This window comes from Actinopolyspora mortivallis (genome assembly GCF_003001495.1).
GTDB lineage: Bacteria > Actinomycetota > Actinomycetes > Mycobacteriales > Pseudonocardiaceae > Actinopolyspora > Actinopolyspora mortivallis_A.
In genome coordinates, this window is sequence record NZ_PVSR01000005.1 from 1 (window position 1) to 57103 (window position 57103).

At 67.8% G+C, this 57103-nt stretch carries 55 protein-coding genes (1 of these 55 cut by a window edge); 35 read left to right on the forward strand and 20 right to left on the reverse strand.

The window, feature by feature from the left end:
- Nucleotides 1-98: 98 nt before the first annotated feature.
- The 8 genes from CEP50_RS05955 to CEP50_RS05990 form a co-directional block, all read right to left on the reverse strand.
- Nucleotides 99-1142 carry a zinc-dependent alcohol dehydrogenase family protein gene (locus CEP50_RS05955; protein ID WP_106112935.1) on the reverse strand — a complete coding sequence of 348 codons (1044 nt, stop codon included), beginning with the start codon at nucleotides 1140-1142 and terminating at the stop codon, nucleotides 99-101.
- 43 nt (nucleotides 1143-1185) lie between these two features.
- The gene (locus tag CEP50_RS05960) at nucleotides 1186-2199 is read right to left on the reverse strand and encodes an NADP-dependent oxidoreductase (protein WP_181188238.1); all 1014 of its coding nucleotides are present in this window, start codon (nucleotides 2197-2199) and stop codon (nucleotides 1186-1188) included.
- A 158-nt stretch (nucleotides 2200-2357) separates the two neighbouring features.
- Nucleotides 2358-2831: a MarR family winged helix-turn-helix transcriptional regulator gene (locus CEP50_RS05965; protein ID WP_106112936.1), complete on the reverse strand. Its 474-nt coding sequence runs from the start codon at nucleotides 2829-2831 to the stop codon at nucleotides 2358-2360.
- A 142-nt stretch (nucleotides 2832-2973) separates the two neighbouring features.
- Complete coding sequence (locus CEP50_RS05970) at nucleotides 2974-3588, reverse strand: TetR family transcriptional regulator (protein WP_106112937.1); 615 nt, start codon at nucleotides 3586-3588, stop codon at nucleotides 2974-2976.
- Nucleotides 3585-4592 carry an aldo/keto reductase gene (locus tag CEP50_RS05975; RefSeq protein WP_106112938.1) on the reverse strand — a complete coding sequence of 336 codons (1008 nt, stop codon included), beginning with the start codon at nucleotides 4590-4592 and terminating at the stop codon, nucleotides 3585-3587. Before CEP50_RS05975 ends, CEP50_RS05970 begins: the two co-directional genes overlap by 4 nt.
- 97 nt (nucleotides 4593-4689) lie before the next feature.
- A complete protein-coding gene (locus CEP50_RS05980) occupies nucleotides 4690-5517 on the reverse strand; it encodes an MOSC domain-containing protein (RefSeq protein WP_106112939.1) in 828 nt (275 codons plus the stop codon).
- 219 nt (nucleotides 5518-5736) lie between these two features.
- Nucleotides 5737-6510 (reverse strand): exonuclease domain-containing protein, encoded by a 774-nt coding sequence (locus tag CEP50_RS05985; protein WP_106112940.1) that lies wholly within the window; start codon nucleotides 6508-6510, stop codon nucleotides 5737-5739.
- Between the two features lie 118 nt (nucleotides 6511-6628).
- Entirely contained in the window at nucleotides 6629-7294 is a 666-nt protein-coding gene (locus CEP50_RS05990) for an esterase/lipase family protein (protein WP_106112941.1), read from the reverse strand.
- A 225-nt stretch (nucleotides 7295-7519) separates the two neighbouring features.
- On the opposite strand from CEP50_RS05990, the gene CEP50_RS05995 reads away from it, so the two are divergent.
- Nucleotides 7520-10237 carry a helix-turn-helix transcriptional regulator gene (locus CEP50_RS05995; protein ID WP_106112942.1) on the forward strand — a complete coding sequence of 906 codons (2718 nt, stop codon included), beginning with the start codon at nucleotides 7520-7522 and terminating at the stop codon, nucleotides 10235-10237.
- A 52-nt stretch (nucleotides 10238-10289) separates the two neighbouring features.
- Here CEP50_RS05995 and CEP50_RS06000 read toward each other — a convergent pair whose 3' ends face one another.
- From CEP50_RS06000 to CEP50_RS06010, 3 genes are read right to left on the reverse strand one after another with little or no spacing between them, the layout of a single operon-like run.
- Nucleotides 10290-11420, reverse strand: coding sequence for a hypothetical protein (locus tag CEP50_RS06000; protein WP_106112943.1), 1131 nt, complete (start codon nucleotides 11418-11420; stop codon nucleotides 10290-10292).
- 51 nt (nucleotides 11421-11471) lie between these two features.
- Nucleotides 11472-11807, reverse strand: coding sequence for a hypothetical protein (locus CEP50_RS06005; protein WP_106112944.1), 336 nt, complete (start codon nucleotides 11805-11807; stop codon nucleotides 11472-11474).
- Between the two features lie 34 nt (nucleotides 11808-11841).
- Nucleotides 11842-12060 (reverse strand): hypothetical protein, encoded by a 219-nt coding sequence (locus CEP50_RS06010; protein ID WP_019855554.1) that lies wholly within the window; start codon nucleotides 12058-12060, stop codon nucleotides 11842-11844.
- A 178-nt stretch (nucleotides 12061-12238) separates the two neighbouring features.
- Between CEP50_RS06010 and CEP50_RS06015 the strand changes: the two genes are divergently transcribed.
- Entirely contained in the window at nucleotides 12239-14188 is a 1950-nt protein-coding gene (locus tag CEP50_RS06015; RefSeq protein ID WP_258174898.1) for an IucA/IucC family protein, read from the forward strand.
- Nucleotides 14185-16152, forward strand: coding sequence for an IucA/IucC family protein (locus CEP50_RS06020; protein WP_106112945.1), 1968 nt, complete (start codon nucleotides 14185-14187; stop codon nucleotides 16150-16152). The genes CEP50_RS06015 and CEP50_RS06020 overlap by 4 nt, the downstream gene beginning before the upstream one ends.
- Before the next feature lie 28 nt (nucleotides 16153-16180).
- Here CEP50_RS06020 and CEP50_RS06025 read toward each other — a convergent pair whose 3' ends face one another.
- Together CEP50_RS06025 and CEP50_RS06030 are read right to left on the reverse strand one after the other, a co-directional pair.
- Nucleotides 16181-17725 carry a hypothetical protein gene (locus CEP50_RS06025; protein ID WP_106112946.1) on the reverse strand — a complete coding sequence of 515 codons (1545 nt, stop codon included), beginning with the start codon at nucleotides 17723-17725 and terminating at the stop codon, nucleotides 16181-16183.
- A gap of 247 nt (nucleotides 17726-17972) precedes the next feature.
- Nucleotides 17973-18635 (reverse strand): TetR/AcrR family transcriptional regulator, encoded by a 663-nt coding sequence (locus CEP50_RS06030; RefSeq protein WP_106112947.1) that lies wholly within the window; start codon nucleotides 18633-18635, stop codon nucleotides 17973-17975.
- 251 nt (nucleotides 18636-18886) lie between these two features.
- Here CEP50_RS06030 and CEP50_RS06035 point away from each other — a divergent pair, with 251 nt between their 5' ends.
- The 4 genes from CEP50_RS06035 (at nucleotide 18887) to CEP50_RS06050 (ending at nucleotide 22787) form a co-directional block, all read left to right on the forward strand.
- The gene (locus CEP50_RS06035) at nucleotides 18887-20266 is read left to right on the forward strand and encodes a carboxypeptidase regulatory-like domain-containing protein (protein ID WP_258174900.1); all 1380 of its coding nucleotides are present in this window, start codon (nucleotides 18887-18889) and stop codon (nucleotides 20264-20266) included.
- Between the two features lie 99 nt (nucleotides 20267-20365).
- Entirely contained in the window at nucleotides 20366-20965 is a 600-nt protein-coding gene (locus tag CEP50_RS06040; RefSeq protein WP_106112949.1) for a TetR/AcrR family transcriptional regulator, read from the forward strand.
- 11 nt (nucleotides 20966-20976) lie between these two features.
- Nucleotides 20977-21924 (forward strand): ATP-binding cassette domain-containing protein, encoded by a 948-nt coding sequence (locus CEP50_RS06045; RefSeq protein ID WP_106112950.1) that lies wholly within the window; start codon nucleotides 20977-20979, stop codon nucleotides 21922-21924.
- Nucleotides 21925-21944: 20 nt separating this feature from the next.
- Nucleotides 21945-22787, forward strand: coding sequence for an ABC transporter permease (locus CEP50_RS06050; RefSeq protein WP_106112951.1), 843 nt, complete (start codon nucleotides 21945-21947; stop codon nucleotides 22785-22787).
- Nucleotides 22788-22913: 126 nt separating this feature from the next.
- On the opposite strand, the gene CEP50_RS06055 is transcribed toward CEP50_RS06050, so the two are convergent.
- The 5 genes from CEP50_RS06055 to CEP50_RS06075 form a co-directional block, all read right to left on the reverse strand.
- A complete protein-coding gene (locus CEP50_RS06055; protein WP_106112952.1) occupies nucleotides 22914-23243 on the reverse strand; it encodes a putative quinol monooxygenase in 330 nt (109 codons plus the stop codon).
- Nucleotides 23244-23433: 190 nt separating this feature from the next.
- On the reverse strand, nucleotides 23434-24306 hold the full coding sequence (locus CEP50_RS06060) for a cytochrome c biogenesis CcdA family protein (RefSeq protein ID WP_106112953.1): 873 nt from the start codon (nucleotides 24304-24306) through the stop codon (nucleotides 23434-23436).
- Nucleotides 24303-25025 carry a DsbA family protein gene (locus tag CEP50_RS06065; RefSeq protein ID WP_106112954.1) on the reverse strand — a complete coding sequence of 241 codons (723 nt, stop codon included), beginning with the start codon at nucleotides 25023-25025 and terminating at the stop codon, nucleotides 24303-24305. The genes CEP50_RS06060 and CEP50_RS06065 overlap by 4 nt, the downstream gene beginning before the upstream one ends.
- A gap of 82 nt (nucleotides 25026-25107) precedes the next feature.
- Nucleotides 25108-26055: a M56 family metallopeptidase gene (locus CEP50_RS06070; RefSeq protein WP_106112955.1), complete on the reverse strand. Its 948-nt coding sequence runs from the start codon at nucleotides 26053-26055 to the stop codon at nucleotides 25108-25110.
- Nucleotides 26055-26426 carry a BlaI/MecI/CopY family transcriptional regulator gene (locus CEP50_RS06075; RefSeq protein WP_106112956.1) on the reverse strand — a complete coding sequence of 124 codons (372 nt, stop codon included), beginning with the start codon at nucleotides 26424-26426 and terminating at the stop codon, nucleotides 26055-26057. The genes CEP50_RS06070 and CEP50_RS06075 overlap by 1 nt, the downstream gene beginning before the upstream one ends.
- 574 nt (nucleotides 26427-27000) lie before the next feature.
- Between CEP50_RS06075 and CEP50_RS06080 the strand changes: the two genes are divergently transcribed.
- A complete protein-coding gene (locus CEP50_RS06080; protein WP_106113036.1) occupies nucleotides 27001-27690 on the forward strand; it encodes a response regulator transcription factor in 690 nt (229 codons plus the stop codon).
- 241 nt (nucleotides 27691-27931) lie between these two features.
- On the opposite strand, the gene CEP50_RS06085 is transcribed toward CEP50_RS06080, so the two are convergent.
- On the reverse strand, nucleotides 27932-28534 hold the full coding sequence (locus CEP50_RS06085; RefSeq protein ID WP_106112957.1) for a helix-turn-helix domain-containing protein: 603 nt from the start codon (nucleotides 28532-28534) through the stop codon (nucleotides 27932-27934).
- Between the two features lie 814 nt (nucleotides 28535-29348).
- On the opposite strand from CEP50_RS06085, the gene CEP50_RS06090 reads away from it, so the two are divergent.
- From CEP50_RS06090 to CEP50_RS06220, 27 genes are all read left to right on the forward strand, one after another.
- A complete protein-coding gene (locus CEP50_RS06090) occupies nucleotides 29349-30818 on the forward strand; it encodes an FAD-dependent monooxygenase (protein WP_106112958.1) in 1470 nt (489 codons plus the stop codon).
- 27 nt (nucleotides 30819-30845) lie between these two features.
- On the forward strand, nucleotides 30846-31172 hold the full coding sequence (locus CEP50_RS06095) for a TcmI family type II polyketide cyclase (protein WP_106112959.1): 327 nt from the start codon (nucleotides 30846-30848) through the stop codon (nucleotides 31170-31172).
- Nucleotides 31169-32440: a beta-ketoacyl-[acyl-carrier-protein] synthase family protein gene (locus CEP50_RS06100; protein ID WP_106112960.1), complete on the forward strand. Its 1272-nt coding sequence runs from the start codon at nucleotides 31169-31171 to the stop codon at nucleotides 32438-32440. Before CEP50_RS06095 ends, CEP50_RS06100 begins: the two co-directional genes overlap by 4 nt.
- A complete protein-coding gene (locus tag CEP50_RS06105) occupies nucleotides 32437-33660 on the forward strand; it encodes a ketosynthase chain-length factor (RefSeq protein ID WP_106112961.1) in 1224 nt (407 codons plus the stop codon). Before CEP50_RS06100 ends, CEP50_RS06105 begins: the two co-directional genes overlap by 4 nt.
- Before the next feature lie 51 nt (nucleotides 33661-33711).
- On the forward strand, nucleotides 33712-33987 hold the full coding sequence (locus tag CEP50_RS06110) for an acyl carrier protein (protein WP_106112962.1): 276 nt from the start codon (nucleotides 33712-33714) through the stop codon (nucleotides 33985-33987).
- Nucleotides 33988-34217: 230 nt separating this feature from the next.
- A complete protein-coding gene (gene fabG, locus CEP50_RS06115) occupies nucleotides 34218-35000 on the forward strand; it encodes a 3-oxoacyl-ACP reductase FabG (protein WP_106112963.1) in 783 nt (260 codons plus the stop codon).
- Nucleotides 35001-35020: 20 nt separating this feature from the next.
- The gene (locus CEP50_RS06120; protein WP_106112964.1) at nucleotides 35021-35959 is read left to right on the forward strand and encodes an aromatase/cyclase; all 939 of its coding nucleotides are present in this window, start codon (nucleotides 35021-35023) and stop codon (nucleotides 35957-35959) included.
- A 3-nt stretch (nucleotides 35960-35962) separates the two neighbouring features.
- Nucleotides 35963-37960: an SDR family NAD(P)-dependent oxidoreductase gene (locus CEP50_RS20755; RefSeq protein WP_106112965.1), complete on the forward strand. Its 1998-nt coding sequence runs from the start codon at nucleotides 35963-35965 to the stop codon at nucleotides 37958-37960.
- A 147-nt stretch (nucleotides 37961-38107) separates the two neighbouring features.
- Nucleotides 38108-39337: an MFS transporter gene (locus CEP50_RS06130; protein ID WP_106112966.1), complete on the forward strand. Its 1230-nt coding sequence runs from the start codon at nucleotides 38108-38110 to the stop codon at nucleotides 39335-39337.
- Nucleotides 39334-39711: an acyl carrier protein gene (locus tag CEP50_RS06135; protein ID WP_106112967.1), complete on the forward strand. Its 378-nt coding sequence runs from the start codon at nucleotides 39334-39336 to the stop codon at nucleotides 39709-39711. The genes CEP50_RS06130 and CEP50_RS06135 overlap by 4 nt, the downstream gene beginning before the upstream one ends.
- Entirely contained in the window at nucleotides 39695-40453 is a 759-nt protein-coding gene (locus tag CEP50_RS06140; RefSeq protein WP_258174902.1) for a 4'-phosphopantetheinyl transferase family protein, read from the forward strand. The genes CEP50_RS06135 and CEP50_RS06140 overlap by 17 nt, the downstream gene beginning before the upstream one ends.
- Nucleotides 40454-40540: 87 nt before the next feature.
- Entirely contained in the window at nucleotides 40541-42085 is a 1545-nt protein-coding gene (locus tag CEP50_RS06145; protein WP_374957087.1) for an acyl-CoA carboxylase subunit beta, read from the forward strand.
- 15 nt (nucleotides 42086-42100) lie between these two features.
- A complete protein-coding gene (locus CEP50_RS06150) occupies nucleotides 42101-42316 on the forward strand; it encodes an acyl-CoA carboxylase subunit epsilon (protein ID WP_106112969.1) in 216 nt (71 codons plus the stop codon).
- A 124-nt stretch (nucleotides 42317-42440) separates the two neighbouring features.
- Entirely contained in the window at nucleotides 42441-43031 is a 591-nt protein-coding gene (locus CEP50_RS06155; RefSeq protein WP_106112970.1) for an NADPH-dependent FMN reductase, read from the forward strand.
- Between the two features lie 210 nt (nucleotides 43032-43241).
- Nucleotides 43242-44108, forward strand: a complete 867-nt coding sequence (locus CEP50_RS06160; RefSeq protein WP_106112971.1) for an NmrA family NAD(P)-binding protein — start codon at nucleotides 43242-43244, stop codon at nucleotides 44106-44108.
- A gap of 65 nt (nucleotides 44109-44173) precedes the next feature.
- On the forward strand, nucleotides 44174-44806 hold the full coding sequence (locus CEP50_RS06165; RefSeq protein WP_146134746.1) for a hypothetical protein: 633 nt from the start codon (nucleotides 44174-44176) through the stop codon (nucleotides 44804-44806).
- Nucleotides 44807-44836: 30 nt separating this feature from the next.
- Entirely contained in the window at nucleotides 44837-46060 is a 1224-nt protein-coding gene (locus tag CEP50_RS06170; protein WP_106112973.1) for an MFS transporter, read from the forward strand.
- A 46-nt stretch (nucleotides 46061-46106) separates the two neighbouring features.
- Complete coding sequence (locus CEP50_RS06175) at nucleotides 46107-46973, forward strand: alpha/beta hydrolase family protein (RefSeq protein ID WP_106112974.1); 867 nt, start codon at nucleotides 46107-46109, stop codon at nucleotides 46971-46973.
- 63 nt (nucleotides 46974-47036) lie between these two features.
- Nucleotides 47037-47381, forward strand: coding sequence for a VOC family protein (locus CEP50_RS06180; RefSeq protein ID WP_146134747.1), 345 nt, complete (start codon nucleotides 47037-47039; stop codon nucleotides 47379-47381).
- Nucleotides 47382-47659: 278 nt separating this feature from the next.
- A complete protein-coding gene (locus tag CEP50_RS06185) occupies nucleotides 47660-48889 on the forward strand; it encodes a cytochrome P450 family protein (RefSeq protein ID WP_258174904.1) in 1230 nt (409 codons plus the stop codon).
- A gap of 113 nt (nucleotides 48890-49002) precedes the next feature.
- Complete coding sequence (locus CEP50_RS20855) at nucleotides 49003-49230, forward strand: ferredoxin (protein WP_106112976.1); 228 nt, start codon at nucleotides 49003-49005, stop codon at nucleotides 49228-49230.
- Between the two features lie 178 nt (nucleotides 49231-49408).
- Nucleotides 49409-50179 carry a class I SAM-dependent methyltransferase gene (locus tag CEP50_RS06195; protein WP_106112977.1) on the forward strand — a complete coding sequence of 257 codons (771 nt, stop codon included), beginning with the start codon at nucleotides 49409-49411 and terminating at the stop codon, nucleotides 50177-50179.
- Between the two features lie 8 nt (nucleotides 50180-50187).
- Nucleotides 50188-50676 (forward strand): nuclear transport factor 2 family protein, encoded by a 489-nt coding sequence (locus tag CEP50_RS06200; protein WP_106112978.1) that lies wholly within the window; start codon nucleotides 50188-50190, stop codon nucleotides 50674-50676.
- 58 nt (nucleotides 50677-50734) lie between these two features.
- Nucleotides 50735-52507 (forward strand): acetyl/propionyl/methylcrotonyl-CoA carboxylase subunit alpha, encoded by a 1773-nt coding sequence (locus CEP50_RS06205; protein ID WP_106113039.1) that lies wholly within the window; start codon nucleotides 50735-50737, stop codon nucleotides 52505-52507.
- Between the two features lie 454 nt (nucleotides 52508-52961).
- A complete protein-coding gene (locus CEP50_RS06210; protein WP_106112979.1) occupies nucleotides 52962-54302 on the forward strand; it encodes an MFS transporter in 1341 nt (446 codons plus the stop codon).
- Nucleotides 54303-54581: 279 nt separating this feature from the next.
- A complete protein-coding gene (locus CEP50_RS06215) occupies nucleotides 54582-55175 on the forward strand; it encodes a ScbR family autoregulator-binding transcription factor (RefSeq protein WP_106112980.1) in 594 nt (197 codons plus the stop codon).
- A gap of 383 nt (nucleotides 55176-55558) precedes the next feature.
- Nucleotides 55559-56680, forward strand: a complete 1122-nt coding sequence (locus tag CEP50_RS06220) for a questin oxidase family protein (protein ID WP_106112981.1) — start codon at nucleotides 55559-55561, stop codon at nucleotides 56678-56680.
- A 66-nt stretch (nucleotides 56681-56746) separates the two neighbouring features.
- Here CEP50_RS06220 and CEP50_RS06225 read toward each other — a convergent pair whose 3' ends face one another.
- Nucleotides 56747-57103, reverse strand: partial view of a hypothetical protein gene (locus CEP50_RS06225; protein ID WP_106112982.1) — the 3' portion only. The gene runs 105 nt beyond the window's last position; only the last 357 of its 462 coding nucleotides appear in the window; its start codon lies off the right edge, out of view; its stop codon occupies nucleotides 56747-56749.

The window sequence follows — 57103 nt, forward strand, 5'->3', positions numbered from 1 at the left end:
CGCCCGCCCCGAACGGACGGGAGGGCCTGGTCGGTGGACACGGTTCCCGCGCCGGGAGGACCCCGGCGGGGCCGCCGTGCGGGAGGTTCAGGGGCCGGTCACGGGCGGACCAGCACCTTGAGCGCCTCGCGTTCGTGCATCGCGCGGTAGCCCTCGGCGATCTCGTCCAGGCCGAGGGTGCGGTCGAACACCTGGCCCGGGCGGATCCGGCCCTCCAGCACGTCCGGCAGCAGCTTCGGGATGTAGTGGCGGGCCGGGGCGACCCCACCGCTGATGGTCACGTTCTTCAGGAACGTCCGGCCCGGTTGGGGGATGTTCTCGTAGACCGGAGCTCCGACCCGTCCGATCGCTCCGCCCGCGCGGACCGCGTCCACGGCGGTGGCCAGTGACTCCGCCGTGCCGACGCACTCCAGCACGCTGGAGGCGCCCTGGCCGCCGGTCAGCTCACGCACCCGTTCGACCCCCTCGGGGCCGCGCTCGGCGACCACCTCGGTGGCTCCGAAACGCCGGGCCAGTTCGGTGCGGCGAGGGTGTCGACCCATGATGATCACCTGCTCCGCACCGAGCCGGTCGGCGGCGAGCACACCGGAGAGGCCGACCGCCCCGTCACCGATCACCAGCACCGTGGATCCCAGCCCCACAGAGGCGGACACCGCGGCGTGGTGGCCGGTGCTGAACACGTCCGAGAGGGTCAGCAGCGAGGCGTTCAGCTCGTCGTCGCCGTCGGCGGGCAACGTGACCAGGGTGCCCTCGGCCCACGGCACCCGGACGGCCTCGCCCTGGGCGCCGTCGACCCCGTCGGCTCCCCAACCTCCCCCGTTGACGCAGGAGGTGGGCAGCCCTTCCCGGCAGAACACGCAGTCCCCGTCCGAGAAGGTGAACGGGGCCACCACCACGTCGCCGGGGCGCGGGGAGTTCACCTCCGAACCGGTTTCCTCGACCACGCCGAGGAACTCGTGTCCGATGCGTTTCGGTCCTTCGTCTCCCGAGGAGAGGTCGATCCCGCGGTAGGGCCACAGGTCGCTGCCGCAGATGCAGCTGTGGGTCACGCGGACGATCGCGTCGGTGCTCGCGCGCAGTTCGGGGTCGGGAACCCGTTCCACGCGGATGTCGCCCGGCCCGTGTATCAGGGTCGCCTTCACTCGTTCCTCCGTCTGTCGTGGCAGTACCGGCCAGTGCGTGCGCTCAGCGGAGGTCGACCAGCATCTTGCCGGTGTTCTCGCCGCGCATCATGCCGAGGAACGCCTCGGGGGCCTGTTCGATCCCGTGGACCACGGTCTCCTCGTAGCGGATCCGTCCGTCCCGCACCCACGGGCCGACCTGGTCGAGGAACCGCGGGTACAGGTCGAAGTGGTCGAGGACGATGAATCCCCGCGCGGTGAGCCGCTTGGAGACCATCTGGAACATGCCGCGCGGTCCCGGCTGGGCGTCGACCTCGTTGTACTGGGAGATCGCCCCGCACATGGCGATGCGTCCGAAGTCGTTCATGACGTGGATGGCGGCTTCGAGGTGGTCGCCGCCGACGTTGTCGAAGTACACGTCGATGCCCTCGGGGGCGGCCTCGGCGAGCTGTTGGCCCACGGGGGCCTTCTTGTAGTTGAACGCCGCGTCGAATCCGAGGTCCTCGGTGATGTGCCGGACCTTCTCGTCGGACCCGGCGCTGCCGATCACCCGGCGGGCACCGTTGAGTTTGGCCAGCTGTCCGGCGAGGGAACCGACCGCTCCGGCGGCTCCGGAGACGAACACCACGTCGTTCTCACGCAGGTCGGCGATCTCGAACAGACCGGCGTAGGCGGTCAGTCCGGGGGCGCCGAGCACGCCGAGGAAGGCGTTCGGGTCGGCCATGTCGGGGTCGGCTCTGCGGGCGGCGGTGGCGTCGAGCAGCGCGTACTCGCGCCAGCCCAGCATGTGCACGACCAGGTCACCCGGGGAGAAGTCCTCCGCGTTGGAGGAGACGACCTCGCCGACGGCCGCGCCGGTGAGGGGTTCGCCGACCTGGAAGGGGGCCACGTAGGTGTGCTTGTCGTTCATCTGGCCGCGCATGGCCGGGTCGACGCTCATCACCAGGTTGCGCACCAGCAGTTGGTTCGGCCCCGGTTGTTCGGGGGTGACCGTGGCGATCTCGAAGTTGTCCCGGGTGGGCCAGCCCTGGGGGCGGGCGGCGAGTCGTACTTCCCGTGCCGTGGTGGGCAGTGACATCCGTTCTCCTGCGTCGCGTGTCCGGCGGTTTTCGGCCCGTCCGGAAGGACGAACCCAATTACATTGTACGCAACTAAAAAGAGTGCTTTTGTGTTGCGTAAAATACATATCGCCGGGCCGATCCCCAGGACTTCCCGCCCGTCAGACGGGCGTCGAACTCACTCCCCCTGTTCGAGGCGCGCGGCAGCCGTGTCCAGGGCCTCGGTCACCCTGATCAGGTCGGCGTGCAGCTGACTCAACTGCTGCTCGTCCAGCCCGGTGGCCGAGAGCACCCTGCGCGGGATGTCCCGCGCCTGCTCGCGCAGCCGGGTTCCCTGCTCGGTCGCCCGGACCACCACGGAACGCTCGTCCTCCCGGCTGCGTTCCCGGCGCACGAACCCGGCCTTCTCCAGACGTTTCAACAGCGGCGACAGCGTTCCGGAATCCAGTCGCAGCACCCGCCCGAGCTCCTTGACCGTGAGCTCACCGCGCTCCCACACCGTCAGCATGACCAGGTACTGGGGATAGGTGAGCCCGAGCTCGCCGAGCACCGGTCGGTAGAGCGCGTCGAAGGCGCGGGAGGTGGCATGCAGCACGAAACAGAGCTGCCGCTCCAGACGCAACAGCTCCTCGGAGTCCACGCGCTCGGTCACGTCCCCTCGGGACGGCCGGCCGGTTTCCTGCGTATCCCGCACACTCGCAGGGTAGCAGTGAATTGTGTGCAACCGGTTGTCGCGAAGAACGGAACCCGCCGCGTGGGCCACCGGCAGGGGAGTCCGGCGTCCTCCACGAGGACTACGAGCCGTCCCCGACTCCGACCCGGTCGCGGTCGGGTTTGTCCAGACCCCACCGCAGCAGCGTCCAGAGCGCTTCGAACCGCCGCTCGATACCCGGATCGTCCCACTCGGCGACGTGGACGGGGTTGTGGAAACGGTCCGTGGCCGACAGCACCGCCCAGGCCGTCTCCGCCGGACACGCCACGTCGAGCTCCCCCCGACGCACGCCGTCGGCGATGATCTCCACGAGCATCCCGGCCAGGATCTCCAGGTGCTCGCTCTGCACCTTGTCGGAGCGCACGACCGCCCGGTGGTAGGTGGCGAAGAGTTCGGGGTCCTGGCCGGCCAGGGCCCGTTCGGACGTGAACAGCTGCCACAGCCACCGCCGGATCCGCGACACGGCGGGGGCGTCCTCGGTGACCACGGGACGCAGCGGCTCCCGCAGCCGCAGCAACCAGCGCTCGGCCACCGCCTCCCGCAGGGCGGCCTTGGAGGCGAAGTGCCGGTACACGGCACCGTGGCTGACCTCCAGGGTGCGGGCCACGTCCACCACCGTGGTCTTGGCCGGGCCGAAGCGGCGGAGGACCTCCTCCGCCGCGTCGAGGATCCGCTCCGGAGTCAGGGCCCCGGTCACGAGGGGCCGCCCCCGGTGCCACGTTCGCTGTCCAGCAGCGCCATCCCGTCGGGGTCGTAGCGCTGCCCGGCCACGGACTCGGCGGGAACCGCCCGTTCGAGGGCCGCGACGTCCGCCTCGTCGAGTTCCAGCTCCAGCGCACCGAGTGCCTCGGTGAGCCGTTCCCTGCGCCGCGCTCCGACCAGCGGGACGATGTCCGTCCCTTTGGCCAGGGCCCAGGCGATCGCCAGCTGGGCCACGGCAACGCCCTTGTCCGCGGCCACCTCACGGAGCCGGTCGACGAGCCCGAGGTTGTGCTCCAGGTTCTCGCCCTGGAACCGGGGGAAGTGGGTACGCGGGTCGTCCCGCCGGTTCCGGTCCCAGTGCCCGGAGAGCAGTCCCCGGGAAAGCACGCCGTAGGCGGTGATCCCGATGCCGAGTTCACGGCAGGTGGGCAGGATCTCGGCCTCGATGGTGCGCGACAGCAGTGAGTACTCGATCTGTAGGTCCACGATCGGATGCACCGCCGCCGCGCGGCGGATGGTGTCCGCGCCCACCTCCGAGAGTCCGATGTGGCGCACGTGTCCGGCCTCGACCATCTCGGCGATGGCACCGACGGTGTCCTCGATGGGCACCCGCGGGTCCAGACGCGCGGGGCGGTAGACGTCGACGTGGTCGGTGCCGAGGCGTTGCAGGGTCTGGGCCAGGGAGTTCTTCACCCCGGCCGGGCTGGCGTCGAAACCGACGAACCGTCCGTGCGGGTCGCGCATGGCACCGAACTTGACGCTGAGGCACAGCCGGTCCCGGTCGTGCCGACGCAGCGCCTCCCGAAGCAGCAGCTCGTTGTGTCCGCTGCCGTAGAAGTCTCCGGTGTCCAGCAGGTCCACGCCCGCCTCGATCGCGGCGTCGAGCGTGGCGTGACTTTCGGAGGTGTCGGCGGGGCCGTAGAAGTCGGACATCCCCATCAGCCCGAGACCGAGCGGGAAGACCCGGGGGCCGGTGGTTCCGAGCGCACGTTGTCGCATGGCTCCAGCCTCGAAGGAGGTCTGACAGATGTCAAACACTGTCACCAGTGTCGGGCTCGGAACCCCGCCGGTGGGTCCGTGGCGGACACCGGTGTTCTCAGAGCTCGGACTCGCCCCAGTCGGCGACCCGGAACGAATCACCCACCGAGATCCGCCCCGGCCGGGTCACCGCGAACTTGCTGCCGAAGGCGACCCCGTTGCGGTCCGTGCGGCGGTACTCGGCGAGGGTGCGCAGCGGTTCGGGGCCGTCCTTGCGCCCACTGGACTGCTCGACCGTGGTGACCGCGCAGCGTTTGGCGATCTTGGCGTAGCCGAGTTCGGCCGCTCCGGCGGTGACGCTGCGTGCCAGATCCTCGGTGTGCGGCCGTTCCCAGCCGCGCACCACGATGTTCGGCCGGAACCGGTCCATCGGCAGCGCCGGATGCCCCCGGGCGGCGAGGCGTTCGTTCAGCTCGTCCAGGGAGGACTGGGAGGTCACCAGCACCGGACAGCTGTCCGCGTAGGCCGAGGTGCCGGGGGTGAGCCCGTCGGTCACCCGGTCGTGTTCGGTGGGGACCCGTACGAGGCGGCACGGGCCGCCGAGCACTTCGGACAGCCATTCGGCGGCCCGGTCTCCCTGGTCCACGCCCAGGTAGTTCGCCTTGTGCAGCTCCACCACCTCGCGCCGCCCCCTGTCGGTGGTCGCGACCACCAGCGGTTCGGTTCCGGGGGCGTGCAGTGTGAGGCGGGTCCCCTTCTCGTCGATCTCCGGGGTGAGTACGGCCATCCGAGGGGTGTTGCGTTGGCTGCGGAACCCACCGTGCGCGTCGGTGATCATGAAGCTGCGGTCGTGCCGTAGCCCGGCGCTGGTGAGAAAACCGCTGTCCACGGTGACTCCCGCGCATCCCTTGACCGGGTAGTAGACGAGTTGGGTGATCTCGGCCATGCGCCGAGCCTAGTAGGACGCAGGATCCCGGTGGGCCCTCGTGTGAGGTGCTCCTCCCGAAACGGGCCGGGTCCCGGTGGCCCGATTTTAGGCAAAATCGGCCCACGTGTTCCCCGCAGGCGCGAGGATGGGCCGTGGTGGCCCGATTTTAGGCAAAATCGGGCCACGCAACCCCCGCTAGCGCGGCCCCCGCGCGAGTTCGTCCCCGTTCGGACGGGATCAGACCCCGCTGACGAGCGCCTGCTGGCGCAGCGGCCACCCCTCGGCGTCGGTCCGCACGCGGGCGGCCCGCTGGCGCAGCCGCTGGGCCTCGGCCTCGTCGTCGGCCTTGTCAGCCTGCTTCTCCAGGTAGACCGCGAACCCACGGGTCTGGGAGCGGTACCACTCGACCTGCTGCTCGTGCAGCGTCCGCAGCGGCACGGTGCCGACCCGCTCGGGATAGGTCTTGGCCAGTCGCCAGGCCAGGCGAGCGGCGGCGATGGCGTCCCCGCTCGACGTGTGGGCGTCCTCGGCCTTCACCCGGTGGTGCTCGCACAGCGCTGCCAGGGTGCGTTTGCCCTTGCGGTAGCGGTCCATGTGCCGGTCGATGCACAACGGGTCCACCACCGGCCCGCCCAGGGACAGCGGAACACCCAGGTGCCTGCGGGCCTCGGAGTCCAACAGGGACAGGTCGAAACTGGCGTTGAACGCGATCAGCGGCGTCGTCTCCGACCACCTCGCCGCCAGGAACTCGGTGATGCCGGCCACCACGGTGGCTGCGGGGCTGCCGTTCGCGCGGGCGTACTCGGTGCTGATCCCGTGGACCTCGGCGGATTCCGCCGGGATCTCCACACCCGGATCCGCCAGCCAGTCGGTGGACTCGGCCGGGCTGCCCGGAACCACGGACACCACGGTGGCGGTGACGATGCGGTCCGTGTCCGTGTCGGTGCCGGTCGTTTCCAGATCGAGAGCCAGCAACGGCCCGTCGGCCCACGACTGAGCGGAATCGTTCATGCAACGAAGGTATCCGACGACCACGACACGGGGACACGCCCGGCGAGATCGGTGCCCCGGCACGGAAACGTGCCGCGTGCGGGGCGGACCACACACGCGGCACTCGTGTTTTCCCGGCTCAGCTCTCCAGGAAGTCGATCACGTCGGACAGCACGCCGATGTCACTGAGGAAACCGATGTGCGTGGTGCAGGTGGTGCGGTTGTTGTCCGCGCCCAGCACCCGGGTGTTGGTGTAGGGGATGATGACCCCGTCACAGGCCGAGTACCAGGTGGCGTACTCGGAGTCGCCCGGTGTCCAGTCGCCGGAGTTGAGCCGCTCCTCGAAGTCCGAACCGGGTGTCATCTCCCGGCAGGAGGCGTACTGCAGGCAGGCGCTGGCCGAGGTGGTTCCCTGGTTGGCCCCGGCCAACGAGGCCCAGTGGCCCACCTGCTCGTGTCCGCCCAGCTCCTTCATGTACCAGCGACTGACCAGTCCGCCCATGGAGTGGTTGACGATGTCCACCTTGTCCGCTCCGGTCTCGGCGCGGACGTGGTCCACGAACCCGGCCAGTTCGGCCGCGCTCTGCTTGTTCGACTGGCTCCAGTCGTACTCGAAGGCGTACAGCTGGGAGTCCGCGTAGCCGTTCAACCGGAACTGCGTCATGGCGGCCGACCAGTTGGAGGCGCTGCCCGTGTAACCGTGCACGAACACCACCGGGTTCGGCCCGGCCGCCTGGGCGACCGCGGGAGTCCCGAACACCGCGAGAGCGATGCCGGCGAGCAACGACACGAATATCCTGCGCATGAAGTCCTCCTCGACGTTTCGACAGGACGCGCCGAGTCTGCGGGCGCGGTTCGTGCCGACACATCGGTGAAATCACCGGTGTTCGTCCGAGGTGGAGTCCCACGTCGTGGACACCCTTCGGTCGGGCCGCGAAGTGTCCGAGCGACAGCGCGTTCCCGGGCCGTCGAGGAGCCGCTACTCCGGCTGTCGCTTTGCTGAGTGTGTTCTCGCACGCACACTGTTGACATGGCGCAGGCGCGGACCTTCTCCCGGAACGAACCCCGGCTGTACGGCCGGGAGGACACGGTGAACGCACTGTGTGGGGCTGCCCGTCTCGCCCGGGAAGGCGCGGGCACGGCCGTGGTCGTGACCGGCGACCGGGGCGGCGGGAAGACCGCGTTGCTCGACAGGCTCGAGGCCGAGACGGGGCTGCGTACCGTGGACCTCACCGGGGTGCGCGCCGAACGCGGGCTGCCGCTGGCCGGGTTGGCGCGGCTGGCCGCCTCCGCCGGCTTCGCCGCCGTGGGCGAGGCCGCCGACGAGGCTTCCGCGTGCCACGCCCTGCACCGCCGGGTGGAGCGGCACTGCGCGGAGGGGCCGCTGCTGTTCCGGGTGGACGACGCCGACCTGCTGGACCGGGCCTCGGCGCGTGCACTGGTCTCACTCGGACACCGCAGTGGTGCCCTGCCGCTGCTGCTGGTGCTGACCGTGTCCACCGACGCCCTGGGCCGGGAACTCACCCCGGTGATCCCGCGGGAGTTCACCCGGTACCCGCTCACCCCGCTGGACGAGCTCGACAGCAGGCTACTGCTGCGCGACCGGGCACGGGTGACTCCGGCGCCGGAGGTGGTCGAGGACGTCCTCGTCCGCTGCGGCGGCAACCCGCTCGCCCTCGGGGAGCTCGCCGAGGCGCTCACCGTCGAACGGGCGGCCGGGCTCGAACCGCCTGCGCTTCCTCCGGACGGCAGGTTGCTGGGGCAGGCCAGGCAGCTGCTGCACGAGATCCCGGAGGAGGCTCGGCGATTGGCGACGCTGGTGATCGCCGGAGGACGGTTGGACACGCGCGTGCTGCACCGGGCGGCGGGCGCGGACGCCACGGGCACGGCCTGGAGCGAGCTCCTCGCGACCGGGTTGGTGGGTGTTTCCGGGAAAAGCGCGTGGTTCTCCGGGGAACTCGTGCGTTCCGCGCTGGAGGGGGAGTGGGACCCGGCCGAGATGTGCGCGGCACACGCCCGGCTGGCCGCCGCTTTCGCGGAGGAGGGGCAGACGGCCAGGGCGCTGGAGCACCGCTGCGCCGCCGGAGGACCGCTTCCCGTCCCGGTGGGGGACGGGCTGGCCGAAGCCGCCTCCGAGGCGGCGCGCGACGGCGACCACGGCCTCTCCTCCCGGCTCCACGAGTGGGCCGCCCTGCTCGAACCGGACCGCGAAGCCAGCGCGTCGGGCCTGCTGGCGGCCGGGGTCCACGCGTGGACGAGCGGGAACCCGCAACGAGCGCTCTCCCTGGCGCGACGTGCCCGCCCGCTGGCCCGCACCACCGGGTCCCTGGTGGGGAACGAGCTGTTGCGCGGTGGGGTCGAACTCTGCGCGGGCAGCCCGGACGCGGCCCGGCGCAGCTTCACCGCGGCGGGCAGGGCGCTGGTGACCACCGACCGGAACGCCGCCGTGCGGGCCCTGATGTTCGCGGGAGAGGCGAGCTGCCTGGCCGGGGACTACCGTTCCTACTACGAGCTGGCCGACCGGGCGGCCCTGCTGCGGAGCGCGGACGACACGCCGGAGACCGCGCTGATGTTCGAGCACTTCGCGGGCATATCGGCGACCTTCCGGGGGGAGCACGTGCGGGCCGTGCCCGCCCTGCGGAAGGTGGTGCACCTGGCCGAGTCCACCACCGACTCCGACTCGGCCCTGTGGGGCAGCCAGGCGGCGTTCACGCTCGGGCTCCCCCACCAGGCCCGGGACCTCGCGCTGGGGGCCCGGCACGAGGAACGCCGCCGCGACGAGGGATCCCAGGAGCCCTGGGCGTGCGTGTACGTCTCGCTCGCCGCGCTGCTGCTGGACCGCCACGCCGAGGCGGAGACCGCCTCACTGGAGGGGCTGCGCTCGGCCCGGGCCCACGGGCAGTGGAACAGGGCTGTCGACCATCTCGTGCTGCTGGCGCTGGTGGCGGCTCTGCGGGGCGACCTCGAAACGGTGGGGGTCCGGCTGGACCAGGCCTTCGCACGGGACCTCTCGGGGGAGGGTCTGGGCAGGCCGGACGCGTTCGGGAACTGGGGGGCGGCCTGCGCCGAGCTGGCCCACGACAAACCCGCCGAGGCGGCGCGCCGACTGCGACTGATCGGTTCGGACAGTGGGGGGTGCAATCCGGTGGTGCGGGTGATGGCGGCCCCCTACTTCGTGGAGGCCGCGGTCTCCTGCGGGGAGCACGACAGCGCCCGGCGGCTGTTGCGGGCCTTCGACCGGTGGGTGGGTCCCACCGGGAGCCCGGCGCGGCTGGCGCTGTCCCACCGGTGTCACGCGCTGCTGGCCGAACACCCCTCCGAGGCGGAGGAGCGGTTCCGGGCGGCCATCGAACTGCACCGCGACAGCGGGAGCACCCTGGAACTGGCCCGCACGGAGCTGTTGTACGCGAGCCGGCTGCGCCGGGCACGTCGCCCCCGGGAGGCGGGCAGGCTGCTCGACGAGGCGCTGGGCGTGTTCCGGTACCACCGGGCGCGTGGGTGGACGGAGAAGGCACGGGCCGAGCTCCGGGCCACCGGCAGGTCCGTGCCCTCGGACGGTGTTCGGGAACATCCCGGCTTGACCGGGCAGCAGGCCCGCGTTTCCGAGCTGGTCGTCGAGGGGGCCACCAACCGGGAGATAGCCCAGCGGCTGTGTCTCAGCGAACGCACGGTCGAACACCACCTGCGCAACGTCTTCGTCCGGCTCGGGGTGCGTTCACGGGTGGAGCTGGCCCGGATGCTGGGCTAGGGAGCCGTGGTTCCGGGTGGGGGCTGCTCCGGGCGGGCCGGGTTCCGTCGGGTCAGCCGTTCTCGCCGTAGCGTTCCCGCTGTTCGGCCCGCTGCTGGTTCTCCCTGCGGCGCGCCTCGCGGTATCCGTAGGCCGCCCTGCGCACCGTGGCGTCGTCCTCCAGCCCGGAGCCGAGGGCTCCGGCCGCCACGCCCATGGAGGTGGCCCCCCATGACAGTGCCAGGTAGCTGGCGAGCGTGACCGGTCCGCCCATCTTGCTGACCAGCAGCTGCGGGTCGATCAGCAGCGTCGCCAGGGCCAGGTTCACCAGGAACAGCACCACGTACAGCAGGCCGACCCCGATGGTGACGGTCGCGGCGGTCGAGAGGTTGTAGAGCATGCGCTGCTCCCGGTCGTGCGAGTGCCGCGGTCGCTCCCACAGGTGGTGCGTACCTATCAGCCAGGTGACCATCAACGCGATCACGCCGAGGAGCACCACCCCGCGCCGCACCGGGCCCAGCATGGCGGCGATCTGCCAGACGGTGCTCGACGTCAGACCGAAGACCGAGGTGGCCAGGGAGGCCGCCAACGCCCCGGACATGCCCAGCACCAGCCGCCACGGGGTGTTGCTGCGCACCATCCCCGACAGCAGCCGGACACGCCCCCGCCACTTCGTGGCCCGGTACCGCACCGAGACGGCCTCGCCCGGTTCCTCCCGCCGGATCGGGGCGAACAGCTCGGTCAGCCCGCTGTGCAGCCCCCGGCGTCTCCCGCTCTCCTCGAGTTCGGCGGCGCTGTCCCCTCGGGAGGAGACGGCCTCGACCAGCTCCTCGACGGTTTGCAGCACCATCTGGCGCGCCCGGCGTCGGGGCTGGAGACCACCGAGGGCGGGCAGGGAGACCAGCCCGACGCGTTCGTGCTCCCCGCCGGTGTCGGCCAGCACCGGCCTGCCCTCGGAACGCAGCGGAAGATCGGTCACCCCGACCGCGTAGTCCCACTCGTGGGCGGCACGCTGGTGTTCGACGGCGTCGAGGATGTCCTTGCCGCTGCTGCGTCCGGCCGCCACCGGATCACAGACCACCTCCACGTCCCATCCGGAACCGTCGTCGACGTGCCGTTCGAGCCGGTCGGGCAGCTGGTGGACCAACGACCGGGCCACGTGGTCGGGAAAGTCCGGATCGCTGATCAGCCCCAGACGCGGCATCGCCCTCGCTCTCTTCCGGGAAGCGTCGACCTCGTTCGTCGCCCGGGCTCGTCACCGGTGTTCGATGCCGTATCCGGACCGGCTCGACGTGCCGTGCATGGTGGGCCGCCCCTTGCCGCGCGGCGGTTCCGGGGTGACCTCGGATCCGGAGCGGCTGTGCGGGGGCGTGTCCGCCGGTTCCTCCTCACCCCCGGAGGTTGGGCTCGCTCCCTGCCGGAGTTCCTCCAGCCTGCCGGTGAGTTGTTCGAGCACCGGTGTGCGGTTCGCGTGTGCGCGCTCGTGCTCGATCACCGTGTTCAGTTCGTCCTCGTCCAACGAGCGGATCCGGTGCTGTAGCGCGGACAGGGGAAGCTCGTCGTAGTCGGGAATGGGAAGTTGTTCCGTCACCGTGGCTCCTTGCGGTCCGGCGGGTTTTCGGGTGTCACGTGGAGACCACCGGGGCCACCCAGCCGTCGTCGGTGGTCGTCCAGTCGGCGCTGCGGTTCCACCCCGCCGCGCGCAGCTCCTCGTCCGCCTCCACCGGTTCGCCGATCGTGGCGGGCAGCTCCAGCTCGACCACCTCGGCCCCGCGGTCGTCCCGCACGATCACCGAGGGGTTGGCCGCCGTGTCACCCAGCCTGAAATGAGCGGTGTTGACCATCGCGAAACCTCCAGCCGACCTCGTGCCGCCCCCGGGCCCGTGCCGCGGCGTTCCCGGGTGTCCGGGGCGTACCCGGATTCCGCCGCGGTCAATCATCGGTTCCGGCCCGCTACGCAAAGCGGGTGACTGCCGGGCCGGGGCGTTGTCGGCGGAACCCGTGTGAGATCAACATGAGGTCGTGGACAACGGGGACGTGGAGAGTTCCGCACGGGTTCCGTCCGTGCCGCAGCCGCCGCTCGGCCCCGGCCGGGCCGGTCGGGGCCGCGGGACGGATCCCCGCCCGTGGGCCCGGTGGGTGGTGCTGTCGACGCTGCTCGCCGCGCTGGTACGGGAGGGCATGCTCGATCCCTCCGAGGCCCGCAGGCGGGGGGTGCGGTTCGGCACCCGTCCGGTCACGGCCACGGGCCGGGAGGAGCTCACCGCTCCGGTGCTGCTCTCCGCTCCCCGGGGTGGGAGCGAGGAGCACGTCCGGGACCCGGTGCGGATACTCGACGTGCTGTGGTCGACCGGCCTGGTGCGTCTCGACCTCACGAGGTGGCGGGCACTGCGCTCCGACCTCGCAGACAGCGCTTCCGGGCTGGCCCGGTCCGTGCGGGCGGGACTGCGCCGTGCGGACCGGGTGTCCCGTGCGGCCCGGCCGTGGCGCTTCCCGCCCTTCTCCGCGCTGCTCGACGCGTTGCGGCGGACCGAGTGCGCGGGATTCCCGCTGTCGACGGTGCTGGAACAGTGGGCGCTCGACGGTCATCCCTGGCAGCCGGTGGCCAGGACCCGAACCGGCCTGTCCCCGGAACAGGCGCGGCACTACGCCCCCGAGTTCGGAGCGGAGGTCGGGCTGCGTCTGGTCGCGGTGGCCGCCCACACCGTCTCCGGCGTGGACTCCGTGGGCGGGCAGAGCCCCCGGGAGGCGGGGTGGCGGGAGTTGCGGCGCGTCTTCCCGCAGGCGGTGCGGAAGGCCGTCGAGGAACTGGAGGGCGCCGGACACGTTCCCGCCGACTACGTGCTGATCCCCGTGCACCCGTACCAGCTCCGTCACGTCCTGCCCCGGCTGCACGGGGACGCGATCCGGGACGGCACGCTGCGGGTGCTCGGAGCCACCGTCGCTGCCCGGCCGCTGATGTCGCTGCGCACCCTCGACGCGCGTGAACCGGGCGGGAAGGCGGGGATGCACGTCAAAACCGCCGTGGAGGTGCGGCTGACCGGGGCGGTGCGCGGGGTCTCCGAGGAGGCGGTGCACAACGGGCCGAGGCTGTCGGCGCTGCTGGGGGAGCTGGTTTCCGAGGACCCCGAGCTCGCCGTCCCGGACGAGGGGGGCAGGCCGGGCTTCGAGGTGTGCCGCGAGCTTCTCGGGATCCGCCACGTCCCCCGGAGTACCCCCGAATCCGGGTGGCCCGACGGGTCCGGGCGGGCACGACAACGGTCGCTCGGCGCGATCCTGCGTGCGGAACCGGAGCAGGAAGCCGACGAGGTGGCACTGCCGGTGGCCGCGTTGCTCTCCCGCTCCCCGCTGACCGGCAACCGACTGGTCCACGACGTGCTGACCGAGGTTCGTGCCGGACGGACACGGCAGCGGGCGGCGTGCCGGTGGCTGGACCGGTACCTGCGGGTGGGGGTGGTTCCGCCGCTGGTGCTGCTGGTGCGCTACGGGATCGCCGTGGAACCGCACCCGCAGAACACTGTGCTGGTGCTGCGCGGCGGGATGCCGCGCCGGTGCCTGGTGCGCGATCTGGGTGGGGCGCGGGTGCTGCACGAGCGGCTGGCCCGGTCCGGGCGGGAACTACGGCTGCTGGAGGGCTCGGCGCTGCACTGCCCCGACCCGGTGGCACTGCGTCGGAAGCTGTTCTTCCCGTTGTTCGTCAACCAGCTCGGTGAGCTGGTGGCCGCGCTGGCCCGGGCGGCCGACTGTCCCCAGCGGGTGTTGTGGCGGGTGGTGTCCGAACGAGCGGCGGGGGGATTCGCCCGGCTGGCCGCCACAGCTCGTTGCCCGGACGAGGCCGCGGAGGTGGCCGTCGAGAAGAACGCGCTGTTCCACGAGCCCTGGCCGCTGAAGACCATGCTGGCCATGCGGCTGTCCGGGCTGGTGACCGAGCAGCGCTACGTGCCCGGCCCCAACCCGTTGGTCGACCCGTGACCGGGGTGTCCGGGGACGGCGACCACGCCGCGCCGAACGAACACGAGGTCGCCGTGGGGCGGCGACTGGAGGAACACGAGCCGGAGTTGGCCCGCCGGTGGTGGTCGGCCCTGCCCCGCGCGCGGGCGGACACCTGCCGCGCGTTCCTGGAGGCGCTGCTGGGGGAGCGGACTCCCGTGGTTCGTGGGCGCCGCCGCTCCGTGCGGTGGCCTCCACGGCGGTTCGACGTGGAGTCGCCCGTGGAGCTGGCGGCGTACTTCGGTGACCGCGTGGGGACGGTGGAGCTCGTGCGTCTGAGCGGCGGTTCCCTCGGCGCACTGTGGCAGGGGGGACCCGGCACGGGGCGGATGTCCGAGCCGGTGCTGGTCACGGAGGACGGGGTTCTTCCGGTGCGGCGGCCCGACGGGCTGGTCCGGCTGTTGCGGGACAGCGACACCACCGCCCGGTGGGACGCGGTGGGTGTGGAACTGGTCGACTCGGCGTGCAACCTCGCGCTGTCCAGAGTGCTCGTCGAACGGGGGCGGCGACGGTGTCCGCCGCAGGAGTGGGACGGGATCGATCCGCTGTCCGTGTTCGGGCCGGCGGAGAACACGGCGGTGGAACTCGACGCGCTCACCGCCGAGGGCCACGGTCTGCACCCGTGCGGCAAGGTGCGGCTGGGTTTCGAGCCGGAGGACTGCCTGAACTACGCCCCGGAAGGCGGTCGACGGGTCGCCCTCGCTTTCGTGGCCGTGCGCGGAGAGCTGCTGGCCTCCACCGCCGATCACGGGGGCCGTTCGGTGGGGGAACTGGTGGGAGAGCACTTCCCCCGGGTGCACGGGCTGGCCGTGCGGGAGCTGCGGGAACGGGGCGAGGATCCGGGTGCCTACGCGCTCGTGCCGGTGCACCCGTGGCAGCTGCGGGTGGCGGTGCCCCGGCACTACCGCGAGGAGGTGGAAAGCGGCGGGCTCGTCCCGCTGGAGCGCCCCCGGCTGCCGTGTCGGCCCACGCTGTCCCTGCGGACCCTGGTGACGGTCTTGCCGGGACGACACGGGCGGCGGTTGACGGTCAAGACCTCGCTGGACGTGCTGCTCACCTCCACCCGCCGCACCATGTCGGCGGGCACCACACGCGACGGACCCGCCACGAGCGTGCTGCTGCGGGAGTTGTTGGCCCGGGAGCCGGTGGCGGCCGGTCGGGTGGATACGGTGGCCGACCTGGCCGGGGTGGCCTTCGCCGCGAGCGGTGCGGAGGAGGGGTCGCCCCGGGGCCGGGGGCTCTCCGCGCTGCTGCGGGAGGACCCGGCCGACCGGCTCGGGGAGGGGGATCGACTCGTTCCGGTCTCCGCGCTGCGGGCGTGCTCACCGGTCTCCGGCCGGGTGCTGGCGGCGGATCTCGTGGACCACCTGGCCACGTGTGACCGTGTGAGCGGTGCGGAGGCCGCGCGACGTTTCCTGCGCGGCTACGGCGAGCTGCTGTTCGCGGCCACCCTGCCCCTGCTCTCCCGGCACGGGGTGGCGTTGGAGGCGCACATGCAGAACACGCTGCTGGTGCTGCGCGACGGTCGTCCCGCCCGGCTGTTGTTGCGGGACTTCGCCGGGATGCGGGTGTACCGGGGACGGATGTCCCCGGCGGTGCGGGAGGGGTTCGCCCGACGGGCACGGGTGACGGTGGCCGAAGGCGTGCGACAGCTGCACGAGAAGCTCTTTCACTCCGTGGTGTGGGCCAACCTGGCCGAGGTGGTCCGGCTGCTGGGGGACTCCCACGCCCTGGCGGTCGGTCGGTCGTGGCGGATCGTGCGCGCCGCGGCCGTGGACACGGTCGAACGTTTCTCCGCCGACTGTGCGGAGCCGGCCCGGTGCGACCTCGCCGCCCTGCTGGGACCGAGCCTGCCGCAGAAGGCTCTGGTCACCATGCGGCTGTACGCCACCGGTGGGGACGTCTACCGGCCACGTCCCAATCCGCTGCACCACCTCGGCGCGTGAGTGGACTCGGGAGGTCTTTCCGGTTCGGTCATCGCGCGCGTTCCAGCACCAGGTGGGAGGGTTCGCTCCAGGGGGAGTCGATGGTCCACACCGGGTTCGGCGCGGGCCCCGGTGCCCGGCGCAGCACGTAGTCCACCTCCCTGGGCTCGGTGGGGGTGAAGTGCCGGTAGTTGAACCGCAGCAGCGCGGCGGTCACCGGTCCGGCCTCCTCGATGCGCTCCCGCTTCCGCGGGGCGAGATAGCCGCGGTCGGACAGCCCGTCCACGACGGCGCACTCGCAGTGGTAGGCCAGGGTTCCGATCTCTCCGGGGCTGCGTACCGTGTCCTCGCCGACGATCCCACCGACCACACGGCCGATCCGCGCGTAGTCGGAGGGTGTGGCCCAGTTCGTGGTGATCGTGGCGTGGCGCCACGGCACCCCGGTGTCCAGCACCACCCGGGCCTGGTTGGCCAGCACTCCCGCCCCGAGGGCCACGGCGACCGTGGTGGCCAGCAGCGGCACGGCCCCGCCCCGCCCTCGGTACGTCGGGGACACGGCCGCCAGCGCGGCGGCGGCGAACACGGACAGTCCGATCATGGCCGGTACGTAGTACCAGTGGTACGGGGGAACACCGAGTGTGGTGTACACGCAGAAGTGCGTGGCTCCCGCCAGTCCGAACAACGCCCAGCAGTGGAGGAGGCGAGCGGTGCGGCGGCGCAGCAGGCGGGATACCAGCCACACCGGCAGGGCGAGGAGGGCGATGACGGCGGCGGCGAGCGCGGCGGCCGTGGCGGTGGGGTAGGCGCTGTGGTAGAGCTGCAACCCGTTGCCGAAGGTCCACTCCCCCCAGTTCTCCTGCTGCTGTTTGATCACCAGCGTGTCGGGGACGGCGGAGCCGAAGGACCACCAGCTGAGGGTGAACCACGGCAGCGCGACCGCGCAGGCGGGCACCAGCCAGCGCCACCACGCCCGCCACAGTGTCGGCCTGCCCAGCAGCAGCACGAGCACGAACACTCCCAGGTCGAGCCTGGTGAGGGCGAGCAGCCCGGCGGCCACGCCGAAGAGCACCCGATGGGGGCGCACGGCTCCCAGCAGGAGCAGTCCCAGCAGGGCCGAGGCCGGCGACATCTCCAGCCCGACCGAGGAGAGCAGGAACGGGTTGAGCAGGACGAACAGGCTCGCCGCCGCTCCCGTGAGCGCGGGAAGCCCGCTGTGTTCGGCGCTGCGGTGCAGGCACCAGGCGAGGAGGGCGTTGGCGAGGACGAACACCACTCCGAGGGCCGTGATCGGTTGGCGCAGCACGGCCGTGACGGCGGCCAACGCCAGCACGTTCAGCGGGGAGGTGGCGGTGTTGGCGAACTCCTCCTCGATCACTCCCCAGTGTCCGTGCAGGGCCATGTTGCGGGAGTAGTCGAGGGTGATGTAGGCGTCGTCGGTCAGGCCGCCGCGGACCAGCAGGAACAGCACGGTGGCCAGCAGGCCGACACCTCCGGCGGTGAACAGCGCCGCCCGCTCCCGGCGTGGGGGCGTGGTTGGTGACGGTCTGCTCACGGACGGCCCGGTCTCGTCCTGGGCTGCTTCGGTGATCGCCACCGCTGCTCCTCTCTCCCGGGGAAGCGGAGTCAGCCGTTCGGGTCCGAGGACGGTGGGGGGCTCGTGCCGGCGTGGTGGGTGCTGGACAGTGTCGCCCTGATGTGTCAAGGACCATAGCCGGTGCGGCGTGATTTCGCTCGATCGTCGGAATCTTCGGGGAAAGGCCCGGGCTCCGGAGTGGAGGGTGCTGTTCGTTCCCGGGGCTCGTGTCCGTTCGGCCGGGCCGTCACGGGGGAGGGAGCGGTGCTCAGTGCCGGTGGGGTGGGCGCAGCCCGTGGCGCAGCCGTTCGAAGGTCTCCTCCAGGCAGTCGCGCAGGCGTTCGTCCGGTTCGGATTCCTGCCAGGTCTGCACCGCCACGCGCAGTGCGGTGATCGCGCTCGCCCCGACCAGCCGTACGTAGGGGTCCTCGGGGGAGGTGTCCGTTTTCCGGGCCAGTCCCTCCACCAGTGAGGACTCCAGTGCCCGGAACGAGGTGACCACGCGTTCGATCAGTTCCGGGTGGTCCCGCAGCACCAGGGCCTGGTCACGCCACACCTCCCCGCTCATGGCGGTGTCCAGGGCCTCGCCGAGCACGGCCTGGGCACTGTCGAGGGGGGCCTCCTCGCTCGGGCGGGAGACCACTCTTCCCGAGGTGTTCGTGATCGTCTCCGGTGCCCAGGGGACGAGGACCTCCTCCTTGGAGGTGAAGTAGTTGAAGAAGGTCCTGGGGGAGACCTCGGCGTGGGCGCAGATGTCCTCGACGGTGACCGCGTTCGGCCCGTGTTCCCGGAACAGGGTGACGGCGGAGCGTTGCAGCGCCTGCCTGGTGGCGCGTTTCTTGCGTTCGCGGAGCCCACCGGGCCTCGTTCCCACGCCGGTGTCCGCGGGGTGTTCGGTCGCCGTCGGCGCTGGGTGCGCGGATCCGGCCATCGGGGCTTCTCCTGGAGGCCTGCTGGGCACTGGGCTGATCCGGGACTCATCGTAGTCGTGGCCGTTCACGCAGGGCAAAGCGGGCGCCAGCCGCGCTGGCACCACTGTCTTTTTGCAGTGACTGCACAAAACTGTTAGACTTGCGAAGTATTGTTCGGCGCGTCGTGGCGCCGCCGGTCGCCCTCGGGGGCGCGACCGGCTGTTCGTTTCCGATCGTGATCCCGTGCCCGGATTCGTGGTGAGGAGTGTCGGTGCCCCAGGAACAGCAGAAGCAGCTGGCGCGCACGCTGGTGTCGTCGCTGTGGTTTCCCGTGTTCTTCGTCGTCGGGTTCATGGTGTGCTACCTGCTGCCGTTCCACGCCCCGCAGCCGCGTGACATGTCGCTGGCCGTGGTGGGGCAGCAGGCGGCCGAACGCTTGGACACCTCGCTGGAGAGGTCGCTTCCGGGAGGCTTCGACGTGACCGCCGTGCCGAACGGGGAGGCGGCCGAGCGGGCGATCGCCGACCGGGAGGCCACCGCCGCCTACGACCCCGCCCACGGGGAGCTGTTCTACGCCTCGGCCAACGGCAAGGCCTCGTTGCAGATGCTGCGGCAGGTCTTCGCGCCGATCGCGCAACAGGCCGGGCAGCGGCTGACCACCACGGACCTGGGCCCCACGGCCCCGGGCGACGTCATGGGCACCGGGTTGTTCTACTGCCTGATGGCCCTCAACATCCCCCCGTACATCTCGGTGATGATGCTGCTGCGCGCCGAACTGACCACGCGCCAGAAGCTCGGGGCGCTGGTCGGCGTGGGGGCGTTGGGAACGGTGATCGTCTACGGGACGGCCCTGTCCCTGGACGTGATCTACAACGATCCCACCCTGCTGCTGGTCGGTTTCCTGCTCACCCAGGCGATCGCCTGGGTGAGCTTCGGACTGGTCCCCTTCGTCAAGCAGTTCATCCCCGGTGTGGCGGTGGGGCTGTTCGTGCTGCTGAGTCTGCCCTCCAGTGGTGGTGCCATCCCGAAGGAGCTGGTGCCGGGCTTCTTCCAGGCACTGCACCCGATCATGCCGCTGGGCCAGGCGGTGCACGCGATGCGCGGCATCCTCTACTTCGACGGCACGGGCTCGCTCGGCATGGTGCTCGGTCTGTGCGCGTGGGTGGCCGTGGGAGTGGCGCTCGTACTGCTCAACCAGTTCCTGGTGCGCAGGCGGGCGCGGGCCGCCTCCTCCGGTGAACCGGTCGCCGTCACCGACCACGGCGGCGGCTACGAACACGAGGACGACGGCGACGTCATCGTGGACCCCTCCTTCGAGGCCCCGGAGCCGGTCCACCACCGGACCCTGGCCGGTTCCGTCACGGACGGATCCGGTGCCGCCGTGCCGGGAGCGAGCGTGACCGTGACGGACTCCGGAGGGGTGCAGGTGGCGCGGATGCTGACCTCCCCCGACGGGGGGTACACGGTGCGGGAGCTGCCGGAGGGCCCGGTCACCGTGGTGGCTTCGGCCTCCGGGATGCAGCCGGCCGTGGACAGGCTGACCGCCCGCTCCGGACGGGTGGAGCGCTGCGACTTCCTGCTCGACACGGAGGAGGGCAGCCGCAGCGTGCGCCCGAGCCGGGCGGGTGGGGTGCTCACCGTCGGGGAGTGACCTCCCGGCTCCCGTGGTGCCTCTCACGTTGATGAGTGAGTACTCACTCAGTATGGTGAGGACGTGAACGCGAAACATCCTCGGCGCAGGGCGCCGGCGATGAGCGTGGAACAGCGACGCGACGAGATCGTGCGTGCCGCTCTTCCGCTGCTGGTCGAACACGGGGCCACCCTCACCACCCGGGCCGTGGCACAGGCCGCCGGAGTGGCCGAGGGCACCGTCTTCCGCGTCTTCGCCGACAAGGAGGAACTGCTGCGCGCCTGCGTGTCCGAGGCGTTTCGCACCGACGAGGCGTGTGCTCGCATCAGGGGGATCCCGGCCGAGTACGACGTGGAGGAACGGCTCAAGCGGGCCGCATCCGTCCTCCTGGACTACTTCCGCCGCCTGGGCAGGCTCGTGCACAGCCTTTCCGGCTCGGGCTACGACGTGCACCGGCACGAGGAGGTCGGCCACGACCACGCCGATCACGAGCCGGAATTCGTCCGCCAGCTGCTGGCGGCCTGTGTGACGTTGACGGAACCGGACCGGCAGTGCTTCCGGGTCCCCACGGAAACGCTGATCCGGATGCTGTTCGGGCTGGTGATGAGCATGCGGTTCGACCCGACCGCCCAGGAGGACGAGCACACGGCGCTCGCGCTGCGCGTCGACGTGCTGCTCCGGGGGGCACTGGCCGAACGAGGTCCGGAACGACACCGCTGAAGAAGGACACCATGACAAGACCACCGATCGAGGTCGACCACGTCAGCAAGGAGTTCGGCAGGTTCAGGGCACTGGACGACGTGAGTCTCGAAGTGCCGCGGGGATCGGTGCTGGGGTTGCTGGGGCACAACGGCGCGGGCAAGACCACCCTGGTCAATATTCTGAGCACCCTGTCACCGCCCACCAGCGGGACCGCGCGGGTGGCCGGCTACGACGTGGTGCGCGAGAGCAGGAGCGTCTGCTCCCGCATAGGACTGACCGGCCAGTTCGCCGCCGTGGACGAACATCTGAGCGGGCTGGACAACCTGGTGCTCATAGCCAGGCTGCTCGGAGCGGGCAAACGCGCGGCCACCCGGCGCGCCGAGGAGCTGTTGCAGCTGTTCGAGCTCACCGAGGCGGCGAAACGGCCGGCGCGGTCCTACTCGGGAGGGATGCGACGCCGACTGGACCTGGCCGCCAGCCTCGTCGGCCGCCCCGACGTGATCTTCCTCGACGAGCCCACCACCGGTCTGGACCCCTCCAGCCGCATGGGGCTGTGGCAGATCGTGGAGACCCTGGTCGACGACGGCACCACCGTGTTGCTGACCACCCAGTACCTTGACGAGGCCGACCGGCTGGCCGACTCCATCACCGTGCTGTCCAGCGGAAAAGTCATCGCCTCCGGCACGGCCGAGGAACTCAAGGCCGAGGTGGGCCAGCGCACGGCCAGCGCCACCCTCGCCGACCCCGCCGACGCGGAGCGCGCCCTGACCGCCCTGAGCACCCACGGGCTCAACCCCGTGCACGACCAGGAACGGCACGTGGTCAGCGCCCCCGTGGGCTCCTCGCGCGAGCTCGCCGTGGTCGTGCGGGCCTTGGACGAGGCCGGTGTCGAGGTCGACGGGCTCGGTCTCGGCGAACCCACTCTGGACGACGTCTACCTCACCCTGACCGGACACTCGACCGGATCCGCGGTCTGAAGCGAGGAGCCGAAGAACACATGACCACCACAGCGCAGGCGCCGCCGACCACCCCGGAGAGCACGGAACCGGAGCGCGGCAACTGGCACGGTGCCAACTTCCCCACCCAGATCGTCGTGCTCACCGGCAGATCCCTGCGGGCCATGCTCAGGGACCCGCAGATCGTCGTGTTCAGCCTGTTACAGCCGTTGATCATGCTGACGCTGTTCAGCCAGGTCTTCGGCAAGGCCCTGATGGGCAGTATCGCCGCCCAGACGGACAGCTACATCAACTACCTGATGCCCGCGATCCTGGTGACCACGGGAATCGGAGCAGCCCTCCAGTCCGGGGTGGGGCTGATCACGGACATGAAGAACGGAGTGATCGGGCGCTTCCGCGCGCTGCCGATCCGGATGGGCTCGGTGCTGATCGCGCGCAGCCTGGCCGATCTGTTCCGCACCGCCGTGCAGCTCGTGATTCTGCTGTTGGCGGCGACGGTGCTGTTCGGGTTCTCCCCCGAGGGCGGCCTGATGGGGACGATGAGCGCGTGGCTGCTCGCGCTGCTGGTCAGCTGGTCGTTGGCCTGGGTGTTCCTGGCGATCGCCTCCTGGGTGCGCAAGGAGGAGGTCATGCAGAGCATCGGCTTCGTGGCGATGTTCCCGCTGATGTTCGCCTCCAGCGCGTTCGTCCCCCTGGACGCGTTGCCCGGCTGGTTGCGGGTGGTGGCCCGCGTCAACCCGCTCACCTACGCCGTGGACGCCTCCCGGGATCTCTGCCTGGCCCTTCCCGTGGGGGCCGGGGTCTGGTCCGCCGTGGGCACCAGCGTGGTGCTGCTGGCGATCGGAGCCGCCTTCGCGGTGCGGGGCTTCCGGCGTCCACTGTGAGCCGTGCCCGGAACCCGGGCGGTCTCCTGGGACGACCTCGCCCGTCACCAGGGGTGCGGAGACGAGCGAGCGCCGGGTCCGACCGGGCCCGGCGCCGTGCTCCGCGTGGGAATAACCGCGTGTGGGTCAGCCCTGCTCCACGGCCATCTCGCCGAGCAGCGACCAGTCGTCCTGCGGCACCTGGGTGTTGATGACCCGGGGGGTCTCGGCCAGGTACGGAGGCAGGGTGCGCTGGGCCTGCTTGAAGTGCTCGGACTGTACGTGCGCGGCCCCGGCGTCCTCGTCACGGAAGGCCTCGACCAGCACGTACTCGTCGGGGTTCTCGACACTGCGAGACCAGTCGAACCACAGGCAGCCCTCTTCCGCGCGGGTCGCCTCGGTGAACTCGCGTGCGATCTCGGGCCACCGGTCCGCGTGCTCGGAGAGCACGCGGAACTTGGCGGTGATGAAAATCATCGCTGCTCCCCTGTAGCGTTTCGAGTGGGATTCCCGGTGCGAACCCGCCGTGCCGTGGCCAGCGGTCTCCGGTGGGCCGTCGAACGGGAAGAACGGATTCCGGACGCGCAGCTTAACAGGGGTTTCCCGTTCGACCCTGTCACGGCCGCCGGAGGGGCGCTTCGTCCGGAAGGTCCTTTTCGGCGGGTCGTCACCGGTGGTTTCGTTCGCGGCCGCCCTGGGAACAGGGGCGTCCCCTGCGGAGCTCCTCCTCCCGCACCAGCCGGCGACGTCGCCACAGCATCGCGAGCAGCGCGCCCACCGCCACAGCGATCAGCACGTGGGAGTTCGCTATCCGCGTCGACAACTCACGGATCCCGGAGCCGAGCTCGTACTGGATCTCGGTGTCCACGAGCCCGCCCAGGCCGGCCGTGGCCTCCGTGGTCAGGAAGAGCACTCCCATGCCCACGAACAGCAGGCCGGAGACGAGGTTGGTGGTGTGCACCCGGAAACCGGCCACGCGCACCTCCCTGCCGCGCAGCCACCGCCGCCGCCCGAGTCGCTCCCACAGCGCTGCCAGCACGAAGAGCGGACAGGCCATTCCCAAGGCGAACACGGCCAGCAACACGGCCCCGTAGCCGGGGCTGGCGCCGGTGGCGGCCACGGTCAGCACGCCACCGAGCAGTGGACCCGCGCAGAACCCGGCGAGACCGTAGACGCTGCCCAACGCGAGCACCGAGGCCGCCGAGGAGATCCGGACGCGCCCGCCGAGACGTTGGGCCGCCCCGATCCCGGCGCCCCTGCCGGTGAGCTGGACGAGGCCGAGACCGATCAGCAGCAGTCCTCCGGCCAGGGTCAGTTCCGAGCGGTAACCGGTGAACAGGGCTCCGAGCAGCCCGGAGGCAACCCCCAGCGGGACCAGGGTGGTGCACAGTCCCACGTAGAAGACGGTGGTGTGGGCGAGCAGCCTCGTCGGGGAACCGAAGGCGTAGGCGAAGAAGGAGGGCAGCAGCAACGCCGAACAGGGACTGACCAGAGTGAGCAGTCCCCCCAGGAACGCGCCGAGCAGACCGACCTGGCTCACCGCGTCCCCGCCTGTTCGGCGGCCTGCTCCACGGCCGAGACGAACACCTCGAACGGCTGGGCCCCCATGATCGGCCTGCCGTTGACCAGGAAGGTCGGGGTGCTCGACACCCCCAGCCGGACTCCCTCGGAACGGTCCGCCCGCAGGGCCGTGGCCACCTCGGCGGAGCGCATGTCCGCGCGGAAGCGCTCGATGTCGGCCACGCCGGCCTGTTCCGCGTAGCGGACCAGGGTCCGCAGCGGCAGGTCGGGGTGCCCGTGGTCCGGGGCGTGGGAGTAGACGGTTCGTTCGAACTCCCAGAAACGGTGCTGCCGTGCCGCGGCGCGGCCGGCCTTGGCGGCGCGGATCGACTGTTCACCGAATATGGGGTAGTCCCGCCATTCGACCCGCAGCACCCCCGGTTCCACGTAGCGGTCCACCAGTTTCGGCAGGGAGTCGGTGGCGAACTTCGCGCAGAACGGGCAGCGGAAGTCCTCGTAGGCCACCAGGACCACGGGTGCCTCCGGTGAGCCGAGGGCCAGCGGGTCGCCGGGGTTCCTGCGGGCCGGTGAGTCCACCGAGGTGGATGGTTGCCGTGCCGCGCTGTCCGGGGCGCCGGAGGATCCGGAACCGTGGTGTCTGGCGAGCACGGAAACCACCAGCACGGCCACGACCACCACGAGTATCGCGATCGCGGCGTTCGTGCGTCGGATCCGGGTGCGTGTGTCCACAGTGCCCATGCGTGACTTCCGTTCCCGTCGCCACCTTCCTACTAGGGAGAATAGTAGTGGTTGGCGGGCGCGGTGGACCGGCCCGGTGGGTTCAGCCGAACGTCCGCAGGGCCAGACAGCCGACCAGCGCGCACCCGGAGAAGAGCACCACGCCCGTGAGACCGGGCAGCAGCGAGGCGAACGAGGCCACCAGGTACTCGGCACGCCGTCGCAGGGTGTTTCCGGGCGGCTGGCGGGCCGGATCCAGCCAGCGCAGCCGTAGTTCCACGGCCTCCCTGGACATCGCCAGTGACTCCCGCGGCGTGGTGTGGGACTCCACCGCGCACAGCGCCCTGCGCAGTCCTTCCTTTCCGCAGACGCGTACCGCGGCCGTGTCGGCGGCCAACTCGACCGAGACCCGTACGGCGGTGGGAGCGGCGCGGAACAGGGGCACGAACGGCAACGCCCGTGCCAGCACCTCGGCCAGCGCCACGAGTTCGTGGTGGCGCCCGCGCAGGTGGGCACGCTCGTGGGCCAGAATGGCCTCCCGCGCCGGCGGGTCGAGCCCGGTGACGCCGGTCGTGGCCACCACGGTTCCGTGCCGTCCCCCCATGCTGTAGGCGACCGGGGTGTTTTCCGGCAGCCAGAACACGCGGGGGTCGGTCGCCTCCCTGATCCCGAGGAAACGCAGCAGCGACAGGTGTTCGTCCCGGCGTGCCGTGTGCTGTCGGCTCCGGCGCACCGCCACCACCAGCACGCGCAGGCCCGCACAGGCCACCACGCCGATCCCCGTCACCCGGACGATGGTCTGCTCCAGGTAGCGGCCGGTGTTGATGCAGGTGTTGGCCATCCCCACCAGACCGTCCACCGACTCGTTGTGCGGAATCCCGAGCAGCACCGCCCCGCCGCAGGCGGCCGCGACGACGAACAGTGTGGACACCGTCCACGCCGTCAGCGCCAGCCCCGGCGGGATGCGCGGGGACAGGGTCTTGTCCAGGTAGTGCGGTCCCGTGACCGCCACGAGCAGCGCGGCGGCCAGCAAACCCAGTGCCAGGGTCATCACGAACCGTTCTCGGGAGGTTCCCGCCGGTCCAGGGCGCGGCGCAGCAGCCGCGACTCGTGTCCGGAGGCGGAGCGGGCGAAGTGCAGCAGCACCGAGTCCGCGTCTCCGGAGGACTCCAGCACCTCGCGGATCAGCCCGGCGCCGGCCTCCTCCCGGGTGCGGGCCGGGGTGTACCGGTAGGCCCGACCGTCCTTGGCCCGGTTCGCCCAGCCCTTGGTGTGCAGGTGGTCGAGCACGGTCATCACCGTGGTGTAGGCGAGTTTGCGCTCTCCGGGGAGACGTTCCAGCACGTCGCGCACCCGCAACGGTTTCTCGGCCGCCCAGAGTACGTTCATGACCTTCAGTTCCAGCTCACCCAAACCGAGCACACCGGTGATTCTACGGAGCGTCGTCTCGACTGTTCGCGCGGTGTCCCCCGTTCGCCGGAGAGAACTGTTCTGAGGGGCTGCCGAGAGTTTTCCGGTCGCGCGGGGCCGGGTGTGTTCCCCGGGCGTCGCGTTCAGACGGCCCGTCCTTACCGCTCCGTCGCTGAGCGTTTCCTCCGCCGGTCGATGCCGATCGGGGAGGGCCCGTGTCGCGGTTCGTCGGGGCGGGCGGCCACTGGTGGACGTATGCCCCTGCTTCCGCCGGGGGAGAGGCGCTTCAGCCTCGAGGGTTGTAGTCCACAAAACATACTAATTATGCTGTATTTTGTTTCTTTGAGGTCTGCTGAATGGCTATGTTTCCAGGAGTCTCTCCGTGTTTCGGGGGGTTTTACTCCATTTGGGGGAGGTGTGGTGGATGCTTCTGACTGCTCGCAAGGGAAGTCGTTGTTTGTAAAACCGCTCGGTTGGTTTATAATACTGGGTAGGGCGCTCGGGTAGTTACACGAACGTGTGGCCCCTGGCTTGGGGGACGACCTGTGACGTCCATGAGAAGACACGGGCAACGTGCGGGGTGACCATGCGCTTACTTGTAGTCGAGGACGAGGAAAACATGGCAGCCTCCCTGATGGCGGGGCTGCGTCAACGTGGCCACGAAGTGATCGGGGTGAGTACGGGGGGTGGGGCGATCCAGAAGCATCACGAGGCCGATCTCGTGCTTCTGGACCTTGAGCTGCAGGACATGGACGGTCTCGAAGTCTGTCGCGTCATCAGGGCAACAGGGGACACCCCGATCATCGCGTTCACCGAGCGAAGCACCGAGTCGGATCGTGTTCTCGGCCTGCAGGCCGGTTCCGACGACTGTCTGAGCAAGCCGTACGGTTTTCGGGAGCTGATCGCGCGCATCGACACGGTCATGCGCAGAACGCGCAGAACGGAAGCCGCGGACTCGGAAATCGTCTGTGGTCCGTTGCACATAAACCCGGCGTCCAGGGAGGTCTGGCTTGACGACATCCTCATAGACACCACACGCAAGGAGTTCGATCTGCTGTACCGACTGGCCCGGGAACCCGGCGTGGTCGTCTCCCGCAGACAGCTCATGAAGGAGATCTGGGGGGCTCCCATGTCCCGGACGACGAGCACGAGGATCAGCAGGACCATCGACACCCATGTGAGCACGCTGCGGGGCAAACTCGGTTCGAGTGAGTGGATCAAAACCGTGCGTGGAGTCGGATTCTGCCTGCCCGCCAACGAGAACGTACACGCCTGATCAGAAGGTGCTGCTCTTGGGGGAAGGGGCCGCCGGTCTGGGGGGCGGGAACGAGTGGTCCCGGGGCGGTCTCCGAGCGCACGTCGTACAGCCAAAGCTTCAAACCGTTCGAGGGACTGACCGGAACCTCGGAGGAGACACTTCCGATCCACGTGGTCTCGGCGACGAAAACGTGTAACGTGTCGGGCGTTTCGGGGACGCCCGACACGAACATGATCCCCGCCCGGAGCGGGAACCCCCGTCAGGACCGGGAAACTCTGTCACGCATGGTCTCGGCCACGTCATCGGAGTGGTAGTAGGTTTTCCTTCCGCGACTGCATCGGCGCCAGGAACGCTCGCTGGCCAGGCGGTACACACTCCCGCGCGACACGTTCCACATGCGGGTTATCTCCGCGACGCCCAACCACATCGGACGCCGCGTCCGCCCTGATTCGCCGGAGACGCGTTCGCCCAGACGCAGCCACTCGCTCTCCGCCCACCGGTGCGTGCGCTCCACCGTGCACCGCACCTCTGACAGTCTTCCCGGGGTGTCGGGATGAACGCTCGCCCGCAGTGTCCCCGTACACGCCCTTTCCGGGCAGGAACCGACCGCGAAGGCGTGGACCTTCTCGGAGGAGAGTATCCTTCGCGCACGTTCGACCAGACCCGCCGTCTCAGCGGACAGCTCCGCTCCGACCTCGTGCTCGGCCAGCCAGTCCAGGTGGGTCAGCAGGAAACCGGATACGGAGGGCACCGTTCTCTCCGGCCGGCTCACCCGTCTGGTGTCCACGATCAACGAGGCCCAGGAACAGAGTATGTCCGATATGTCGGAGCGGAGTTCGAAGGCCGTCGTGTTGAACGGCATGCCTCCCCGCCGGTCGTTGGAGCGCCTCCCTCCCGTGTCGGGAGCAGCGCCGCCACCGCCGAGAATGCGTTCGCAGCGCGCGTACAGCCGAGGTAGCTCCTGAAGGTCCTCGCTGAGCTTGTGTCGGCACGAGGAGCACAGTCCTTTCCGACCGGTGGTCGTCGGATGGAGGCGGTTCCTCCGTCGGTCCCGGCACCCTGTGCCCCCGCATAACGCCGAAGAAGTCATCCGGTATCACTCCCGGGGAAGATTCGAGCAAACGTGTTCGAAAGTAGGGTATTGGCGCGAGGATGCCAACCGGGTGGCGGTGGACTTTTATTTCCTTTCATCTCTCTTTGCATTTTCGGGGTGGTTTAATTTTTTTGACTCAAATTTTTATTTCTCTTGACGATGGGAGGTTGACTGCGCGCTCTTCGACGAAGAGGATCCTGGTTAGATTCCCCCGAAGTGTCTCCGTGTTCTCGGAGCCTTCGGGGAAGGGGTCGCTTTGAACATTCTTTTAAAAGGGTTCGGGCTGGTGGGGTTGACTTCGCCCCGAAGGTGAAGAATACTTATCGTATATTCCGCACAAGTGTGTTCGAGGCGGTGTGGGGATTCGTCCCGGAGAGGTTCGTTCCTTCCGGGAATTAGTGGTCCTTGACGGGTGTGCGGATCGGGTTTTTCCACCGTCCGTCGACGGAGGGCGGGACCAGGAAGTGTCCCGGGAGCGTTGATGGAGGGCTTTCGGGTGGGTGCATCCGAACTTCTCCGGTTGTCGACCACCTCCCGAAAACTGTGAAGGTCGTTTTTCGCCGGTTCCGATGAGGAGAGATAGATGGATGCGCCAGTGATAGTGGTGGGTGCCGGACCCGCCGGGCTCGTGCTCGCCGGAGAGCTGCGTCTGGCCGGGGTGAACGTCATCGTCGTCGAACGCCTGTACGAACGTACTGGGGAGTCGAGGGGACTCGGTTTCACCGCCCGCACGATGGAGGTTTTCGACCAACGCGGCCTGCTTCCCAGGTTCGGGGAGATCGAAACCAGCAACCAAGGACACTTCGGGGGGATACCGGTCGACTTCGGGGTGCTCGAAGGGGCACACCAGGCCGCCAAAACCATCCCCCAGTCCACCACCGAGGCCGTTCTCGAAGAGTGGGTCCGTGAACTGGGCACCGACATCCGGCGCGGTCACGAGGTGCGGTCGATACGGGACCGCGGGGACGGCGTCGAGGTCACAGTGCGTTCCGCCGAGGAGGAGTACACGCTGCGCTCCGACTGGTTGGTCGGGTGCGACGGTGGGCGCAGCACCGTGCGCAAGGCGGTCGGTTTCGACTTCCCCGGAACCGCTGCGACGATGGAGATGTTCCTGGCGGACCTCCGGGGCGTCGAACTCGAATCGCGCATGATCGGCGAAACCGTGCCCGGCGGTATGGTCATGGTCGGTCAACTTCCGGGGGATATCACCCGGATCATCGTCTGCGAGCGGGACAACCCGCCGCAGCGGCGTACCCAGCCTCCGGAGTTCTCCGAGGTGGCCGACGCCTGGAAACGGCTGACCGGGGTCGACATCTCTCACGCCGAGCCGGTGTGGGTCAGCGCCTTCGGGGACGCCACCCGTCAGGTGACCGAATACCGCAAGGGACGGGTGCTGCTGTCCGGCGACGCCGCGCACATTCACCTCCCCGCCGGCGGCCAGGGGATGAACGCCAGTATCCAGGACTCGGTCAACCTCGGCTGGAAACTGGCCGCTGTGGTGCGGGGAACCGCTCCCGAAGCCCTGTTGGACACCTACCACGAGGAACGTCATCAGGTGGGGAAGCGGCTGCTGATGAATACCCAGGCCCAGGGGTTGCTGTTCCTCAGCGGGGAGCAGATGCAACCGCTGCGCGAGGTGTTCTCCGAGCTGGTCGGCTACGAGGAGGTCAGCCGCTACCTCGCCGCGATGGTCAGCGGGCTGGACATCCACTACGACGTCGGATCCGGGCGCCATCCACTGCTCGGTTACCGCATGCCGAAGACGAAACTCCTCCACCGAGGACGCGAACGCGACAGCACGGAGCTGTTGCACCAGGCACGGGGGCTTCTGCTGGACCTGGAGGACAATCCCACCCTCCGGCGCAGGGCGGCCGGGTGGGAGGACCGCGTCGACATCATCACCGCGCCTCTGGCCGAGGAAACCGGGGAACTGGCGGGCACCGCCGCCGTGCTGGTTCGGCCCGACGGTTATGTCGCGTGGGCGGCGCCGGGCAGCGACCACGACCTCCCCATGGCTCTCGAACGCTGGTTCGGACCGGGCAGGAACGACTGAATCCGGAAACGAGGAACGGAGACAACCGTGCACAGCACTTTGATAGTCGCCAGGATGGAACCGGAGTCCGCGGAACAGGTGGCTGATATCTTCGCAGCTTTCGACGAGACGGAGATGCCGCACAGGATGGGGACTCGTCGCCGTCAGCTTTTTTCCTACAAAGGATTGTACTTCCACCTTCAGGACTTCGACTCCGACGACGGTGGAGAACGGATCGAAAGTGTGAAGACGGATCCGAGGTTCGTGCAGATCAGCACGGACCTGAAGCCGCATATCACCGCTTACGATCCGTCCACCTGGCGTTCTCCTTCGGATGCCATGGCCGAACGTTTCTATCACTGGAGTTCGTTGTGACAGGGCGACGAGTAGCGATCACGGGAATGGGCGTCACCGCCCCCGGCGGGGTGGGGACGAAGAATTTCTGGAGCATGTTGACCGAGGGGCGTACGGCGACGCGGCGCATCAGTTTCTTCGACCCCTCGCCGTACCGGTCGCAGGTGGCCGCCGAGATAGATTTCGACCCCGACCTGGCCGGGCTGAGTCCGCAGGAAGTTCGACGGATGGACCGTGCGGCACAGCTCGCCGTGGTCACGGCGCGGGAGGCCGTGGAGGACAGCGGTCTGGAATTCGCGGGGGTCGATCCCGTCCGCACCGGGGTCACCCTGGGCAGCGCCGTCGGTGCCACCACCGGCTTGGACTGGGAGTACCGCACCGTCAGCGACGGGGGACGGCTCGAACTCGTGGATCACGAGTACGCGGTTCCCCATCTGTACGGTTACTTCGTCCCCAGCTCCTTCGCCTCGGAAGTCGCCTGGGCCGTGGGCGCGGAAGGCCCCAGCTCTGTCGTGTCGACCGGTTGCACATCCGGCCTCGACTCCGTCGGCTACGCCACCGACCTCATCCGGGAAGGCAGCGCCGACGTGATGGTTGCCGGGGCCACCGACGCTCCCATCTCACCGATCACGATGGCGTGTTTCGACGCGATCAAGGCGACAACCCCGCGTAACGAGGACCCGGAACACGCCTCTCGTCCCTTCGACGGGACGCGCAGTGGATTCGTGCTCGGGGAGGGGGCCGCGGTGTTCGTGCTGGAGGAGCTGGAGAGCGCCCGTCGGCGCGGCGCCCACATCTATGCCGAGATCGCGGGCTACGCCTCACGGTGCAACGCCTACCACATGACCGGGCTCCGTTCGGACGGAAGGGAGATGGCCGAGGCCATCCGAGTGGCCCTCGACGAGGCCCGGCTACCGGTGGACAGCGTCGATTACGTGAACGCCCACGGATCCGGGACGAAGCAGAACGACCGGCACGAGACGGCCGCCTTCAAGCGAAGTCTCGGGCAGCACGCCTACGAGGTTCCGATCAGCTCGATCAAGTCCATGGTCGGCCACTCCCTGGGGGCGATCGGTTCCATCGAGGTGGCGGCCTCCGCACTGGCGGTGGAGAAGAACGTCGTACCTCCCACGGCCAATCTGCACACGGACGACCCCGAGTGCGACCTGGACTACGTGCCGCTCACCGCGCGGGAGCAGCGCACCGACACGGTGCTGTCGGTGGGAAGCGGATTCGGCGGTTTCCAGAGCGCAGTGGTGCTCGTCGACCCCGAGAGGAGCGCGGCATGACGGGCAACGAACAGGTGGTCGTGACGGGGCTGGGAGTGGCGGCCCCGACCGGCCTTGGAGTGGAGCAGTACTGGGAGGCCACGCTCAAGGGGATCAGCGCCGTCGACAGGATCAGTCGTTTCGACCCTTCCGGCTATCCCGCGCAGCTTGCCGGCGAGATCCGGGGGTTTGTTCCCGAGGAACACCTGCCGAGCAGGCTGATACCGCAGACCGACCGGATGACCCAGCTGGCGCTGGTCGGAGCCGACTGCGCCTTCGCTGACGCGCAGGTGCAGCCGAAGGAAGTACCCGAATACGAGATGGGGGTGGTGACCGCGAGTTCCTCCGGAGGTTTCGAATTCGGGCAGCACGAACTGCGGAACCTCTGGAGTCAGGGCCCCCAGTACGTCAGCGCCTACCAGTCCTTCGCCTGGTTCTACGCGGTCAACAGCGGGCAGATCTCCATCCGCAACGGGATGCGAGGTCCCAGCGGTGTCGTGGTCAGCGACCAGGCCGGCGGACTCGACGCCCTGGCGCAGGGTCGTAGGCAGATCCGCAAGGGAACCCAACTGATCGTTTCGGGCAGTGTGGACGCCTCGCTGTGCCCCTGGGGATGGACCGCACAGTTGAGCAGCGGGCGCCTGAGCACGGCCACTGACCCGGAGCGGGCCTACCTTCCCTTCGACCCCGAGGCCCGTGGACACGTTCCAGGGGAGGGGGGAGCACTGCTGATCCTCGAGGACTTCGCCCGTGCGAGTTCCCGGGGTGTGCGGACTCCCTACTGCTCCATTGCGGGATACGGAGCTACCTTGGATCCACCGGCCGGAACGGGACGTCCCGCCAACCTTCCCAGAGCGGTGGAGGCGGCGCTGCGGGACGCGGGAAGCGCACCGGATGAGATCGACGTCGTGTTCGCCGACGCGGCGGCCCTGCCGGAGCTGGACCGCGTCGAGAGTTCGACGCTCGCCGGGCTGTTCGGACCGCGGGGGGTTCCCGTCACCGCTCCCAAGACGGCGACGGGCCGGTTGTACTCGGGGGCCGGGCCCCTCGACGTGGCGACCGCCTGTCTGTCCGTCCGGGACGGTGTGATTCCGCCGACCCCCGGTGTGCGGCCGGCGGAGGAGCACGACATCGACCTGGTGGTCGACGGTCCCCGTGAGGCGCGGGTTCGTCAGGCACTGGTGATCGCCCGCGGACACGGAGGGTTCAATTCCGCGCTCGTCGTCCGGGCCGTCGACTGATTTTCCGGTGCGGCGGAACCCGGTAAGTAATAATCCGATGTTGGGAGAATCATGTCCGAAAAAGAGTTCACCGTCGAGGATCTGAAGCGGATTCTGCGCGATGGAGCCGGAGAAGCAAAGGGGGTCGACCTCGACGGCGACATCCTCGACACTGATTTCGAAGTGCTCAGCTACGACTCCCTCGCGCTTCTGGAGACCGGAGGTAGGATCGAACGCGAGTACGGAATCTCCTTGGAGGAAACCTCGATCACCGAGGCCGTGACTCCTCGAGAATTCATCGACATCGTCAACGAGCAGTTGCGGAATTCGGTCGCTCCTGTCGGCTGAGGCCGCTGGTCCGTGCCCGGCCCGTTCCGCCAGGAGGTGGCCGGGCACGGTCCTCTTCCCCTCGTACTTTTCCGCCGTTGCCCCTTCCGTTCCTCTCCCGGAAAGTTCCCGGGGACCGTTCCGCTCCCCTCCGGGGCGGGACGTGGGGAGCGGCGGGGCAGCGCACCGCTCGACCAGTCCCCTCGGGAACGGTTCCCGTTCCCGTCGTACGGAGTGAGAACGGAGAATTCATGAACGAGCAGAAACGCACCGCCATCGTCACCGGCGGGACCAGCGGAATCGGCCTGGAAGTGACCAGGATGCTGGCTCGCCAGGGAAACCGGGTGTTCATCGGGGCGCGCACCCAGGACAAAGTGGATGAGACGGCCAAGGAACTCCAGAACGAGGGATTGGATGTGGCTGGTTCCTCCTGTGACGTGCGTTCCGGCACCGATATCCAGCGTTTCGTGGGCGAGGCCGTGGATCGTTTCGGCGAGATCGACGTGCTGGTGAACAACGCGGGACGCTCCGGAGGCGGAGTGACCGCGGACATCGCCGACGAACTCTGGTTCGACGTCATCAACACGAACCTCAACAGCGTCTTCCTGATGAGTCGCGAGGTCCTCAACACCGGAGGAATGCGACGGAAGAACTGGGGGCGGATCATCAACATCGCCTCCACGGCGGGCAAGCAGGGCGTGGTACTGGGAGCCCCCTACTCCGCCTCCAAGCATGGCGTGGTCGGACTGACCAAGGCGCTGGGCAACGAGCTGGCGCCCACGGGCATCACCGTCAACGCGGTCTGCCCCGGCTACGTGGAAACACCGATGGCCGAGCGCGTTCGCCAGGGCTACGCGGCGGCTTACGACAAGAGCGAGGAGGACATCCTGGAGAAGTTCCAGGCCAAGATCCCGCTCGGACGCTACTCCACACCGGGCGAGGTGGCCGGCCTGGTCGGCTACTTGGTCAGCGACACGGCCTCCTCGATCACGTCGCAGGCGCTCAACGTGTGCGGCGGCCTGGGCAATTTCTGATCGGTACCGGAAGGGCAATCATGAGCAAGCACGAAGTCGAGCACGAGATCAATATCGCCGCGCCCGCTCGGGAGATCTACCGGCTGCTGGCGGAGGTGGAGAACTGGCCGCGGATCTTCCCGCCTTCGGTCTACGTCGACTACCTGGAACGCGGCGGGTCCGAGGAGCGGATTCGGATCTGGGCCACGGCCAACGGCGAGGCCAAGAACTGGAGCTCGCGGCGTGTGCTGGATCCCGAACGGATGCGGATCTCCTTCAGGCAGGAGACTCCCGCTTCCCCGGTGGCCGAGATGGGAGGATCCTGGATCATCGAGAGCTCCGGTCCGGAGACATCCCGGGTGCGGTTGCTGCACGATTACCGTGCGATCGACGACGACCCGGACAGCACGGACTGGATCGAGCAGGCCGTCGACCGCAACAGCCGTTCGGAACTGGCCTCGTTGAAGAACAACATCGAGCTCGTCACCGGAACCGAGGAGCTCACGCTGTCCTTCGAGGACAGCATGGAAGTCCACGGCTCGGCCAAGGACCTGTACGACTTCGTCAACGAGGCGCAGCTCTGGCAGGAACGGTTGCCGCACGTGGCCTCCGTCCAGCTGCGGGAGGACACTCCCGGGTTGCAGCAGCTGCGCATGGACACCACGACCAAGGACGGTTCGACGCACACCACCGAATCGGTGCGTGTCTGCTTTCCCAACCACCGAATCGCCTACAAGCAGACCACGCTGCCGGCGCTGATGACCGTGCACACCGGGCGCTGGGACTTCGTGGAGGGCGACAACGGCGTCACCACAGCCACGTCCCAGCACACCGTGGTCATCAACACCGACAACATCCCGGTGGTCCTTGGTGACGAGGCCGGGATCAGCGAGGCCAGGAGTTTCATCCGCAACGCGTTGGGCAACAACAGCAGGACGACCCTCGGCCACGCCAAGGAATACGCGGAAGCACGGCGCTGAACCATGTCCACCTACACCGCACGAGCGACCGTGACACCTGAGACGGACGTCGTCGTCGTGGGGGCCGGCCCCGTCGGACTGCTGCTCGCCGACGAGCTGAGTACCGGCGGGGCCCGGGTGACGGTGCTGGAGCAGCTGGCGGAGCGGACCTCCGAGTCGCGCGCTTCCACGCTGCACGCCCGCACCATGGAGCTCTTCGACGAGCGCGGTCTGCTGTCCGAGCTGGGGCCCCCTCCGGCGGGAGGCAGCGGGCACTTCGGCGGCATCCCGCTCGACCTCACCGAAGCCGATCCGGACAACCCCCACGGCGGGCAGTGGAAGGCTCCACAGCCCCGGATCGAGGAGGTGCTGGAGAAGCGGGTTCGAGACAGGGGCGTCGACCTGAGACGGAACCACCGGGTCGTCGACGTGGACGACCGCGGTGGACACGTCGAGGTCCAGTTCATCGGACCCGACGGGCGTTCATCGACGTTGAGGTCGTCCTATGTGGTCGGTTGTGACGGCGAACGCAGCACCGTGCGTCGACTGGCCGGGTTCGACTTTCCCGGCAGGGACGCAACCAAGGAGCTGCTGCGGGCCGACGTGGCCGACCTGGACATCCCGAACCGGCGTTTCGAACGTCACGAGAACGGGCTCGCGATAGCTTCCCGGTTCCCGGACGGGACCACGCGAGTCATGGTTCACGAGTACGGCAGCATCCCCGGGGAACGGGACGGTGAGCCGGAGTTCGCCGAGGTGGCCGAGGTATGGCGCCGGGTGACTGGCGAGGACATCTCGTCCGGTAGTCCGGTCTGGGTCAACGCGTTTGGCAACGCCAATCGCCAGGTGACCGAGTACCGACGGGGACGGGTGCTGTTGGCGGGGGACGCCGCCCACGTCCAACTGCCCGTGGGCGGGCAGGCCATGAATCTCGGGTTGCAGGACGCCGCCGATCTGGGAGCGAAGCTGGCGGCCCAGTTCGGTGACAGTCCGGACGAGTCCCTGCTGGACTCCTACCACGAGGTTCGGCACCCCGTGGGAAGACGTGCCTTGAACAACATCGAGGCACAGGCGCAGATCCTCCTCGGGGGGCCCGAGGTGGAGGCCCTGCGCGACGTCGTGACGGAGCTGCTGGAGCTGGGTTCGGTCCGGCGTCACCTGGCCGGGGCTATCAGCGGTCTGGACACCCCGTACCCGGCTCGTCCGACACCGAAACGGTCCCGGACGAACACCACACACATCCAGAGGAGGACGCACATGGGCAAGCTGAGCGGAAAAACCGCGTTGGTCACCGGGTCCAGTCGCGGTATAGGCAGGGCCACTGCGATCCGTCTGGCCGCCGAGGGGGCGCTGGTGGCGGTGCACTACGCGAGCAACTCGGAGGCGGCCGAAGAGGTTGTCGCCACGATCGAGAAGGACGGCGGACGAGCATTCCCGGTGCGGGCCGAGCTCGGCAGCCAGGGAGACGTCCACGACCTGTTCTTCGGTCTCGAACAGGGACTCAAGGAACGCACCGGCTCCACCGACCTGGACATTCTGGTCAACAACGCGGGAGTCATGGGCGGCGTGCCCCCGGAGGAGGTCACCCCGGACCAGTTCGACCGGCTCTACGCCGTGAACGTCAAGGCCCCCTTCTTCATCGTGCAGCGGGCGCTCTCCAACCTCGTCGACGGCGGACGGATCGTCAACATCTCTTCGGGTCTCACGCGTTTCGCCAACCCGCAGGAGGTCGCCTACGCGATGACCAAGGGGGCAGTCGACCAACTCACCATGCACTACGCCAAGCACCTGGGCAGTCGTGGGATCACGGTCAACAGCGTCGGGCCTGGGATCACCAACAACGGCGGTCCGCTTTTCGACAATCCCGAAGCTGTGCGGCAGATGGCCTCGCTGTCGGTGTTCAACCGGGTCGGTGAGGGCTCGGACATCGCCGATGTGGTGGCCTTCCTGGCCGGCGAGGACGGTCGTTGGATCACCGGTTCCTACCTGGACGCCAGCGGGGGAACCCTGCTCGGTGGTTGAAACCCTCCGGTGGTCCGTCTCCGAGGCGGCCGGCCGCACACCGAGCGGTCGGCCGCCTCGCGGGGTGGGCCGGACCGTCCTACCGGTCCACCTTCCCGAGGTGTCGAGAACCGGGCTCCACACCCGGTTCGGAAACGGTGGAAAAACATGACGGCGACACTGTCCGCCACCTCGTCCGCCCCCTCCTCCCGTCCGTTCGGTCGACTGGTCCTGCTGTTCGTGCTCGCCGGAAACATGCTCATCGACGCGCTCGAAGTCTCCGTGGTCCTCGTGGCCCTGCCCGAGATGGCCGCTGATCTGGCGCTTTCCCCGTGGCAGGTGCAGTGGGTGATGAGCGGTTTCGCGCTGGGCTTCGCCCTCCTGCTCCTGCTCGGACCGTCGATCACCGGGCGTTGGGGACGACGAAGGCCCTACCTGATCGCTCTGCTGCTCTTCGCTGTCGCCTCGTTGGTCGGTGGTCTGACCGACAGCGCCGTGCTGATCACGGTCACGAGGTTGGTCAAGGGAGCCTGCGCGGCGCTGACCGCACCGACCGGCCTGGGCATCATCGGGACCGTCTTCCCGGAGGGAGAACCGCGGCGGAAAGCGATCTCGGTCTACTCGTTGTTCGGCGCTGCCGGGTTCACCGTCGGTGTGCTGGTTTCCGGGGTTCTCACCGGCGTGGACTGGCACTGGGTCCTCGCGCTGCCCGGGATGCTGGCGCTGGTGCTCGCGGTGTTCGCGATGCGACTCATCCCCGAGGGGGCGGGTGGGGCGGCCTCTCGTATCGGGTTCGGGCCACTCCGGAATCCCGCGTTGCGTCGCTCGGCTCTCGGGGGCGCGACGTTGAACGGAACCTACCTGGGATTGTTGTTGCTGCTCACGTTCTCGCTGCAGGACGAACACGGGTGGAGTTCCTGGCAGACGGCCCTGGCCTTCCTGCCCGCCTGCCTGCCGTTGGCGGTGGCCGCGCCCTTCTCGGGGCGCATGGTGACCCGGTTCGGCGGTGCTCGACTGGTGTTGTGGGGAGCGCTGGCCCCCTTGTGCGGCTACCTCTACCAGTTCCTGCCGTTTCCCACTGACTCCTACGGCATCGGGGTGCTGCCGACACTGCTCCTCGTGGGGCTCGGCTTCGTGCTCTCGTTCGGAGCGCTCAACATGCGGGCCACCTCGGAGCTGCCCGAGCGGGACCGAACGCTCGCCGTTCCGCTCTACCAGTGCGCCGTACAGACCGGGGCCGTGGTGATGCTGACGGGAACCGGCGGCCTCCTTCTCCTTCCCCACGGCGGGGCCTACACGTTGTCGCTGATCACAGCGGTTTCCCTGGTGGGTGTGCTCGTCGCGCTCTCCGGAGTCACGGCGGATCGGCGCGTTTCCGCACGAAAGGAGTACTCGTGACACCCGCGTCGACGTTCGAGGAAAGAAGAACAGTTCCGGATCTGGAAACGCTGCGTGCGGCGGACATCGACGAGCGGATCCGGCGCATCGTCGAGTTCGTGTGCAAAGAGATGAGAATTACTCTGGAAATTCCTCCGGAGGAGGACGTGGATCCCACACAGCCGTTGCACACGCTGGGGGTCGGTTCCATCACGGCCCTGCGGCTGAAGCGCAGGTTCGAGTTGGATCTGCTGGTCGAGATGGATCTGGTGCGGATCCTGCGGGCCGAAAGCGTCTCGGAACTGTCCGCTCGACTCGCGTTGTGCGTCGAGGACGCTCCCATGACGGCGTCGTCCGGGACAGCTGGGACGGTTCGCGATGAATGTGCGGAGTGATCCCTGGTCGGACCTGTGGTTGCTGCGCCAGCCGTGGACGGAACCCCCCGGAGACCCACTGGCGGTGTCCGAGCTCTCCGAAGTGGAACTCGGTCGGGCCGACTCCTTCCGTCGGGCACACGACAGACTGCTCTACCTGACCGCGCACATAGCGTTGCGCAGGCTGCTCGCCGCCTACCTCGAAATCCCACCACGTGAGGTGCCGCTGACGCGGCAGCCCTGTCCGAGTTGCGGCGGCGCGCACGGCCGCCCGGCGGTGGCGGGAGACCCCCCGCCGCTGCACTACTCCCTGTCGCACAGCAGCGGTCTGGCACTTTTCGGGGTTTCCTCGGCACCGATCGGTGTCGACGTGGAGAAGATTCCCTCCCAGGAGACGGTGGAGCTGTGCACACCGGCTCTCCACAAGAAAGAGCAGGAAGAGATCGAACGACTCGGAGCGCTCGAACGACGGTTCGCGTTCGCCCGGTTGTGGACGCGCAAGGAGGCCTATCTCAAAGGGATCGGAACGGGACTTGCCCGTGAACTGTCCGCGGACTATCTCGGGGCCACCGAGGGGTCCGGGTACGGCGGCCCCCCCGGATGGATGGTGGACAACGTGCCCTGCGGTTCCAGCCACGTGAACCACGTCGCCGCCGCTGCGTTGAGTGCGGACGCCGTACGTCCGGAGCGGATCGGATGGCTTCCCGCGGACTTCTTGTTCGCGGGAGGGGTTACCGAACCGTTGGACAGTCATTCCCGGTGAGCGGCTGGCGTGGGGAAGCGCCCTCGGGCGGCCCGGAAACCACCGCCCCCACGGCCGGCAGCAGTGTTCAAGGAGGTCAAGATGCAGATGCAGGAGTGTCTCGACGAGTTCGAGGCGAACAGGGAACTCGTCCTTCAGCCCGCTGATCCGAAGGCGACCCAGCGACAGCACGACAAAGGGAAGTACACGGCCCGCGAACGGATAGAGCTTCTGCTTGACGAGGGCTCCTTCCGGGAGCTGGAGCAGTTCCGTCGTCATCGGGCGACGGGTTTTGGTTTGGAGAACAACCGCCCCTACACCGATGGTGTGATCACCGGATGGGGAACGGTCTACGGAAGGACCGTGTTCGTCTACGCGCACGACTTCCGGGTGTTCGGCGGTGCTCTGGGGGAGGCCCACGCGGACAAGATCCACAAGCTGATGGACCGGGCGATCGCCGCCGGCGCACCACTGGTGTCGCTCAACGACGGAGCGGGAGCCCGTATCCAGGAGGGTGTCACTGCGCTGTCCGGCTACGGTGGCATATTCCGGCGCAATACCCGCGCCTCCGGGATCATCCCACAGATCAGCGTGATGCTCGGCCCCTGCGCCGGGGGAGCGGCTTATTCCCCGGCCTTGACCGACTTCGTGTTCATGGTCCGGAGCACGGCCCAGATGTTCATCACCGGACCGGACGTGGTGCAGTCGGTCACCGGCGAGGAGATCAGTCACAACGGCCTGGGGGGAGCCGACGTGCACTCGACCACCTCGGGAGTGGCCCAGTTCGCCTACGACGACGAGGAGTCCTGCCTGGAGGACGTCCGTTACCTGTTGTCGATGCTCCCGCCGAACAACCGGGAACTGCCCCCGCGCGAGGACGCCGAGGACGACTCCGAAAGGCGCACCGATTCTCTCCGCGAACTGGTTCCGGTGGACGGCAACCGTCCCTACGACGTGCGCGGTGTGGTGGGCGAGATCGCCGACGAGAACGATTTTTTCGAGGTGAGCGCGGGTTGGGCGACCAACGTGGTGTGTGCCTTCGCCCGGATGGACGGCGAGACGGTCGGGGTGATCGCGAATCAGCCACAGTCTCTTGCCGGTGTGCTCGATATCAATGCCAGCGAAAAGGCGGCTCGTTTCGTCCAGTTCTGCGACGCGTTCAACATCCCGCTGGTCACTCTCGTGGACGTTCCCGGATTCCTGCCAGGTGTCGACCAGGAGCACGGCGGGATCATCCGGCACGGGGCGAAACTGCTGTACTCCTACTGCAACGCCACCGTTCCACGGGTGTCCGTGGTGTTGCGCAAGGCGTACGGCGGCGCCTACATCGTGATGGACTCCCACTCGATAGGTGCTGACGTCACTCTCGCCTGGCCCACCAACGAGATCGCGGTCATGGGGGCCGAGGGAGCGGCCAATGTCATCTTCCGCAAGGAGATCGCCGCAGCTGACGATCCCGAGGAGGTCCGGCAGCAGCGGATCAAGGAGTACCGTGCGGAGCTGATGCACCCCTACTACGCGGCGGAGCGGGGGCTCGTCGACGACGTCATCGATCCCGGCGAGACCCGGATGGCGATCATCCGCTCCCTGGAGATGCTGCGAGCCAAGGATGCTGAGCTGCCGAGCCGCAAGCATGGCAACCAACCGCAGTGATACCCGGAGGGGACGATGACCGACAATCCCTCGAACGGAGTTATCCGGGTGGAGCGGGGGAACCCGGACGATCAGGAACTGGCCGCCTTGGTCGCCGTGCTGACCCGAGGGCTGGACTCCGGGGAGCGGCAGGACACGCACGCAGCGCGGCGACGGACGGCACCGTGGGCCGTTGACTCCCCGTGGGGGAATTCCCTCGGCTCGCGGAGCTGGAAACGCCGGACCAGCTGAAAGCGAAGTACATGTTTTCGTCAAGATCCTTGTTGTGCGTCTTGTGGGAAGACGATACTGAGCGAGGAGTCTGTAGAAATTCTCCGTGTACTTTTCACAAATATCCTCTTCTAAGGAGAAGCAGATGCCAGAGGATCCCGTCAAGCTTGCCGTGGTGATCGGCAGCGTCCGTGACGGGCGGATCGGACCGACCGTGGCTGAGTGGTTCGCACTGCAGGCGCGACACCACGGCGAGGTGGAGGTCGACGTTGTCGACCTGGCCGACTACCCCCTGCCGCTGAACATGCCCTCGCCCGACGAACTGGACGCGAAGACCCAGGAGGCACACCGCGGCCTCAAGGAGCGGCTGGCCCAGTCGGATGCTTTCGTGGTGGTCACGGCCGAGTACAACCACACCATTCCTCCCGGGCTGTCGAACAGCATCAACTGGTATCTCAACGAGTGGAAGGCCAAGCCGGTCGGGTTGGTCTCCTACGGGGGGATGGCCGGTGGGATCCGGGCCGCCGAGCACCTGCGCCAGGTCTTCGCCGAGGTGCACGCCATTACCGTCCGTGACATGCTGAGCTTCCACAATCCTTGGGGGAAGTTCGACAGCACCGACCCCACTGTGGCCCCGGAGGGCAGCGAGGCCGCGGCCAAGGCACTGCTGGACCAGCTCGTCTGGTGGGGGCGGACGCTGCGCAACGGCAGGAAGAACACCCCTTACGTCGCGTGACTCCTACCGGGCTGCGTGGCTGCTCTGACCAGCCCTCCCGGTCCTGCGATCCCCCTTGAAGGGGCACACGACGTTTCCGGTGCGGGGCAGGTTTCCGGGCCGTGGGACACCGCGCGTGTTCTGCGGCCCGTCGGCCACGAACCTCCTTGTTCTCCGTACCTTCTTCGAAAGCATTGATCCTCGATTCGTGATCGATTGGCGGTAATTCTTGTGAATGAGAAGGACACGGTACTTGTTTTCGGTGCTACAGGGAACATCGGACCCCACACCGTTTCCCGCCTGCTGGACAAGGGGGTTGATACCAGGGTTCTTGTCCTGGAGAACGACCCGAACCTGGGAAGGATCCCAGAGGGGGCCGAGGTCTTCTACGGTGACCTGGCCGATCCGGACAGTCTGGACGCGTCCCTGGAAGGAGTTACCAGTGTTTTCCTGATGTGGCCCTTCTTCACTCTGGGAGTCGAAACAGCTCCCGACGTGGTGAAGAAGATAAAGAATCACACGGAAAGAATTGTTTTTGTTTCCTCCATAGGCGTTCACATCGGGCTCGAACCGGTGGACAACAATTGCCATGCCTACTTGGAGGAACTGATCGAAAAGGAGGGTATGGAGTGGACCTTCCTGCAGACCACGGGGTTCTGCTGTAACGCCGTGACGGCATGGGCGGACCAGATTCGCTCTGGTGACACGCTGAGTTTTCCCTACGGTGCCGCGGCCCGCTCCCCCATCCACGAGGAGGACCTGGCCGAGGTCGCGGCGCGAGCGCTGACCGAGAAGGGACACGCGGGGCAGCGGTACGTGGTAACCGGCCCCGAAGCGCTCAGCCAGATCGAGCAGATGCAGATCATCTCCGAGGCGCTCGGCCGTGAGCTGACCTGGGTGGACGTCCCCCACGAGACCGTCCGTGAGGCCATGGTCGCCGGGGGGTGGCCCGAAGCCTACGCGGACGGCGCCTTGGAGTACTTCGCCATGCTGGTGGACGAACCGGAGAAGGTCACCGGCACCGTCGAGAGAGTGCTCGGAAAGCCGCCACGTGACTTTCGCGAGTGGGCCTTCGACAACGCGCACAAGTTCCGCTGATCCGGGGCCGGGAGCAGAAAATGTCGGGGAAAAGGAACGCTTCAGGGTTCGTCACCTTCTGCTCGTTGCAAACACATGATCAGCGGACCGCGCGCGAGCTGGCCACCGTTGTGGCGCGGGAGCTCAGAACGAGGATTCGCGGAACACCGGGCTTCGAGGGCGCTCTGGTCCACCTCGGTGTGGGAGAACCGGCCGTGGTGACGCGCGCCGACTGGCGCGATCAGCGGGCCCACCAGAGAGTCCTCGTGGATGGTCCCGAAGGGGAGGTGCTGCGCTCCCTTCCAGAGAGGGACGAAGTGCTCGACGCGGACAGCTTCGGGGGAGCACCCGTCGCCGGTATCGAGGGACCGGACTCGGAACGGGAGCCGGGCCTGGCGGTCGTGGCCAAGCGAAGGGTCGGTGGCAGGAACAACGCCCTGGCGATGGCCGATCTGTTGCACAGGAGCGGGGACTGGAAACGTAGCTTTCCCGGTTTCGTCGCGGCCACACCGTTCATCAGCCCTGACTGGTCCGTTTACGTCAACTATCCGCGTTGGGTCGACGAGAACGCCTACCACGCCTACATGGCGGACGAACGCAACTCGGCGTGTCAGGAGGACATAGCACGCCTTGAGACTTCCGAGCCCGAGTTCGTGATGTGCGCTCCCTTCGAGGAGATCGGAGTGGACGCTTCGGGGGATCACGAACCGGACTCGTAGTAGTCGCGACAGAGTGAGGGAGCGGGATTCATGAGTTTATCGGCGTCCGCGACGGCACACGAGCCGCTCCGCGGTCGACGTGACGGGGCAGGGACGGCCGTCACCCTCGTGCTCACGGGGATGCTGACGATCATGGCCGGTGCGACCGTCGCACCGGCCATACCGGGCATCCGCGAGGCCTTCGCGGGTACGCCGAACGTGGACCTGCTGGCCCGGATGATCACCACGATGCACGCGCTGGCCATCGTGGTGTTCTCCCCCGTGGCGGGCAGGATGGTCGAACGGCTCGGAGGGAAGAGGAGCCTGCTGCTCGGGATGACCGCCTTCGGGGTGGGAGGCAGCTCCGGGGCCTACCTCCCGGGCCTGATCAGCATTCTGGCGGGTCGCATCGTGCTCGGTGTCGGCGTTGCTCTCGTCATGACCGGCGGAATCACCATGATCGCCAATCTGTACGAGGGGGACAGGCGGCGGAAACTGATGGGCAGGCAGGCCGCGGCCAGTTCCTTCGGCGGAGTGATTCTGCTGGTGGGCGGCGGTGCGCTCGCCGAGCTGGAGTGGCGCGTGGTCTTTCTGATCTACCTGTTCGGCCTGCTGCTGGCGATCCCGACCGCGTTGTTCCTCCCGGCCGACGGTCCGAGTGAATCCGATGGATCCGGGAAGAGCCCGGGCAGGAGAGGCAGGCTCCCGGCCGCCGTGGTGGCCGCGCTGGTGGGGATGCTGCTGGGGCAGATCATCTTCTACTCGATCCCCGTGCAGGTTCCCTTCCTCGCCGAGTCCGACTTCGGGGCGAGCTCCACGCTCTCGGGAACACTGATCGCGGTCCAGACCTTCACCACGGGAGTGGTGGGGATGCGTTACGACTTCTTCCGGAGAATGGGCGGGGAGTGGACCCTGACCGCCTTCTCCTTCCTGGGCAACGGGATCGGGTTCGCCGTGCTCGCCTTCGCCGACAGCATCGGTGTGCTGATCGCGGGACTGCTGGTCCTCGGAACCGGACTCGGAATCCTCATTCCCAACATCAACAACTGGGTGATGAGCGAGGCGGACGAGTCCGTGCGGGGACGGTACGCCGGTCTGATCACCACCTTCCTATTCTTCGGCCAGTTCCTCGCCCCGCTGGTGACGCAGCCGATCGTGGGACGGATAGGTATCCAGCCGATGTTCGGGGTGATCTCCGTCATCGCTCTGGCGGTTTGTGTCCTCTACTTCGTGCTGGGCTCCGTGAGCCGGAGGAGGGGGACGGTATCCGCCTGAGAACCCGAAAAGCCGGAACGACGAGTGGAATCGACGGTGAGCGGTAATGATAACCCGAGTGGTTCTGGACGGAGGAGGATTCCCCCTCTCCGGGATGCTGGCCACCCCCGAGGGGAGGCGGTGGCACTCACTGATCGTCGCCCTGCACGGCAGTGGGATGCGGGCGGGGTACTTCGACTGCCGCAGCCGCAGTGGGCAGTCACTGCTGGAGCTGGCGGCGGAGCTGGGATGGGCGGTGCTGGCTCTGGACCGCCCCGGTTACGGTGACTCGGCCGAGCAGCTTCCCGAGGGGCAGCACCTGCCAGACCAGGCGGTGGCGTTGCGTACCGCTCTGGGGGACTTCGCCGAACGCTATTCCGCCCAGGAAGAGAGAATATTTCTCCTGGGGCATTCCTTCGGAGGGAAACTGGCCCTGACCGCCGCCGCGGAGTGCGCGTGGGAGGGGCGACTGTTCGGGGTGGCTGTCTCGGGGTGCGGACACCGCTACGCGGTTTCTCCTGAGGAACTCGCCACTATCGGAGGGAACGAGAACTGGTGGATGAACTGGGGAAAACTCAGACTCTACCCACCGGGAGCGTTCCGCCTCAGCGAGGCCGTCGTCGCTCCCGTACCGTCCCGGGAGGTGGAGGAGGCACTCGCCTGGCAGGAGAGGTTTCCCCGTCTCGCCCCAGCTATCCGCACCTCGGTGCGGTTCACCTTCGCCGAGCACGAGCGCTGGTGGCTGCACGAGGAGCGGGCCGTCCGTGACTTGCCGGAAATGTTGAGTTCGGCCCACGTCACCGTGGACAGGCAGCCCCACGCCGGGCACAACATCAGTCTCGGTTGTGCGGCCCGTTCCTACCACCTGCGCGTGCTCTCCTTCTTCGAGGAGTGCCTGCTGGAGCGCGAGATGGTCGGGGAAGTGTCGGCGTGATTCGTGGATGAGCATCAGGACTCCGCCCTTCGGGCGGTCGTGATATCAGGGAAGGGTACTACCGTGGTGGAAAGCAAGAAAGAAATTTTCGGAAATCTCTCGGTCACCGTCATCGACTGCGCTGATGTGCGTAAAATGACCGAGTTCTACCGGGACCGTCTCGGGCTTGAAGTGATGGACGAGGGGGATAATCACACCGTCTTCGACACCGGAAACGGTGGGGAGCTGGTTCTTGAGTCACACGGCGCCGAACGTCCCATCAGCATCGCTTTCACCGACGTGGACATCCCCAGCGCGCACAGGGATCTCGGTGACTGCGAGCCCACGGAGTTGGCTCCGCACAAGGGCGGGCAACGTTTTTCCGTGCTCGACCCGGAGGGAAACACGATCATCTTCGTCAACGCCTGAGTGACGAGTGGAACGTTCCTGTAGCGGAGCGTTCGCTTCGAGGTAGGTAGAGCAGTCCGTGCCGGAGGCCGAGTCATGGGTGCACCAACGTGGCGGAAAGCATGGCCGATCCGGTCGTGATGTTCCGTGCGAGGGTGCGTGCGCCCGGTCTCCGGCTCTTCACCGTGACTCCCGTGCTCCGGGGGATTCGTGCCGGAGAACGGAATCACCACCACTCTGAGCGACTACGGATACCGCTGGTTTCCGCCAGGCGGAACCCTGACCAGGAAAGGTCGGCCATGACCACTTCCGAAATTTCTGAATCCCTTTTCACCTCGGAGTACTACCAGAATCCTTATCCGGTTTTCGAACGGCTCCGGCGCGACTCTCCCGTGCACGAGTTTTCCTTTCCCGTGGGTGGGGTTCGAACATGGATGATCACACGCTACGAGGACGTCAGATCCGTTCTCGCTGATCAGCGCTTCAGCTCCGAGGGAGGGACGTGGGGGAACTCCGAGTTCCGGCAGGCCGGCCTGGTGAGCGGAGCGGGGAGTGTCCTCGAGAAATCCATTACGGTGGTCGATCCTCCCGCGCACACGCGACTCCGGAAACTGGCGATGAAAGCCTTCACACCGCGCCGGGTCGAGCGGTGGCGCACAACCGTGTCGGAACTCGTGGAAAGCGCTCTCGACGAATGCGCGGCTCGTGGATCTTTCGACGTCATGGACGACTACGCCGGTGTGGTCTCATCCGGTGTGCTCGGACGGATACTCGGATTCCGCATAGACCGGCACAGGGAGCTGGTCGAGGCGCTCACCCAGGCCTTTCCTTCGGACCCCGAACTCATGGACCAGGTTCCGGAGGGGTTCGCGCGGATTTGCGAGTACGCGGCTGATCTCGTCGCGGAGAAGCGGAAAGAACCCGGTGACGACCTGACCTCGGCTCTGATCGCGGCCGAGGAGGACGGGGAGAGGCTGGACGACGAGGAACTCGTCGCCATGGTCGCAGCGATGATCATGGCCGGAAGCGACACCGTTCGTGCTTTCGTCGGTAACGCCGCGCTGGCGCTGCTCGACCATCCGCGACAGCGCCGACTGCTGCACGACTCCCCCGAGCTCGCGGGCAACGCCGTGGAGGAGCTGCTGCGCTATGAGGGAGCGCTGACCACGGCGCTCTTCCGGGTCACCACCGAGGACGTGGAAATCGCCGGCACCGAGTTGCCCAAGGGAGCTCCGGTGATCGCCGTCCTCCTGTCGGCCAACCGGGATCCCGAGCAGTTCCGCGATCCGGATCGGCTCGACATCACCAGGGACAGGATCCGACACCTCGGTTTCGGCCACGGCCTGCACAACTGCCTCGGAGCCGCCTTGGCCCGTATGGAGGGGGAGATCGCGGTCCCCGCCTTGTTCCGACGCTTTCCCGAGCTGGAGACGGCAGTACCGCGCGAGGACGTGCGCTATATCGAGAACTGGGCGATGCGTCGTCTGGTGAGTCTGCCCGTGGCTACTTCTTCTGCGGACGTGCGCTGAGAAGTTCTTCCGAACCGGGCGTTCGGGTTCTGGTGTGGATTCGGGGAATTCCGAGGGGCATCGGTAAACAACTGTTTCGCAAAGGATTCCGGGGCGAGGGAAAAGATTTCGACATGTGGTTCGAGGTTCGGGTGGACCGAGCGCTTTGCAGTGGTTCTGGGCTGTGCGAAGTAATGGACTCAAATACTTTTCGGGTCGATGATGAAGGGGTCTCCGAAGTGCTGCTTCCTTCTGGAAGTGAGGAGGAGCGGGCAGAGTTCCTGGAGGAGATAGCCGACTGTTGTCCGACCGGTGCCATAGCTCTGGAGAGGTTCGACGGTGGTGTTTCCTCCGAGGGGTAGTGAAGGGGAGCCTTCGCAGGACGACTGAACAGGGTCCTTTTGGTGTGAAACGGTGAACACGCACCGGTTTTCGGGGCGCTGCGCGCTGTTCCTCGTGTCGTTTCGCGGGGAGTTCGTCCTCGTGGCCCGGCGCTGGGTTCGCGAATCATTTCAGAGGTCGTGAAAAGGAGTGAGTGATATGTCGGAGACGAACGAGAAAGCGGCACAAGATCCAGAGGTGGTGCTGGGTGAGTTGTGGCAGCGAAACTATGACCCTACCACCAGACAGATCATCGAAGAACTGCCCATACGGCCGCACTGGCGCTGTCTGGACGTAGGGGCCGGGCTCGGCTCGATGTCATACTGGATGGCGGAACGCGTTCCACAGGGTTCGGTGCTCGCCGTGGACACCGAGACACGCCACCTGAGCGGTCGGGGCTTCTCCAACCTGACTGTGCGTCAGCTGGACGTCACCGAGGCCGATTTCGAAGAGGAATCCTTCGATCTCATTTTGCTGCGCTCGGTTCTCGCCCACCTGGGCGACCCGGAGAAAGTGCTCGAAAAAGCGGTGGAATGGCTGTCACCCGGAGGGTGGGTCGTCGCCGAGGACTTCTACTTCCTTCCGAGCGAGGACGGGCCGAGCGCTCTCAACAGGAAAGTCGTCGACGCCTACACAGGAGCCGCGGCGCAGAGCGGAATGGACATGCGGTTGGGAAGACGACTGCCCGCCATGCTGGCCCGGACCGGACTGGACGATGTGGAGACACGGCTACGTCCGCTGGGGCCCGGGCAGGGTGATCGGGAGAACGAACTGATGCGGCGCCGAATGGAGCTGCAGGGACATCCCCTGGTGGAAAACGGGCTCCTCACGGCTGAGGAGATAGCAGAGTTCAACGCCGGGTTGGACGATCCGCGGTCGCGGGACGTGACCACTCTGTTGTTCTCCGTGCAAGGACGCCGGACCACGTGAGGTGATTCGTGATTTCCCACATCGACCAACAGGAGAACAGGCTGGTGGAGCTCGCGGACCGGCTCGAGGTGTCCGAGCTGGTGAATCGCTACGTCGTTCTGCTGGACACCCAGGACGAGAACGGCTTCGACCCCGAGTGGCCGAGCCTGATCTTCACCGAGGACGTCCGGATGGAACTCCCCGTCGGAACCTACGAGGGACTGGACGGGCTCGCTGAGTTCCACTACCGGGCCAAGTCCGAGTTCGCGCGCACCCACCACGTTTCCTCCGACCACAGGATCGTCGTGAACGGCGACTTCGCAACGGTGCGCTGCCAGATGATCGCCACCCACGTGCACCGCCGGTCCGAAAGGCTGGAGAACGGTCGCCTACCGCTGTTCCGCGTGGGCGGGTCCTACGAGGCGGAGGCGGTTCGGACCCTCCACGGTTGGCGTTTCCGGAGCTGGGTGTGCCGGGTCTCCTGGCACGAGGGCACCGGTCCGGTCGAGCTGTGCTGAGCCCGCACGGGACGGGGAGTCCGACGTTTGTTCCTACACCGAGGATGTGATGATCGAAATGCGTAGGGTGCTCGTAGCAAACCGTGGTGAGATAGCCGTACGTCTGCTCCGGGGGTGCACGGATGCGGGAATGACCGGCATCGCCGTCTACGCCGATCCGGACAGGGACGCTCCGCACGTTCGCACGGCCGACGAGGCGTTCGCGTTGGGCGGCTCGACGCCCGCCACGAGTTACCTGGATATCGGGAAGGTGATCGAGGCGGCCACGTCGTCCGGAGCCGATGCCGTGCACCCGGGCTATGGTTTTCTCTCGGAGAACCCGGAGTTCGCGCGGGCCGTGATCGATGCCGGCCTGACCTGGATCGGCCCGTCCCCGGAAGCGATTCGCGCGTTGGGGGACAAGGTTTCGGCCAGGGAGATAGCCCGACGAGCCGGAGCCCCCTTGGTTCCCGGAACGGAGAATCCGGTTTCCGGGTCGGAAGAGGTGGTCGAGTTCGCTCGTCGACACGGTCTCCCGGTAGCGATCAAGGCCGCGCACGGTGGCGGTGGACGTGGGTTGAAGGTCGCTCGCACCGTGGAGGAGATCCCCGAACTGTACGAGTCCGCGGAGCGGGAAGCCGCCGCTGCCTTCGGCAGCGGGGAGTGCTTCGTGGAACGTTATCTCGACCGTCCTCGTCACGTGGAGACCCAGTGCCTGGCCGACAGGCACGGGAACGTCTCCGTCGTGTCCACCCGGGACTGCTCCCTGCAGAGACGGCACCAGAAGCTGGTGGAGGAGGCGCCCGCTCCTTTTCTGACCGAGCAGCAGGTGGCGGAGCTTTCCCGCGCCTCCCGTTCCATCCTGAAGGAGGCGGGCTACGTCGGAGCGGGCACGTGCGAGTTCCTGGTGGGGCAGGACGGGACCATCTCCTTCCTCGAGGTGAACACTCGCCTGCAGGTCGAGCACCCGGTCACCGAGGAGATCACCGGTGTCGATCTGGTGTCGGAGATGTTCCGCGTGGCCGAGGGGGGCGAGCTGGGTGTTCCCCCCGATCCCGAGTCACGGGGGCATTCCCTCGAGTTCCGCATCAACGGTGAGGACCCGGGAAGGAATTTCCTTCCCACTCCCGGGGCCATAACCCGCTTCGATCCTCCCGCGGGTCCGGGCGTGCGACTGGACGCGGGGGTGGAAGCGGGCAGCGTCATCGGTCCCGAGTGGGACTCGTTGCTGGCCAAACTCATCGTTACCGGCTCGGACCGCGAGCAGGCTCTGCGCCGTGCCGCCAGGGCGCTGGAGGAGTTCCGAGTGGAGGGAATTCCCACGGTGCTGCCGTTCCACCGCGCCGTGTTGGGGAACGAGGCTTTCGCCCCGGAATTCGGTGATCGCGGGAACGGGGCCGTTTTCAACGTGCACACCCGTTGGATCGAGACCGAGTTCGACAACACCATAGCGCCGGCGGAAATGCCCTCGGACTCCACGGAGCCGGAGGAGGAGACCCGCGAGAACCTCGTGGTCGAGGTGGGGGGAAGACGTCTCGACGTCTCGCTGCCAACCGTCCCGGGAACGAGGGTCTCGGCCCCTGCGGCGAAGAAGCCGCGCAGAAAGTCCGGACAACAGCCCGGGACGGCCCTTCCCGACGAGGCGCTGACGGTGCCGATGCAGGGAACGGTGGTGAAGATCGCCGTCGAGGAAGGGCAGCACGTGCGGGAAGGAGAGCTCGTGCTCGTGATGGAGGCGATGAAGATGGAACAGCCCATAACCGCCCATCGCTCCGGAACGGTGAAGGACCTGGAAGCCGAGATCGGGGGTTCGGTCGGAGCTGGTGCGCGGATCTGCACGATCCTGGACTGATGTCCTCACCGGCGTGATTCGCGCGAGTGCTGGAGGGGTCGGAGCGGGAGCGGTCCTTCCGGAGTTTCGGGGGCGGTTCGAGGAGAACGTGCTGTACTGGAGTGGAGGAACCCGGGATGGAACCACATCATATTTTCATGCCCGCGCAGGAGGGGCAGGAGGAGGGGGTCTTGTTTCCGCACAGGACCTACGCCGTTTTCGCCGACGCGGATCTCTTTTGTTTCATCGATTCGGGAGATCCTGACGATTTCCACATCGTTCGTGGGTATGACTAGTGATTTTCCCTTCTAGTGCGCGGGCGGGCGGGAAATGTCTTTTCGTCCTGCGGAGCGAGGGCGCGGAATGATGTCTAAGAAAAAAGAGCTGATGCAGGAATCGGTCTCGACGGCTGCTCGGGGCCGATTTGTTTTTTGGGAGCGAGTGTGTTTCTGCTGAAATCTGTTGGTCGGGTGGGATGAGGGCCGTGTTTCCGGGAAGAGGGGTTGCGGGGGGTGAGCGGAGATCCGGGCCGTTCCCCTCGCTCCGGGTGCGCAACTTCCGACTGTACGCGGCGGGACAAGTGGTTTCCCTGTCCGGCACGTGGATCCAGCGTATCGCCCAGGACTGGCTGGTGCTGGAGGTTTCCGGAGGGAGCGCTGTCGCGCTCGGCCTGGCGGTGAGTCTGCAGTTCCTGCCGATGCCGTTGTTGACGCTGTGGGCGGGGGTGCTGGCCGACCGTCTCGACAAGCGCCGGCTGCTGATCTGGTTGCAGTACGGAGTCGGTACCTGTGCGCTGGCGCTCGGATCGCTCGAACTGAGCGGGTTCGTCCAGCTCTGGCAGGTCTATCTCCTGTGTCTGGGTCTGGGGTGTTGCAGCGCTCTTGAAATGCCCGTCCGCCAGTCGTTCGTCGTGGAGATGGTCGGGCGTGATCACGTGGGTAACGCTGTCGCGTTGAACGCGATGATTTTCAACTCCTGCCGTATGGCGGGACCCGCGGCGGCGGGGTATCTGATCGGAGTGATGGGAACGGGATGGCTGTTCCTGTTGAACGCGGCCAGTCTCGTGGCCGTGATACTCACCCTGGGAGCCATGAATCCCGATGAGCTGATCAGGGCTGATCGGCGTCCCCGGGAGCGGAACCAGTTCCGCGAGGGGCTGCGCTACGTACGGGGGCGCCCGGATCTGATCGTGGTGCTCGTGCTCGTCTTCGTGGTGGGGACTTTCGGGAACACCTTCAACACGACCCTGGCGGTGCTGGCCCGCAACGTCTTCCGGTTGGAGGCCGACGGTTTCGGGCTGTTGCACTCCATGCTGGCGGTCGGAACATTCACCGGTGCCATGATCAGCGCGTGGCGCACGCGACGTCAGCCGAAGAGAAGCCCCCGGTTGTTCGTGCTCAGCGCGTTGGCCTTCGGAGTTTTCGAGATGGTCACGGCTCTGACACCGGTGGTAGCGGCCTGTGGTGCGGTGCTGGTCCTGGTGGGAATTGCTCAGATGACCTTCACCCTGCTGGCCAACGGCAACATCCAGCTTTCGGTGGACGAGAAGCTGCGCGGAAGGGTGATGTCCTTGTACATGCTGCTGTTGTTGGGCGGGAGCCCTCTGGGGAGCATGTTGTCCGGTTGGTTGGCCGAACATCTTTCGCCGCGGGCGCCGTTGCTGATCGGCGGCGGTATTTGTGCGCTCGTCGCTCTGGGCGTAGCGGTTCCCGTGTTCGGACGGCGTTTCGAAGGGGATTTTCGACAGGGGGAGGCGTCTTCCTCCGCGGATGAGGAGGAGCCGTCCTCGCGTGAACCCAGTGGTCTGGTCAGGTGAAAGTTTCGTGTGGAGGCTGACCCGCTCGGATGTATCCCGTGCACGGTGCGCGGCGTCGTCCGTCTGCTGGGGTGGTTCCGTGGGGCAGCTGTTGGGGAAAGACGGGAGTGCGCTGTCGGTGATCCTCACGGGGCGTGTTCCCGTTTGGTGAGTCCTCGTCGGAGGGGCGTTCTTTCCGGAGTACCCCGACTGGCACTTTTGGGAAGGACACTGATCATTATAAAACCGCTTGGTTGGTTTAATATGTTCAGTGTGTTGCCCAAGTCGGGGGAGGAAGTGATGTTGACACGACAGAAGCGGGCTGAGCGGACGCGTGAGCTCATCCTGCGCGCCGCGGCCGAGGTCTTCGAGCGAGACGGGATCAGCGCGGCCAGCCTGTCCTGGATTACCAGGGTTGCCGATGTGTCCAAGGGAGCACTGTACTTCCATTTCGGCTCGAAGGACGAGTTGGCTGGTGCGGTGTGTCTCGAGGGGATGGGCCGCATGGGGTCCCTCGTGCGGGAGTGTTACCGCAGGCGCGGCCCCGCCCTCGAACGACTGGCGACCCTGTGCCGCGAGCTGATGCGGGTGGTTCGGGACGACGTGGTGGTCCGCGCGGCCATTCGCCTGATCAACGATGGCAGGGTCAACGGCGCGTCGGTCGGGGACCCCCATCGGGACTGGTCCCGAGTGGTGCACCGGCTGCTGTCCACGGCCATGTGGCAGGGCGGACTTCCGCGAGGGGTCGACGTGGAGGTTCTGGCCTATCTGCTCGTCTCGGCCACGGTGGGCGTGGAGATGCTCTCCCGTACTGATCCCTCCTGGTTGGACGAGTCCGTGGTCGGGCGTGTCTGGGAGACCGTTTTTGCCTCCTCGCCGCTCCAAGGCGACTGATCGTGGACTGATCCGGCCTCGCCGGACGATCGTCGGCATCGCACCGAGCCGGTGAGGCCGGATCAGTCCCCGGCGCGCTGCCGTGGACGAGAGCTCTTGTTCGGTTCGGAAGGTTACGGACGGTCGGAGGACAGGTCGAGTAGATCTTCTTAAACCGGTCATTTGGTATTTAAATTTGTTAAGAACAATTTTTCAGAAACATGATTACTTTTTGTGGTGATCAGGGTTGTTTCTGGAGATGTCTCTGCGAAGCTGGTCAGTGTGTTCGTTGTCCGTACGGGTGCGCGCGGCTCGCACCGAGCGGGGTGATCCGATGCGGACAGAGCGGACAAGCGGGACAGGAACTGCGCGTAGAACTCCCATCCGCGAAAACAGGGATTTTAATGGGAACACTTCTGTACGACGACGCGCTCAGCGAGGCCTTGCAGCGTCTGGAAGGGCTCGGATACGAGCGCGGTGAGAACGGTGATCTGGCCAATCACGGGCCGATGGGCGCCGAGGCGCTGGCGGTACTCGGATTCGGCGACGCGGTGCGGAACTGGGTGGAGGGATACAAGCGGGCGATGCCGCACCATGATCCTCCCGAGCCCCGTTTCGGCATCGACCCCACCGACGAGAGTTCGTGGCGAGAGGCGCTCGGGCAGTTCCACCGGGCCGGCGATTGGGAGATGCTCTTCCGGCGCCAGTTGGCCGAGGAACCGTGGCAGCGAGTGGTGGGTCGTTGGTGGCCCCGGCTGCTTCCCGGCCTGCTGGCCGGTCTCACCCACGGGTTGATCCGCACCGCGCACGCGGTACGGGCAGTGGCTGCCACGGAACCGCCGAGCGAGCTCGCTTTGGTGGAACTGGCCAGGGGGATGGCGTACTGGGCCGCCCGCTACACCGGTCTGCCCGGGGACACCGGACTCGTCGGCCAGCGCCGGGTGGCCGACGCCGTGGCGAGACTGCCCCGTCCCGACGCCGAGGGAACGATCACCCCGCCACAGGCCGGACAGCGACTGCAGCGGGTGCGCCTCCAGGAAGACACCGAGGAATTCCCCGGTTACTTCGGGTCGTTGCGAGAGCTCGCCCCGGACAGCGCCCACCGGATGCTCAGCGAGATGACCTCCACGTTCGCTGGAGTCTACTTGGCGCACCCGGAGGTATTTCCGGTGCCGCTCATCCACGGGGTCACCGCCCCGGCGGCGATCCGGCTGGTGCTGCCCCATCTTCCGGAGGAACAACATCTTCCCTCGGTGGCGGCGATGTGGCGGGTTCACGTCGCTCTGCTGCTGGCCTTCACCAAGGACGGAACGGCCGAACAGCAGAGCCTGGCGATAGCGCGCACGACGGAGTTCCCTTCGGGAGCGCAGCTGTTGAACCAGGCCCTGGAACACGGTGACGAACACGTGATCAAACTCGCCGAGGCATGTCAGCGGGAGCACGCTCTTCGCCCGGACCCGCGCTATCCCGCTGCGGCGTTCGCGGCTCAACAGCGCATCGAACCCCGCCCCACGAAGACCGGTTGACCCGGGCGGGTCGAGGGGCGGTCACACTCCTCCCCTACCGAGGCAAGGGTGCTCGGCCTGCCGTACTCACCGGTCGATCTCGGTGGAGACCAGCGGGGTGTCACCGTCACACACCACGGTGATCTCCACTTCCGTGGCCTCGGACTCGAAGGTGAGCTCGGCCTCGTCGGCGGGGCCGTCCTCCACGTCCTGGGCGCGGAAGCCCTGGGACGGGCTCCAGGAACGCAGCGAGGCCCGCTCCTCGGCGGAACACCCCGCGGTCACCGTGCCACCGGGGGTGCGTTCGACCTCGCTGGAGCCCTCCCCGGCGGGACCGGTCCGTTCGGGGCCGTCGCCGGGTGTGGTGGGGCCGGCGCGGGCCAGTTCGCGACGCACCTGCTCGGGTGAGCTCATCGGGGGGCCTCCGTCGAGGATGCCCCGGCC

Excerpts from the sequence above, each read along its gene's own strand:
- CEP50_RS05960 (WP_181188238.1), bottom strand. The coding sequence starts at position 2,199 with ATGTCACTGCCCACCACGGCACGGGAAGTACGACTCGCCGCCCGCCCC.
- CEP50_RS05975 (WP_106112938.1), bottom strand. The coding sequence starts at position 4,592 with ATGCGACAACGTGCGCTCGGAACCACCGGCCCCCGGGTCTTCCCGCTC.
- CEP50_RS05980 (WP_106112939.1), bottom strand. The coding sequence starts at position 5,517 with ATGGCCGAGATCACCCAACTCGTCTACTACCCGGTCAAGGGATGCGCG.
- CEP50_RS05985 (WP_106112940.1), bottom strand. The coding sequence starts at position 6,510 with ATGAACGATTCCGCTCAGTCGTGGGCCGACGGGCCGTTGCTGGCTCTC.
- CEP50_RS05990 (WP_106112941.1), bottom strand. The coding sequence starts at position 7,294 with ATGCGCAGGATATTCGTGTCGTTGCTCGCCGGCATCGCTCTCGCGGTG.
- CEP50_RS05995 (WP_106112942.1), top strand. The coding sequence starts at position 7,520 with ATGGCGCAGGCGCGGACCTTCTCCCGGAACGAACCCCGGCTGTACGGC.
- CEP50_RS06000 (WP_106112943.1), bottom strand. The coding sequence starts at position 11,420 with ATGCCGCGTCTGGGGCTGATCAGCGATCCGGACTTTCCCGACCACGTG.
- CEP50_RS06010 (WP_019855554.1), bottom strand. The coding sequence starts at position 12,060 with ATGGTCAACACCGCTCATTTCAGGCTGGGTGACACGGCGGCCAACCCC.
- CEP50_RS06030 (WP_106112947.1), bottom strand. The coding sequence starts at position 18,635 with ATGGCCGGATCCGCGCACCCAGCGCCGACGGCGACCGAACACCCCGCG.
- CEP50_RS06040 (WP_106112949.1), top strand. The coding sequence starts at position 20,366 with ATGAGCGTGGAACAGCGACGCGACGAGATCGTGCGTGCCGCTCTTCCG.
- CEP50_RS06045 (WP_106112950.1), top strand. The coding sequence starts at position 20,977 with ATGACAAGACCACCGATCGAGGTCGACCACGTCAGCAAGGAGTTCGGC.
- CEP50_RS06050 (WP_106112951.1), top strand. The coding sequence starts at position 21,945 with ATGACCACCACAGCGCAGGCGCCGCCGACCACCCCGGAGAGCACGGAA.
- CEP50_RS06055 (WP_106112952.1), bottom strand. The coding sequence starts at position 23,243 with ATGATTTTCATCACCGCCAAGTTCCGCGTGCTCTCCGAGCACGCGGAC.
- CEP50_RS06065 (WP_106112954.1), bottom strand. The coding sequence starts at position 25,025 with ATGGGCACTGTGGACACACGCACCCGGATCCGACGCACGAACGCCGCG.
- CEP50_RS06070 (WP_106112955.1), bottom strand. The coding sequence starts at position 26,055 with ATGACCCTGGCACTGGGTTTGCTGGCCGCCGCGCTGCTCGTGGCGGTC.
- CEP50_RS06080 (WP_106113036.1), top strand. The coding sequence starts at position 27,001 with ATGCGCTTACTTGTAGTCGAGGACGAGGAAAACATGGCAGCCTCCCTG.
- CEP50_RS06085 (WP_106112957.1), bottom strand. The coding sequence starts at position 28,534 with ATGCCGTTCAACACGACGGCCTTCGAACTCCGCTCCGACATATCGGAC.
- CEP50_RS06090 (WP_106112958.1), top strand. The coding sequence starts at position 29,349 with ATGGATGCGCCAGTGATAGTGGTGGGTGCCGGACCCGCCGGGCTCGTG.
- CEP50_RS06105 (WP_106112961.1), top strand. The coding sequence starts at position 32,437 with ATGACGGGCAACGAACAGGTGGTCGTGACGGGGCTGGGAGTGGCGGCC.
- CEP50_RS06110 (WP_106112962.1), top strand. The coding sequence starts at position 33,712 with ATGTCCGAAAAAGAGTTCACCGTCGAGGATCTGAAGCGGATTCTGCGC.
- fabG (WP_106112963.1), top strand. The coding sequence starts at position 34,218 with ATGAACGAGCAGAAACGCACCGCCATCGTCACCGGCGGGACCAGCGGA.
- CEP50_RS06120 (WP_106112964.1), top strand. The coding sequence starts at position 35,021 with ATGAGCAAGCACGAAGTCGAGCACGAGATCAATATCGCCGCGCCCGCT.
- CEP50_RS20755 (WP_106112965.1), top strand. The coding sequence starts at position 35,963 with ATGTCCACCTACACCGCACGAGCGACCGTGACACCTGAGACGGACGTC.
- CEP50_RS06130 (WP_106112966.1), top strand. The coding sequence starts at position 38,108 with ATGACGGCGACACTGTCCGCCACCTCGTCCGCCCCCTCCTCCCGTCCG.
- CEP50_RS06140 (WP_258174902.1), top strand. The coding sequence starts at position 39,695 with ATGAATGTGCGGAGTGATCCCTGGTCGGACCTGTGGTTGCTGCGCCAG.
- CEP50_RS06145 (WP_374957087.1), top strand. The coding sequence starts at position 40,541 with ATGCAGGAGTGTCTCGACGAGTTCGAGGCGAACAGGGAACTCGTCCTT.
- CEP50_RS06150 (WP_106112969.1), top strand. The coding sequence starts at position 42,101 with ATGACCGACAATCCCTCGAACGGAGTTATCCGGGTGGAGCGGGGGAAC.
- CEP50_RS06155 (WP_106112970.1), top strand. The coding sequence starts at position 42,441 with ATGCCAGAGGATCCCGTCAAGCTTGCCGTGGTGATCGGCAGCGTCCGT.
- CEP50_RS06170 (WP_106112973.1), top strand. The coding sequence starts at position 44,837 with ATGAGTTTATCGGCGTCCGCGACGGCACACGAGCCGCTCCGCGGTCGA.
- CEP50_RS06175 (WP_106112974.1), top strand. The coding sequence starts at position 46,107 with ATGATAACCCGAGTGGTTCTGGACGGAGGAGGATTCCCCCTCTCCGGG.
- CEP50_RS06185 (WP_258174904.1), top strand. The coding sequence starts at position 47,660 with ATGACCACTTCCGAAATTTCTGAATCCCTTTTCACCTCGGAGTACTAC.
- CEP50_RS20855 (WP_106112976.1), top strand. The coding sequence starts at position 49,003 with ATGTGGTTCGAGGTTCGGGTGGACCGAGCGCTTTGCAGTGGTTCTGGG.
- CEP50_RS06195 (WP_106112977.1), top strand. The coding sequence starts at position 49,409 with ATGTCGGAGACGAACGAGAAAGCGGCACAAGATCCAGAGGTGGTGCTG.
- CEP50_RS06205 (WP_106113039.1), top strand. The coding sequence starts at position 50,735 with ATGCGTAGGGTGCTCGTAGCAAACCGTGGTGAGATAGCCGTACGTCTG.
- CEP50_RS06210 (WP_106112979.1), top strand. The coding sequence starts at position 52,962 with ATGAGGGCCGTGTTTCCGGGAAGAGGGGTTGCGGGGGGTGAGCGGAGA.
- CEP50_RS06215 (WP_106112980.1), top strand. The coding sequence starts at position 54,582 with ATGTTGACACGACAGAAGCGGGCTGAGCGGACGCGTGAGCTCATCCTG.
- CEP50_RS06220 (WP_106112981.1), top strand. The coding sequence starts at position 55,559 with ATGGGAACACTTCTGTACGACGACGCGCTCAGCGAGGCCTTGCAGCGT.